We start from the raw sequence: 54,971 nt of genomic DNA, 5'->3' as shown, positions 1-54,971 counted from the left end.
TAACGCAAGGGCAGGTGACGGCTAAGCAGAGCGCGCAAAGCTGCCGGCTTGACCGGTTTGGCCAGGTAATCGAGACCGGCGGCGTGTACCTGGGCGATCAGCTCGGGACGGCCGTCGGCGCTGATCACCACGCCCGGCAGCGGCTCGCCCAGGCGCGTGCGTAACCAGGCCATCAGCTCGGTGCCGGTTTCGCCTTCGTCGAGGTGATAGTCGACCAGCGCCACTTGCGGACGCACGTTTTCGCTCAGCAGGTGTTCGCATTCCAGGCGGTTGCGCGCCGTCCACACCTGGCAGCCCCAACGTGACAACAGGCTGTGCATGCCAGTGAGGATGCTGTCCTCGTTGTCGATGCACAGCACCTGGGTGCCGCTCAGGGTTTGTCCGTTGGCTTCCGGCAGCAACGCCGGTGCCTGGCTCTCGCTGTGCTGCGCGAGGGGTACGGTGACGCTGAAGACGCTGCCCTTGCCCGGCCAGGAGCGCACTTGCAGGCTGTGATCGAGCACCCGGCAGAGGCCGTCGGCGATCGCCAAACCCAGGCCCAGGCCTTTCTCGGCGCGGGTCTGGTGACTGTCCAAGCGCTTGAATTCCTCGAAAATCTCTTTGCGCTTGTTCTCGGGAATGCCGGGGCCGCGATCCCAGACTTCCAGGCGCAACTGCCCGTGGCTGCGGCGCACGCCGAGCAACACGCGGCCCTTGGCGTAGCGGAAGGCGTTGGTCAGGAAGTTCTGCAGCACCCGGCGCAGCAGCTTGCTGTCGCTGTCTACGCGCAGGTGACTGCCGCGCAGGCGGAAGTCGATGCCCTGCTCAGCGGCCAATACCTTGAACTCGGCGCCCAGGGTGTCGAACAGGCTGTTGAGCACAAAGGCGTTGCGCTCCGGGGTGATGCGGCCGTTTTCCAGACGCGAGATGTCCAGCAGGTCGCTGATCAGGTCTTCCGCCGAGCGCAGCGAGCTGTCCAGGTGGCGCACCAGTTCGCGGGCTTCACGCGGCAGGCCGTCGTCCTGGTGCGAGAGGGCGGCGGAGAACAGCCGGGCGGCGTTGAGCGGCTGCATCAGGTCGTGGCTGACGGCGGCGAGGAAGCGAGTTTTCGACTGGTTGGCCGATTCCGCCACGCGCTTGGCCTCGATTAACGCCTGGTTGAGTTGCGAGAGTTCCTGGGTGCGCGCGCTGACCCGCTGTTCCAGGCCTTCGTTGGCATCCTTGAGCGCGCGCTCGGCTTCGCGGAATTCGGTGATGTCGGTGAAACTCATCACGAAGCCGCCGCCGGGCATCGGGTTGCCGATCAGTTCGATCACCCGGCCATTGGGGAACAACCGCTCGGAGGTGTGCGCGGTGCCCTGGCGCATCCAGTACAGGCGCTTGTTGACGTGTTCGTCGATATCGCCAGGGCCAAGCAGGCCGCGCCCAGCGTTGAAACGGATCAGCTCGGCCACCGGGCGGCCGACATAGACCTGGCCTTCGGGGTAGTCGAACAGCTCGATATAGCGGTGGTTCCAGGCCACCAGGTGCAGCGACTGGTCGACCACGCTGATGCCCTGGGTGATGTTCTCGATCGCGCCTTGCAGCAGGGCGCGGTTGAACTGCAGCACCTCGCTGGCCTCGCCGACGATGCGCACCACGTCCTCGACCTGCATCTCGCGGCCTTCGATGGCGGCTTTTACCACCGCGCGGGTGCTCGATGCGCCCAGCACACCGGCGAGCAGGCGTTCGGTGTGGGCGATCCACTCGCTGTTGGCGGCCTGGTTGGGGTCGAAGCCTTTGCCCTGGCGATAGGCGAAGCGCATAAAACTCTGCCGCGCGCGGTCTTCACCGACAAAGCGATTGGCCAGCAGCAGCAGGTCGCCGACCTGCACCGCGAGCATGCTGCGGTTGCTCGGTTTGGTACCGAGGTCATGACCGATAAAGCGTCCGGCCTGCCAGTGCTCGGCGACCCGCGTGCGCGAGAAGTAGGAAACCCAGGCGAACAGGGTGAAGTTGCCGGCCAGCGACAGCACCACACCACGGGTCAGGGGGTCGACCTGGAAACCGATCGGGCCATACAGCAGGCTGTGCAGGCCAGGGAAGGTTTCCAGCGGCCAGCCCAGGCCGCGCGCCACCAGTGGCAGCACCAGGGTGTAGAACCAGAGCAGCGCGCCGAAAAACAAGCCGGCAAATACGCCCTGGCGGTTGGCCTGTTTCCATACCAACGCACCGAACATCGCCGGAGCCAACTGGCCGATGGCGGCAAACGAGACCTGGCCGATGGTCGCCAGGCTGGCGTTGGAACCGAGCAGGCGGTAGCACACATAGGCCAGCAGGAGGATCAGCACGATGCTGACCCGGCGCGCCGTGAGCATCCAGTGACGGAACGCCTCGAACGGTCGCTCGGTGTTCTGCCGGCGCAACAGCCAGGGCAGCAGCATGTCGTTGGAAATCATCGTTGAGAGCGCCACCGAGGCGACAATCACCATGCCAGTGGCTGCCGATGCTCCGCCGATAAAGGCCAGTAGCGCCAGCGCCGGGTGGGCTTCGGCCAGCGGCAGGCTGATCACGAAGGAGTCCGGTGTCACCCCGGCCGGCAGCAGCATCTGCCCAGCCAGGGCAATCGGCACCACAAACAAGGCGGCAAGCACCAGGTAGGCGGGGAATACCCAGCGCGCCAGGCGAAGATCCTTGGGCTCAATATTCTCCACCACGGTCACATGGAACTGCCGCGGCAGACAGATGATGGCGATCATCGCCAGGCCCGTCTGCATCATCATCGCCGGCCAGTTCACTGTCTGCGCCCAGAAATTTTCCAACGCAGGGTTGGCCTTGGCCTGGTTGAACAGGTCGCCAAAGCCGTTGTACAGGCCATAAGTGACAAACGCGCCGACCGCGAGGAAGGCCAGCAGCTTGACCAGCGACTCGAAGGCAATCGCCAGCACCATGCCGCGGTGGTGCTCGGTGACATCCAGGTTGCGCGTGCCGAACAAAATGGTGAACAGCGCCAGCACCAGCGACACGATCAGCGCGGTGTCCTGGGCGCGGGTGCTGCTGGCTGTCGAGCCGGAGCCGATCAGCAGGTTGACGCCGAGCACGATGCCTTTGAGCTGCAGGGCGATATAGGGCAGCACGCCGACCAGGCACACCAGCGCCACCACCACCGCCAGCGCCTGCGATTTGCCATAGCGTGCGGCAATAAAGTCGGCGATCGAGGTGATGTTCTCCTGCTTGCTGATCATCACCATTTTCTGCAGCACCCAGGGCGCGAAGATCAGGATGATGATCGGCCCGAGATAGATCGGCAGGAATGACCAGAGCTGCTCAGCGGCCTGGCCGACCGCGCCGAAGAAGGTCCAGCTGGTGCAGTACACCGCCAGCGACAGGCTATACACCCAGGCGCGCACCCGCGGCGGCATAGGCGTGGCGCGGCGGTCGCCATAGAAGGCGATGGCGAACAGGATGGCCATGTAAATCAGCGCAACCGCGGCGATCAGCCCGCTGGACAGGGTCATGCATACTCCGATGGCAAACTATTGGGGGCGCTCTGTGTCTTAGCCTCAGTGGCTGTCTTAGCCCACGCTGACGCAGCGCCGGAACAGGTCTTACACGGTCGCCAACTGGCGGTTAATCGCCACAGTGTCGCAGCAAAGCGCCACGCCGTCAGGCACGACCAAGGTCGCAACGCGTTATACCTGCAACTGTTGTGGATTGTGCACGCCTGCCCGCCCTGTTAGCGTGACGCGCTGCGACTCTGTCCGAGGAGGGACCCTATGTTCAAGCCGCAATTGATTACCCTGCAGCGTGGCGCGCTGCGCATCGAACCGATGGTCGATGCCGATATCCCCGCCTTGATCAGCCTGGCCGAAGCCAACCGCCAGGAACTGAGTTATATGAACGGCACCCAGCGGCTGGACTGGTACCGTCAGGGCCTGATCGAACAGCGTGAAGGCAAGGCGCTGGCCTTTGTCATCCGCCTGGGCGAGCAACTGGTCGGCACTACGCGTTTTTTCGACTTTATCAACCTCTTGCCGGCCGCCGAGATCGGCGCGACCTGGCTCGACCAGAGCCAGCACGGCACGGGCCTCAACAGCATGGTCAAGTACCTGATGCTCAAGCATGCCTTCGACAATTGGGGCATGGTTCGCGTGCAGCTGAAAACTGCGGCCAGCAACCTGCGTTCGCAGCGCGCCATCGAAAAACTCGGGGCGCAGCGCGAAGGCCTGCTGCGCAATCATCGGCGTCTGGCTGATGGGCGGCTGGACGACACCGTGATGTACAGCATCACCGATCATGAATGGCCGGCGGTCAAGCAGCAGCTGGAGGCGCGTTTCAGCGGTTGAGCGATGGCGCATGAGAGTGGCGAGCAGATACGCTTCTGGCAATCGCGGGAGTTGGGCGGGATTGAGCTGCTGCATGCCCACTATATCGAACAGCGTTTTTCCCCTCATGTGCATGAAGGTTTCGTATTTACCGTGATCGAAGGCGGTGCCCAGCGCTTTCGCCATCGCGGCAGCGAGCACCTGGCTCCGGTCGGCAGCATGGTGCTGATCAATCCGGACGAACTGCACACCGGCTCCAAGGCCCACGAGCACGGTTGGCGTTACCGCGCCTTCTACCCGGATAACGCCCAGGTCAGCGGGGTGCTGGCCGAGCTGGAACTCACGGCAGGCGGCACGCCATCGTTCGCCGTCAGCGTGCTGCAGGACCCACTGTTGCACCGCTGTTTTCTCGACCTGCATCAATTACTCGACAGCCCGGCCACCGGCCTGCAGCAGCAAAGTGCCTGGCGTGAGGCGATTCTGTTGCTGTTCCAGCGCCATGCACGGTTATCCGCTGGCCTGGTGGCGGGCGCTGAACCGCAGGCGGTGGCGCGGGCCAAGGAGTTGCTGAGCAGCCAGCTGGCTGCGCCACCCTCGCTGGAGCAATTGGCGGCCGCAGTGGGCTTGTCGCCGTTCCATTTCGCTCGGGTGTTTCGTCGTGCCACGGGCTTGCCGCCGCATACCTGGCTGATGCAGCGCCGCCTGGAACAGGCACGGGCGTTATTAAGGAATGGTTGCGCGCCCTTGAGTGTGGCGATGCAGTTGGGCTTTGCCGACCAGAGTCACCTGAGCCGGCAGTTCAAACAGGCCTATGGAGTTGCGCCGGGGCAGTACCGCCAGGCCAGCGCTAACAGGTAGCAGGCTTTTGAAAACGTAGGCGAGGCAGCCGAGACAAGGCAAAAGCAGGCGAGGAAGCGGAGTTTACGAGTTGTAAATGAGTATTCTGAGCCTGCTTTTAACGCCGTATCGGCAACGCAGGTAGTTTTTCAAAGGCCTGCTAGCGCGTGGCAATCCAGATCAGCAGCCCCGCCTGAAATACGCAGAAGGCCACCAGGCAGGTGATGGTGAAGCGCAAACCGCCGTCTTCGCGCTTGAACACCGCGATGCGTTCTTCCAGCTTGCGCACCTTGACCTCTTGCTCCCGCAGACTCTGATCGGCCTGTTGAAGCATGCTGGCGGCATCCAGCAGTTCGACGATCTGCACCTTTTCCGCATGCCAGTCGCCATGCAGTGTGCTGACCCGTGGTGCGCTGTACTGCGCCTTGAGTTGCAGCGGGTCGAGGTATTCGATGACAAACCCCTGCGCCTGCAGGCAGTGATCGCGGCGCGCGCGGGCTTCATCGGTGAAGGCATCCTTGCTGGCCAGGGCGGCGCTTTCGACCAGATAGTGGGCGTAGTGCTGGCGCGCCCAGAGAATCCCCTGGGCCAGCATAAAACGCCCTAGGCCGCGGTTTTCCGGCTCTAGGTGCAGACTTTTTTCCGGGCCGAAGCGAATCGTCTTGCTGTGATGGTCGGCCCAGACTTCGAGGATGTTCTGTTCCTTGCGCACGCGCTGGCCAGGCAGCTGCAAGGTCAGGCGCAACAGGCTGTGTTCCTTGCCCTGGCGCTCGACGCGACCCAGCTGGATAAAGCGCAGGGGCCGCGCGCCGGTGTGGCGGTCGGTCGGCATGGGCGCCAGACGCAGCAGGCGGAACTGCTCGGGAGCAAGCTCGGCCCAGGGATGGGCTTGTTCGACGGCTTCCGTGCTGGCGGCATCGGCATCGGTTTGTGGCGCTGGGGTGTCGGCCATACATGACGGTCCTGTGCGCGACGCCGGAACTGGCGTCGCCTGGTCATTGCGCTTATCGGCCGCTGCCGCGCTAACTGGAGGCTGGCACTTTGCCGCTGCGCTGGATAAAGCGGGCAATCTGCTCGCTTACGCCTGCTGCCAACGGTAGTCGAGGATTGTTATAGCTGGCCAGTTGCGCGGCAAAATCCAGGGGCACGATGCGCAGAACATGGTTCATGCCAGGGACGACCAGCAGCTCGGCATCCGCCTTGGCGGCGTGCAGCGCCTGGGCATCGGCGACGCTGACCTGAATGTCGTGATCGCCCTGCACGATCAGCGCCGGGATGCGCAGGCGGGCGAAGGCCTGGCTGGGGTTCTGTTTGAACAGCGAAATCAGGTAGGGCTGTACGCTGGGGCGGAACACGACCTGCAGTTTTTCCGGCACCTGTGGGCTGATTTGCCCGGCCAGCAGCCGATCGAGCAGAAAATTGCTCTGCGCCAGCAGTGGCGGTGTGAGGCGAGCGGCCAGCTGCTCGCGCAGCAGCTGATCAATCGGCCGTGAACTGCCGGCAATTGCCACCAGGGCATCGGCCTGGGCCTGGTCGGCAGCCAGGCTGGCGATCAATGCCCCCTCGCTGTGGCCGATCAGGATCAGCCGGTCAAACGCCGGCTCGGCCTTGAGTTGCTGCGCCCAGGCCACGGCATCGTTTACATAGCCTTCGACGCTAAGGTCACGCTCATCCGGGGTCGCCGCGCGGCTGGCGGCCACTCCGCGCTTGTCGTAGCGCAGGCTGGCGATGCCGTACTTGGCCAGGTCTTGTGCCAGTTTCTTCAGGCTGTCGTTGTTCCCGCCGTCCGGGTTGTTGCCATTGCGATCGGTCGGCCCGGAGCCGGCAATTAGCAGCGCCACGGCAGTCGGTGCGGTGCTTTGCGGTTGCAACAAGGTGCCATGCAGCGTGCCTTGGCTGGTTTCCAGGCTAAGTGGCCGTTGCACGGACGTTTGCGGTGTGGCGTGGGCCAGCCCGCCGAGCAAGGCCAGGGACAGCAGCAGAGTGCGCGACATAAATGACAACGTTCAGTGAATGAATGGGTTCGACGCCGATCGGCGCATAAGGTTCGAGGATGATCTGCACGGGCACCGCGGGTATACTCGCCGCCTTTACTCAAGTGGGGCCGCAGCGCGTTAGGCGCAGGCTCGGGGCTGATTTTCGCGGAGCGTTTTGCACATGTCCGGCAATACCTACGGCAAGCTGTTCACTGTCACCACCGCTGGCGAAAGCCATGGCCCGGCGTTGGTCGCCATTGTCGATGGCTGCCCGCCGGGGCTGGAAATCAGTCTGCAAGACCTGCAGCGCGACCTCGACCGGCGCAAGCCGGGCACCAGCCGGCATACCACGCAGCGCCAGGAAGCCGATGAGGTGGAAATTCTCGCCGGGATCTTCGAGGGCAAGACCACCGGTTGCTCGATTGGCCTGCTGATCCGCAATACCGACCAGAAGTCCAAGGACTACTCGGCGATCAAGGACTCCTTCCGCCCGGCCCACGCCGATTACACCTACCACCACAAGTACGGCGTGCGCGATTACCGTGGCGGTGGCCGCAGCTCGGCGCGCGAGACCGCCATGCGCGTCGCCGCTGGCGCTATCGCCAAGAAATACCTGGCGACCCAGGGCATCGTGATTCGCGGCTATATGAGCCAGCTCGGGCCGATCGAGATCCCGTTCAAGACCTGGGAGTCGGTGGAGCAGAACGCCTTCTTCAGCCCCGATCCGGACAAGGTGCCGGAGCTGGAAGCCTATATGGACCAGCTGCGCCGCGATCAGGATTCGGTCGGGGCGAAGATCACCGTGGTCGCCGAAGGTGTGATGCCGGGCCTGGGCGAGCCGATTTTCGACCGTCTGGACGCCGAGCTGGCCCATGCGCTGATGAGCATCAATGCGGTCAAGGGCGTGGAAATCGGCGCGGGTTTTGACAGCGTGGCGCAGCGCGGCACCGAGCACCGTGACGAGATGACCCCTGACGGTTTCCTGTCGAATAACGCCGGCGGCATCCTTGGCGGTATCTCCAGTGGTCAGCCGATTGTTGCGCACCTGGCGCTCAAACCGACCTCCAGTATCACCACGCCGGGGCGTTCGATCGATATTCACGGCAACCCGGTGGATATCATCACCAAGGGCCGTCACGATCCGTGCGTGGGCATCCGCGCTACGCCAATCGCCGAGGCGATGATGGCTATCGTGCTGATGGACCATCTGCTGCGCCACCGCGCGCAGAATGCCGAGGTGCGGGTCAGCACTCCGGTGCTGCCACAGCTGTGATTAGCATTGCTGCGCGGCCAGCCGCGTCCCGCAGCAGGGTTCCGGGTTTGTGCACCGCATGAGCCCGGCATTGCCTTACTGGCGGCTGTCCGGTTTCTACTTCTTCTATTTCTCGCTGCTCGGTGCTACCGCGCCGTTCCTCGCGCTGTATTTCGATCACCTGGGTTTTTCTGCCGCGCGGATCGGCGAATTGATCGCCATTCCCATGCTGATGCGCTGCATCGCGCCGAATATCTGGGGTTGGCTGGGCGATTACAGCGGGCAGCGGCTGGCCATCGTGCGCTTTGGCGCGATCTGCACGCTGCTGTGCTTTGCCGGCATCTTTATCAGCCAGAGCTATGCCTGGCTGGCGCTGATCATGGCGCTGCATGCGTTCTTCTGGCACGCGGTGTTGCCGCAGTTTGAAGTGATCACCTTTGCCCATCTGAAGGAGCAGGCCGCGCGCTACAGCCAGATTCGCCTGTGGGGCAGCATCGGCTTTATCGTCGCGGTGGTTGGTCTGGGTCAGCTGTTCGAGCTGCTCAGCCTGGACGCCTATCCCTGGGCGCTGATTCTGATCATGGGCGGCATCGTCCTGAGCAGCTGGTGGGTGCCCAATGCGCAACCGCAGATGCGCCCCAATACCCTGGAACAGGGCGGCTTTCTCCAGCAGCTGCGGCGGCCGGGGATTCTCGCCTTCTACGTCAGCGCCGGCCTGATGCAGTTGAGCAACGGCCCGTACTACACCTTTCTCAGCCTGCACTTGGAGGCCCTCGGCTATTCGCGCGGGGTGATCGGCCAGTTATGGGCGTTGGGCGTGCTGGCCGAGATCGTGCTGTTTATGTTTATGGCCAGGTTGCTGGCGCGTTACTCACTGCGCACCGTGCTGTTGGCGAGTTTTCTGATCACCGCGCTGCGCTGGCTGCTGCTGGGCAACCTGGCCGGTCACTTGCCGGTGCTGCTGTTTGCCCAGCTGATGCATGCGGCGACCTTTGGCAGTTTCCATGCAGCGGCCATGCATTTCGTCCAGCGCAGCTTTGCCGACCGCCAGCAAGGCCAGGGTCAGGCGCTGTACGCCGCCTTGGCTGGCGTCGGCGGGGCGCTGGGTGCGCTGTATTCCGGTTACAGTTGGCACAGCCTGGGAGCGGCCTGGACCTTTGCCATTGCCAGTTTTATTGCCTTGGCGGCCGCGCTGATCACCGCCCGATACCTCGGCAATGAGCGCCCTTAAACTGCGCCACCCACGTTAATTTTGAGAGTGCGAGAGCCTGACCATGAGCAGCCTGACCGTCTACCACCAGTCTTCGCCCGAGTACCCGAACAAGCTGCTGACCCATGCCGAAGACATCGCCAGCACTCTGGCGGCGGTTGGCGTGCAGTTCAATCAGGTGCCGGTGCAGCAGCCGGTGATTGCCGGCACCGCCAGTGATGAGTTGATGGCGGCCAACCGCGTGCAGATCGACCAGCTGATGACTGCGCATGGCTATGCCAGTGCCGAAATCCTGAGCCTGTGTGATGAGCGCGGCGAGGGCACTGAGCTGGCCCGCGCGCTGCGTGCGGAGCAAAGCTGTGAGCCGGCGCACCTGCATTACTACCTGGCTGGGCGTGGCCTGCTGGCGCTGCATGTCGGCGAGTACGTCTACAGCCTGCTGTGCGAGAAGGGCGACCTGCTGCTGATGCCGGCCGGTACGGCGCACTGGTTCGATGCTGGCGAACACCCACGCTTTGCCGTGCTGCGCCTGTTCGACAGCGCGCAGGTGCCGGCTTTTACGCCCATCGGGGGTGATTTCGCGGCTTTGTTTGCCGGCCTGGATGACTGCTGATTGGCCACGCCGCTGAACTCTGGTGACTAGCGTCTATCCTACGAAGGCGAAGCCTTCGCATAGGAGCGTCACTATCATGGGTTCTACATTCAATGGTTTGCTGGGGCTGGTCATCCTGGCCCTGGATATCTGGGCGATTCTCAGCGTTATCAAAAGCAGTGCCGAAACGGGCATGAAGGTGCTGTGGATCCTGCTGATCGTACTGCTGCCGGTGATCGGCTTGATCATCTGGGCGCTGCTAGGGCCGCGCGGTACGGTCAAGTTCTAGCAGGCTGCTGAAAACTACCTGCGTTGCCATCGCGGCGTTAAAAACAGGCTCAAAATGCTCATTTACAGCAGTAAACTCCGCTTTTTCGCCTATTTTTGCCTTGCGCTGGCGGCCTCGCCTACGTTTTCAACGGCCTGCTAACGCGGCGGCACCGGCTGCAGGCTTAGAAACCCAGCAGCGTCTGTTGTGGCAACTGCGCGCCTTCGAGCTTCAGTAGTAACGCCTTGCGCGGCAGGCCACCGGCATAACCGGTGAGGCTGCCGTCACGGCCGATCACTCGGTGGCAGGGGATGATCACGGCAATCGGGTTGGCACCATTGGCCGCGCCCACGGCGCGCACCGCCTTGGGCCGCGCAATCTCGGCGGCGAGGTCGCTGTAGCAGCTGGTGCGGCCAAACGGGATAGCCTGCAACGCCTGCCACACGGCTTGCTGAAACGCCGTGCCCTGCGGGGCCAGGCGCACCTCAAAGCGCTGGCGGCGGCCGCTGAAATATTCATCAAGCTGCCGGCATACCTCATCCAACTCATCTGTGTCGCTGCGCCAGTGTTCGCCGATGTGCCAGGGTTTGTCGTCGATATCCATCAGCAGCTGTTGCAAGCCGCTTTCGTCAGCGGCCAACAGCAGGCGACCGAGCGGGCTGTCGTGGTAGCGGTAGAACATCCTGATTCATCCCTCTGAGTAGTTGTGCCACAGGTGCGCGGCAGCGTAGGCGCGCCACGGTCGCCAGGCTTCGGCGCGGGCCTTGAGCTGTTTGGCGTCGATGCCATTCGCGCCCCACACCGGCGCCTTGAGCAAACCCAGGTCACTGGCGGGAAAGGCATCGACCTCGCCAAAGGCGCGCAGCGCAATATATTCCGCCGTCCACGGGCCGATACCGGGCAGGGCGCACAGGCGCTCGACAAAGGCCGTGTAGCCGTCCTGCAAATCCAGACGCAGCAGGCCGCAGGCCACCTGGGCAGCGAAGTGTTGCAGGGTTTGCACGCGCTTGCCGGGCATGCCGATGCCCTCCAGGTTGGCCTCGGCGATGGCCTGCGGGCTGGGGAACAGTCGCTGAATTGTTGGCGCGTCGGCAAATTGCAGCGCTTCACCCAGACGCGCGACCAGGCGACCAGTGACGGTGACTGCCGCCTTGACCGTGACCTGTTGGCCGACGATGGCGCGCACCGCCTGCTCGAACGGATCGAAGGCGGTCGGCAAACGCAGACCAGGGTTGCGCGCCACCAGCGGGCCGAGTTGCGCGTCGCCGGCAAAGTGCTGGGCAATGCGCAGCGGTTCGGCATCCAGGTCGAACATCTTGCGCACCCGGCCGACCAGAGCCGGCACACAGCCGTTCAGCGAGGTGCTGTGGCGCAATTGAAGAACGTTTTGCTCGGCTAGGGGCTGCACGCTGAACCAGCCGCTGCTGCCGTCCAGCTGCACGCTGCGGCTGTAACTGTCTGGCTGCAAATACTCGACGCCGGCGAGCGCGCGCAGAGCGAAATGGGCATGGAACTGCTGCCAGTCCCAGGGGGCTTGGTAGGCAAGTAGCGCGGGGGCGGGTTGGCGAGTGGTCATGGCCGCACAATACCCGCAGCGCTGCCAGGCTGTCAGTGCCCAACTGACTTTCAAACTGCGGCGGTTGCCCTCTCCACAAGCGGAGAGGGCGCTGAATACCTACGCGCTGGCCACCCGCTGATGCAGCTGATGCGACAACTGCTCCAGCTGCTGGCCCAGCTGCACCAAGGACTCCTGGGACTGCAGCAGCTCGGCGCTGGCGGCGCGTTGGCGTTGGCTGGCGTCACGTTGCGCAGCGCTGTTGTCGCGCACCCTGGCCAGTTGCTGATGGGCACGGTTGAGCGCCTGGCTGTGCTGCAGAATCGAGCTGGAGAGATTGTCGGTCAGTCCGGCATTGCTGCTTAGCGCGGTGCCGACATCGCTGACCTGGGCCGCGCCGGTGTCGATGATCTGCTGTGACTGGCCCAGCACGCTCTGCACCGTATCGGCGGTTGAGTTGCTGCGCTGCGAGAGGCTGCGCACCTCGTCGGCAACCACGGCAAAGCCACGGCCATGTTCGCCTGCGCGGGCCGCTTCGATGGCTGCGTTAAGCGCGAGCAGATTGGTCTGTTGAGCGATGGCGCTGATCATCTGCATGGATTCGGCGATACGCTGATTGCTCTGCTGAATCGCCTGCATGCTGGCCTGGGCATCTTCCATACGCTGCGCGCAGGCATTCACCTGGCTGCTGCTGTGCTGGGTGTCCTGGCTGAGCTGCTGCATGTGGTCGGTGCTGGAGGCGAGGCTTTCCAGCACTTCATGCAGCGCCAGATCAAGCTGGTGCATGGCGTCGGCCTGCTGCTGCACATCGGTGTCGATGCTCTGGCAGCGCTGGCGAATGCCGCCAAGGGTCTGTTGCAGCTGACCAGCCATGTGCAGCAGGTCGCTGGCGGTGCTGCGCACTTCATCGACAATGCCGCCGAGCTGCTCCTGGTTTCGTGCGGCGCGCTGGCCGAACTCGCGGGACTCATTGAGCGCAGCCTCTGCATCGGCCAGCGCCTGGTTGCGCAGTTGCGCGCTGTACCACTGCGCCAGCCATACGGCCAGTACTGGCAGGATAAACCCGGAATAAGTGTTTACCGCCGCATCGCGGGCGCTCAGTTCGAACACCGGCAGGCTGGCGCCACTGCGCTCCAGGCGGATCAGCCAGAACACGAACAGCACCTGCACCAGGCTCCAGACCATGGCGCTGCGATTGCCGGCCAACAGGTAGGCGAAGACGATGACGACTGCCGGCCAGTAGATGTGCGCCGAGTGCAGGCCGCCCAGTTGGTAGATCAGCAGCATCGAGTAGCCGGCCATGCAGGCCAGTGCCATATTGGCCGCCACGGCCAGCGGCAGCACGGCGCTGCGCAGTACCAGCAGCATCAGCGGCATGCCCAGCACCAGCAACAGCGAGCCGTACATCAGCGCCTCGTTGCCCATGCGGCCCCATTTGATGCAGCTGTACAGGCCGATAACCACGCTGCACAAGGCGCTGAAAGCGAGGGTGCGGGCCAGCAGGAAGCTGGCCTGGTCGGTCAAATCATGTGGCAGGAACTGCCCAAGGAAACCCTGTCGCATGAAAACTCCCAGCGTTAAATAGTCCAGCAGTATCGGCGCAAATGGCCGCTGGCTTGAGGGTGGAAAGTGCCAATGTGGCGGATGAAATGGCAAAGTGCCACCTGCGCCGACGACTTGTCAGTCGCGTTTTTCAGGTCAGCGCTTGGCGGTACTGGCCGGGTGTCAGGCCCTTCCAGCGCTTGAAGGCGTGCAGGAAGTTCGACACCTCGCTGTAGCCCAGGCGTTCGGCGATGTCTTCCTGGCTCAGGCTGGCGATGGCCAGCAGTTCCTCGGCCAGGGCCTGGCGTACTTCCTCCTGCAACTGGCGAAAGCTGCTGCCCTGGTCTTCCAGGCGGCGGCGCAGGGTGCGGCTGCTGATGTTCAGTTCGCTGGCGATCACTTCCATATCCGCCAGCCGCCCTGGGGTGCTCAGCAAGCGGTCGCGAATCTGCCCGGCCAGGCCGCTGCGTACCTGACGTTTGGCCAGCAAGGCCTGGCATTGCAACTCGCAGAGCTGCACGCTGTGCGGGTTGGCACGGGGCAGGGGCTGGTCGAGCAGGTGGCGGGGGAAGCTGATGCGGTTCTGCGCGCAGGCGAACTCCGGCAGCAGGCCGAATTGCTCGATAAAGCGCGTCGGGTCGGCCGGCGCGGGGATGCTCAACTGCACCCGGCTCAGGGGAATCTTGGCGGCGGTCAGCTCGCGTTGAATCACCATCACCGCGATGGCGTCGCGCAGCAGGAGAAAATCTCGCACATGATCCGGCAGGTGGCTGCCATCCAGCTCCAGATGCGCCTGCTCGGCGTCTTCGCGCAAGCTGATGCGGTTGAAGGCGAACGTCAGGTCCAGGTAGCGCAGGCCGAGGTCGGCGGCCTGGCGGAAGCTCTGGCTGCTGAGCAACGCGTAACCCCAGATGCCGTAGGTGGTCAGCTGGTAGCGCAGGCCGGCTTGCAGGCCCAGGTCATGCTGCTCGGGCAGGGCGTCGATCAGGTTGCTGATCAGTTGCAGTTCCTGCGCGCCGTCGATTTCGCTGTGCAGCTCGGCCAGTTGCAGGGGGCTGAGGCCGGTGTTGCGCAGGCAGCGTTCGACACTCAGGCCATGGTCGAGGCCCAGCTGGGTCAGCAGTTGGGCGCTGGTGATGCTGCGCCGGGGTGGCCAAACGGGTGCGACTGCCATTGCGTTGTCCGCTGCGCTGTCCGAAAGTCACAATCAATTGGCCGACTATGCCATAACCCGGGTGCCGGCAGGCAAGTAGCATCCAGGCATTGCCACTGACTGCGATTGGGGAACAACAATGCCTAACAACTCCCAGACCCAGACACCCTTGCGCGTGCTGATTATCGGCAGCGGCTTTGGTGGCTTGGGCATGGCCATTCAGCTACAAAAGGCGGGTATCGAGGATTTCCTGCTGCTGGAGAAAGCCGCCGAGGTGGGGGGTACCTGGCGCGACAACAGCTACCCGGGCGCGGCCTGCGATGTGCCGTCGCACCTGTATTCGTTTTCCTTCGAGCTGAAAACCGACTGGAGCCGCAAGTACGCGCCGCAGGCGGAAATTCACGCCTATATGCTGCACTGCGTGGCCAAGTACCAGTTGCGCTCGCGCATTCGCTTTAATGCCGAGGTGGCGTCGGCGGCGTTCGATGAGGCGGCGGCGCTGTGGCGGGTGACTCTGAGCAATGGCGAGGTGTTGTCGGCGGATGCCTTGATCAGCGCCTGCGGCCAGCTCAATCAGCCGGCGTACCCGGCGTTGCCCGGTATCGAGCGCTTTGCCGGCGAGGCGTTTCACTCGGCGCGCTGGCAGCATGAGGTGGATCTCAACGGCAAACGCGTGGCGGTGATCGGTACTGGCGCGTCGGCGATTCAGTTCGTCCCGCAGATTCAGCCGCAGGTGGCCGAACTCACGCTGTTCCAGCGCTCGGCAGCCTATGTGTTGCCCAAGGCCGACCGCGCTTACCGCCCCTGGGAGCTGGCGCTGATGCGGCGCATGTCCTGGCTGCAGCATATCGATCGCGGCCTCAAGTACCTCCAGCATGAAGCCCGCGCCCTGGCGTTTATCAACCTGCCCTGGTTGCTGAAACTGTTTTCCCAGAGCTTCAAATGGCACCTGCACAAGCAGGTGGCCGCCCCGCAGTTGCGCACGCAGCTGCAGCCGGATTACCCCATGGGCTGCAAGCGCATCCTGATCAGCAACGATTATTTCCCGGCCCTGGCCCAGCCTAATGCGCAGGTGATCAGCACGGCGATCAGCGCAATCACCGAGCATGCCGTGGTCACCGCCGACGGCCGCGAGCACCCCTGTGATGTGCTGATCTACGGCACCGGCTTCGCCGCCACGGATTTTCTCGCGCGGATGCAGATTCGCGGGCTCGGCGGGCGCGAGCTGAACCAGGTCTGGCGCGACGGTGCCGAGGCCTACAAGGGCATCAGCGTCAGCGGTTTTCCCAACCTGTTTATTCTCTACGGGCCCAACACCAACCTGGGCCACAACTCGATGCTCTATATGCTTGAGAGCCAGTTCAGCTACGTGCTGGGTTGTCTCGACGTGCTGCGCCAGGGTGTGCGTTATCTGGATGTAAAGGTGGCGGTGCAACAGCGCTATAACCAGCAGATTCAGGCCCGCTCACATCGAACGATATGGGAGCAGGGCTGCACCAGCTGGTACAAAACCGCCTCCGGCAAGAACACCAACAACTGGCCGGGCTATACCTTTACCTATCGCCACCTGACCCGCACACCGGAGTTGACTGACTATGAATGCACCCGCTGAGTTCATCGCCCCTGCGTCTGACCAGGTTGTGCTGCGCAGCGTATTGCGCGGCGTCCTGCGCCTGCTGTTTCGCAGCCTGGTGCGCCCACCGATGCCGATTGCCGGACAGCGCGCGGTGCTGCGCCTGCTGACGGCCAGCAGCCCGACGCCGCGCGGGATTACCCGTAGTTCCGGTACGTTGGGCGGGCGGCCGTGCGAGTGGCATAAGCCGCAGAATGGCCGTGGCACGGTGTTGCTGTATCTGCATGGCGGGGCTTACCTGATCGGCGGGCCGAATACTCACCGGACGATCTGTGCGCACCTGGCCAAACGCGGGCAGATGGAGGTCTGTGCCCTGGATTACCGCCTGGCTCCGGAGCACCAATACCCGGCGGCCCGCGAAGATGCGTTGGCAGCGTTTCAGGAACTGCTCACGCTGGGCTACAAGCCTGAGCAGATCGTCATTGGCGGTGACTCGGCCGGTGGCAACCTGAGCCTGATCACCAGCCTGCGCCTGCGCGACCTGGGCTTGCCGCAGCCAGCGGCGCTGGTGTGCCTCTCCCCGGTTACCGATTTTTCCGGCACACAGATGCACGAGCCGCCGGCGGGTGACCCGGTGCTGCACCGCCGCTGGGTCGAACAGGCGGTGTCGCTGTATTGCCCGGCCGAACTGGCCCATGACGACCCGGGCCTGTCGCCGCAGTTCGCCGATCTGCACGGCCTGGCCCCGCTGCTGATTCAGGTGGGTGAGGATGAAATCCTGCTTAACGACAGCCTGCGCTTTGCCGACAAGGCCAAGGCCGCCGGAGTCATGGTGCGCCTGCAGCGTTATCCGGACCTGTGGCATGTATTTCAGGCGTATGCCGGCATGCTCAAGGCCGCCGATTTTGCCCTGGCCGAGGTGGTGAGTTTTCTCCGCGAGCGGGGCTGCTGAGTGAACAACATCCTGATCACCGGTGCCGCCTCGGGAATTGGCGCGGCCACCGCACGGCTGTTTCATCAACAGGGCTGGCAGGTCGGCCTGCTCGATATCAACCACCGGGCGCTGGCCGAGTTGGCCGCCGAACTGGGCAACGTCTGGCATGCCGAGCTGGATGTCACCGACCCGGCGGCGGTCAAGGTCGCCCTGGCGGACTTCTGCGCCCTGCATGGCGGCCAGTTGCGTCTGCTGTTCAACAGCGCTGGGATTCTGCGATGCGGCCATTTCGAGGAGATCGAGCTGGTCGAACACACGCGCATCCTGCAGATCAACGTACAGGGCACGCTGAACATGACCCATGCGGCTTTTCCCTACCTGAAAGCCACGACAGATGCCCAGGTGATCAATATGGGCTCGGCGTCGGGCGTCTATGGCGTGCCGCATCTGGCTAGCTATTCGGCCTCAAAGTTCGCCGTGCGCGGGCTGACCGAGGCGCTGGACCTGGAATGGGCCAAGCACGGCATTCGCGTCGGCGACCTGATGCCGCCGTTTGTCAGCACACCGATGCTCAACAACCAAGGCTTCCAGGCCCCGGTGCTGCGCCGCCTGGGCGTCAACCTGCAGGCCGAAGCCGTGGCCCAGGCGGCCTGGGCGCAGACGCAGAGCAGGGCGGTACACCGGCCGATCAGCCTGCAGTTCAAGCTGCTGTACTGGTCCGGCCAGTTGACGCCGGCCTGGATCAATCGGCGCATCATGGCCTGGCTTGGCCGCGAATAAGTGCCGGCCCAAGTTTTGCTGGGCAAAAGCCGCGCGATGGGGCTAGTCTGCAATTGACGCGTCTGACCTGCTTGTTCTGAGCAGGCCTGCGTCGACCAGCCCTGGCTTCAGGTCTGGCTTATGACACAGCAAGCAGTTTCTTGCTTGGTTCTCGGGCGGCTCAGCTACTTGCGCCGCGACACCGCCGAAGTTCCGACGGTTGCAATGGGAAAGCGGTTAATCCATCCATCGCCTGGGAGGTCACTTCATGAGCACAGCCTTGCACGATGATGTCAGTAACGGGGTTTTACGGCGGATGAAGGAAGGCGGCTTCGACTTTGCCAGCTTCCATCCAATCGAGTTCTACGCCATTTTTCCGGACGAGGAACGGGCCCGCATGGCGACCCGCAAGTTTCGTGGTGAATCTTTACACGCCCTGGTGACCGAGCGTGACGACGGTGCCTGGCACCTGCAAATCAGCAAAGTGATGTTTGCCACCTACCACGGCATAGGCGACTTCGAGCATGACCTGGAGTCAGTCGTGGCACCGCTTGGCGGAAAACTGGACGGTTGGGGCGTTACCCAGGAGGTGAAAAACCTGCAGCCCTGATGGTCCTGAACATCGGCCAGCCCTTGGCTGGTCGGTGTCTCTAACAATCCCTCCGTTCCTATACCCCCGACAATCGCCCCTCGACCCCAGCCCGCGCTTTGCTTCAGACTTGGCGCATGACCGATATCCTGATTTTTACCCACATTGATTACTGCCCACCGGCCCATCTTGGCCAGGTGCTGGAGCAGGCTGGCCATTCATTTACGGTGCTGCGCGCCGACCTGGGCGAGCTGGACGGCATCGACCTCGACCGACCCAAGGCCGTGGCCATCATGGGCGGGCCGATGAGCGTCAACGATCCGCTGCCCTGGCTGGCCACCGAGGTCGCCGCGCTGCAGTATTTTATCCGCCGCGATATTCCGCTGATCGGCCACTGCCTGGGCGGCCAGCTGCTGGCCAAGGCCCTAGGCGCAACCATCAGCCATATGCCCTACACCGAAAGTGGCTGGCAGCCGCTGACCCGTCTCGATCAGGCCGAACCCAGCCCCTGGTTGCAGCACCTTCCTGAGCAGTTCCCGATGTTCCAGTGGCACGGCGACAGCTTTGCCATTCCCGAGGGCGCGCAGCCTTTGCTCAGCAGCCCTTGGTGCAGCAACCAGGCCTTTGCCTGGGGCGACAAGCTGCTGGCTTTGCAAGGCCATCCGGAAATGGACGAAGCCCTGGTGCGCCAGTGGCTCGGCGACTGGCACCACCTGCTCGATGACAGCCAGCCCAGCCAGCAGAGCCGGGCGCAGATGCTCGAAAACCTGCCCGCCAAGGTGGCTGAGCTGAACCGCGTGGCCGAGGGCTTCTATCGGCACTGGCTACAGCTGGCCGACTTGTAAGTGCTGGGTTGCCATAAAATGGCGCGCCCCGCGACTGGCGGGTCAGATGTGCGCCCCGCTTTAGTGCGAAGTCGTCGCGATTAATATTTAACTCGTTGAAATATAAGGTTTGTTTTCTATGGCGCGGGCCTTGCAACGCTGACTCCATGTCCGGGTGACAAGGAGTACGGCATGGCCCGCACCTTTTATGACGAGATGTACGACGCGAGCGGCGCAGTCCGCCCGCACTATCAGGCCTTTGCCCGTTGGTTGGCGGATACGCCAGATGAACTGCTGGCCCAGCGCCGCCGTGAAGCCGACCTGCTGTTTCACCGCGCTGGCATCACCTTCACCCTGTACGGCGACGATCAGGGCACCGAGCGGCTGATCCCGTTCGACATCATTCCGCGCAGCATCCCCGCCAGCGAATGGCGCATCGTCGAACGCGGCTGCATCCAGCGCGTGCAGGCGCTGAACATGTTCCTCGCCGATCTCTATCACGAGCAGCGCATCATCAAGGCCGGCATCGTGCCCGCCGAGCAGGTGCTGGCCAACGAGGGCTACCAAATCGCCATGCAGGGCCTCAACCTGCACCGCGGCCTGTATGCCCACATCGCCGGGGTCGACCTGGTGCGCGATGGCGACGGCAGCTACTACGTGCTGGAAGACAACCTGCGCACGCCCAGCGGCGTCAGCTATATGCTCGAAGACCGCAAGATGATGATGCGGCTGTTCCCCGAGCTGTTCGCCGCCCAGCGTGTGGCACCGATCGATCACTACCCGAACCTGCTGCTCGACACGCTGAAGGCCTCCAGCCCGCTGGATAACCCCAACGTCGTGGTGTTGACCCCAGGGCGCTTCAACAGCGCCTACTTCGAGCACGCCTTCCTCTCCCGCGAAATGGGCGTGGAGCTGGTGGAAGGCGCGGACCTGTTTGTGCGTGACGACAAGGTCTTTATGCGCACCACGGCAGGCGCAAAGCAGGTGGATGTGATTTACCGCCGCCTCGACGACGCCTTCCTCGATCCGCTGGCCTTCAATCCGGATTCCATGCTCGGCGTGCCTGGCCTGCTGGCCTGCTACCGCAGCGGCAACGTGGTGCTGGCCAACGCCATCGGCACCGGGGTGGCGGACGACAAATCCATTTACCCCTATGTCGGCGAGATGATCCGCTTCTACCTCGATGAAGAGCCGATCCTGAAAAACGTGCCGACCTTCCAGTGCCGCAAACCGGTGGAACTGCAGCACGTACTGGCCAACCTGGAACAGCTGGTGGTCAAGGAAACTCAGGGCTCCGGCGGCTACGGCATGCTCGTCGGCCCGGCGGCGAGCAAGGCGGAGATTGAAGACTTCCGCGCCCGCCTGATTGCCCGTCCCGAGGCCTATATCGCCCAGCCGACCCTGTGCCTGTCGACCTGCCCGACCTTCGTCGACAGCGGCATTGCGCCCCGCCATATCGATCTACGGCCCTTCGTCCTGTCTGGCAAGGAAACCCGCATCGTCCCCGGCGGCCTGACCCGCGTCGCGCTGCGCGAAGGCTCGCTGGTGGTCAACTCGTCCCAAGGTGGCGGCACCAAAGACACTTGGGTGGTGGAGGACTAATCATGCTGAGTCGTACTGCTTCCGATCTGTACTGGATGTCGCGTTATCTGGAGCGCGCGGAAAACCTCGCGCGCATGCTCGATGTCAGCTATTCGCTGTCGCTGATGCCACAGGACGGCCGTGGCGATGGTCTGGAAGAACTGGCCCTGCCGCTACTGATTACCGGCACCCTGGATGATTACCTGGAGCGCCACGGCCCGCTGCACGCCGAGCGCATGTTGCACTTCTTCGCCCTCGATGCGCAGAACCCGGCGAGCATCTATTGCTGCCTGCAGGCTGCGCGCAGCAACGCCCATGCCGTGCGCGGGCGGATCACCGCCGATATGTGGGAAAACATCAACGCCACCTGGCTGGAGATTCGCGGCATCGCCGAACAGGGTCTGGGTCGTTACGGCATCAGCCGTTTCTGCGAGTGGGTCAAGGAGCGTTCGCACCTGTTCCGCGGTGCCACCTTCGGCACCATCATGCGCGGCGACCCGTATCGCTTTATCCGCCTCGGTACCTTTATCGAGCGCGCCGACAACACCCTGCGCCTGCTCGACGCGCGCTATGAAATGCTCGGCGAAGACATCGACGAAATCGACGGTCGCCCAGCGCGCAGCTACTACCAGTGGACCGCGCTGTTGCGCGCGCTGTCCTCCTTCGAGGCGTTTGCCGAGATCTACCGTGGCTCGCCTGGTACGCGCAAAGTCTCCGAACTGCTGCTATTGCGCGCCGACGTACCACGCTCACTGCGTGCGTGCATGGACGAACTGAGTCTGATGCTCGCCAGCCTGCCCGGCGACAACGGCCGCCCGGCCCAGCGCCTGGCCGCCGAACTGGAAGCGCGGCTGCGCTATACCAGCATCGAAGAAGTACTCGACGAGGGCCTGCACGCCTGGCTCACCGATTTCATCCTGCTGGTCCGCCAGTTGGGCCAAGCCATCCAAAGCTCCTACCTGGAGGTCGCATGAGACTGTCAATCAGCCACGACACCACCTATCGCTATGAAGATCAGGTGCGTACCAGCATCCAGTACCTGCGCATGACCCCGCACGACAGCGAGCGCCAGCAGGTGCTCAGCTGGGAGCTGAGTCTGCCGCGCCCGGTGCGCGCGCAGCTCGACCCCTACGGCAATATCCTGCATGTGCTGACCATGGATGAGCCGCACGAATCCATCGTGATCGGTGCCCGTGGCCAGGTGGAAATCGACGAAGCGCGCGAGGCTGAGCACGAAAACCAGTCGGCGCTGCCGTTTCTGCGCTTTACCCGCCTGACCGAAGCCGACGAAGCCCTGCGCGAGTTCGCCAAACTGCAGAGCCGCAGCCGCCCGGACCGCAGCGGTTTGATTGACCTGATGCACGCTCTCAATGCGCATATCCGCTATCAGCCGGGCGCAACCGCTGTGGAAACCAGCGCCAGTGAGGCCTTCGCTGGCGGCAAGGGCGTTTGTCAGGACCATGCACATGCCTTCCTGGCGTGCGCGCGCAGCCTGGGCGTGCCGGCGCGTTATGTGTCGGGCTACCTGTTTACCGACAGCGAAGACCACCTGGCCAGCCACGCCTGGGCCGAAGCCTGGCTGGATGACGCCTGGTACAGCTTTGACGTGACCAACTGCCTGGCCAAGCCGGAGCGGCATTTGAAGTTGGCCGTGGGCCTGGATTATCTGGACGCCTGCCCGGTGCGCGGCATGCGCCGGGGTGGCGGTATCGAGCAGATGCATGCACAAGTGGAGGTTGCCCCAATGATTCGGGTGCAACAGCAGTAAGCCGGCGTTTTAGCCCCTCTGCCCGTATGCGGGAGACGACTGCATGGACGCAGGAGGCTAAAGCCGAGGGGCTGGGGAGAGGGTTGCACTGGCACGCCGCCAGCCCACCAAGCAGTGACAGGATTGATTGCCGAGCCTATTGCTCCATCACCACGTTCCACGGGCCATCCGCCTGGATAAAGAACACCGCGTCTTGCTCGCCTTCGACCTTGGCTGTGTGAGGCTCCTTGTTGATCAGGGCGAAATACGCGCCGGGTTCGAGTTTGTACGCCTTGCCCGCCACGGTAAGCGTGACCGCACCCGATACTAGGGTGGCATGATGATTCGCGTCGTGATGGTGGTTGGGCGTTACCAGGCCGACCGGATACTTCAGTAAAAATCGGCTAGCGCCCTTATCCATATCGCCTGAAACGGGTGCGGCTGTTATGCCATTGCCCATGTCCTTCCATTTGAGGTCAGCCGTTGTCACGACTACCGTCGAGTCGGCGGCGGCCAGCATCGGTACCCCTGACATCAGCCACGTCGAAATCAAAATGAACATTGCATGCTTAAACGTCATTTTTTTCTCCTTGCGTCAATGTTGAAAAACCTTCTCGCAAAGTAACGAGGCAATCGTTCAGGCCTCGGTGAAAGGATAGTGCGTCTAGTAACTTGGGGCGTTTAGGTGTTGTACAGCCGGCAGTTAAGCCCTCAAAGCTGGATCTTCCTCCCTGCCATATGCCGCAAATACTCAATCAGCGTTCCGAGTTTCTCGTTACTCAACACTTCAGCTGAAAATCCCGGCATCTTGCCCTGCGGCCAACGCCGCAGACTCTGCGGGTCACGGATATAACGGCTTAAAAAGTCGCCGCTGAAATACTCCGTCGGGTTATGCGGAACATTCAGGTCCGGCCCGAACTGCGAGTCCCCCGCGCCATTCAAGCGATGACAGGCCATGCAGTTCTTCTGGTACTGAGCAAAACCCGCTTGCACCGCCGGGCTGGCGTCTGCCGCTGGCAGCAGTTGCGGGAAGCGCTGCGCCACCGGGTTCAGTTTGCGGATGGCGGCCAGCTGGAACGGCCACTGTTCAGGGCCGATCTGGCTGGCAGCGGGGTTTTGCCAGACCAGGTAGAAGGGCCCGGCGCTGGGTTTGCCGTTGCCCAGGCCCGGCCAGGGGTGGGCCGGGTCTTCGATGGCCAGCCAGGCCTGGCTGCCGGTCTGGCTCAGCGCGGGGGCTGCGGGCAGTTCGGCGGCAAAGCCATCGCTGGCCACCAGTTGCAGGTGATCACCCGGTTGCACTCCTTTCAGCAGCACGGCCAATGGCACGGCGCGGTAGCGCATGCTGCGTTTGTAGCTGACGTCGTCGTTGATCTCGATGGACTGTGTCTGCGGATGGCTCAGCAGTTGTGCGCTGCTCAGGCGCTGGCGGCCGTTGCCCAGTTCCAGGGTCAGTTCGGCGGCGTGTAGCTGGGCGAGCGGTAGCAGGCTTAGCAGGGCGAGGCAGAGGCTGCGCGTGTTCAATCCTGCGACTCCAGGGCGAGTTTCAGTTCGTCATAGCCGCCGGCATTGATCAGGTTGCTGTAGCCCATGGCGCGCAGGCTTTCTTCGGCGATGCCGGAACGGCGGCCGCTGCGGCAGTAGAGGACAATCGGGGTACTTTTGTCCGGGGCCAGGGCACTGATCTGGCTGGCGATCTGTTCATGATCAATTCGCTCGGCACCGGGCAATGCGCCGGCGGCGAACTCTTCGGCGCTGCGCACATCGATCAGCACGCTGTCGGGCGATTGCAGGGCTTCGACGGCGGCGCTCAGTTCGGCTTCGCCGGCCAGCAGCGGCAGGCTGATCAATAAACCGAGAATGGCGAATAGGTTGCGCATGGCAGGCTCCTTGGGGTGATTGAAATCACCCTAGCACAGGCTCTGGCCGGCTTGCGGGGGAGGTTGCGGCTATGGGTTGTTCTGCCGCTGCCGGCGCACTCCACGGTGGCGGGCAGGGCAGGGAGTCGGAAATTTAGCTGACCAAGCGGGTCAGGTTGGGAAGAATCAGAATTACCGTGGTGGCAAACACGATCATGCCTGCCTGACGCATTTTCACTGGATTGAACATGGCGATTGGCCTTGTTGTTTTTTGCGGGTGGTCGGCGCTGTCCTGCGCAATATGCGGATGCGACGCCACGCCTCATGTTGATCATTCAAGCCGCCCCGGCAAAACCCGGCGACGACGCCTACAGCAGCCGCCCCGCACAGCATTGCGCGGGTGGCCTGATTCAACTGTAGGGGCGCGTTGCCGTGGGCTATAGAAGTCTTGATTGCTAGGGCTCGGTGGCTAGTCGCCACTGGTTATGAGCAGCAACGGCCAGACCCGCAGTGGGCCTTGAGCTAGACACGCTTGTTGGCCTTCGCCCAGTGATTGACCGTTGGTCTGAGCTGAGTGGTCAATAGGCCTGAGCACTTCGGTCATTGAGCCTGTCCGCGCGCAGCGTATGGTGACTGCACTCAACAAAAACAGGTGCAGGCTCGATCTGCACCGCCAGCCACCCTCCATTGGAGGTCTGAGGACGCCATGACCGAAGCATTTATTTTCGATGCAGTGCGCACGCCCCGCGGCAAGGGCAAGAAGGACGGCGCGCTGCACAGCGTCAAGCCTGTCGACCTGATCGCCGGCCTGCTCAAGGCGCTGCAAGCGCGCAACAACCTGGATACCAGCCAGGTCGATGACATCGTGCTCGGCTGCGTGACGCCGGTGGGTGACCAAGGCGCGGACATCGCCAAGACCGCGGCTATGGTCGCCGACTGGGATGTCAGCGTGTCGGGCGTGCAGCTCAACCGTTTCTGCGCCTCGGGTCTGGAAGCGGTGAACATGGGCGCGATGAAGGTGCGCTCTGGTTTCGAGGACCTGGTGGTGGTCGGCGGCGTCGAGTCGATGTCGCGCATTCCCATGGGCTCGGATGGCGGTGCCTGGGTGATGGACCCGGCGACCAATATGCACACCCACTTTACTCCGCAGGGCATCGGCGCCGATTTGATCGCCACCCTGGAAGGTTTCAGCCGCACGGACGTCGACAGCTTTGCCCTGCGTTCGCAGCAGAAAGCCGCCCGCGCCAGCAAGGACGGCTCGTTCAATAAGTCGCTGATTCCGGTGGCCGACCAGAACGGCATCGTGCTGCTCGACCACGACGAATTTATCCGTGGCGAATCCACCCTCGACGGCCTGGGCAAGCTCAAGCCGAGCTTCGAGATGATGGGCCAGATGGGTTTCGACAGCACCGCGCTGCGGGTCTACAGCCATGTTGAGCAGATCAACCACGTACACACCCCGGGCAACAGCTCCGGCATCGTCGACGGCTCGGCGCTGATGCTGATCGGCAGCGCCGCCAAGGGTAAGGAGCTGGGCTTGAAGCCGCGCGCGCGCATCGTCGCCACCGCCGTGACCAGTACCGACCCGACCATCATGCTCACCGGCCCTGCACCGGCCACCCGTAAGGCACTGGCCAAGGCCGGGCTGAACGTCAATGACATCGACCTGTTCGAGGTCAACGAGGCGTTCGCCTCCGTCGTCATGAAATTTATGAAGGACATGGGCGTCAGCGAGGACAAGGTCAACGTCAATGGCGGTTCCATCGCCATGGGCCACCCGCTGGGTGCGACCGGTTGCGCCATCCTCGGCACCCTGCTCGACGAGCTGGAGAAGCGCCAGCTGCGCTACGGCCTGGCCACCCTCTGCGTAGGTGGTGGCATGGGTATCGCCACCATCATTGAACGAGTTTGAGGCGGAGATAAGAAAAATGACTGACGCCATCCGTTACGAAAAAGGCCAGGACAATATCGTCGTTCTGACCATGGACATGCCCGGCCAGAGCGCCAACACCATGAATGCGGTGTACCGCGAAGCCATGGGCAAGATCGTCGAGCGCCTGGAAGCTGAAAAAGACGCCATCGCCGGGGTGATTGTCACCTCCGCGAAGAAGACCTTCTTCGCCGGCGGTGATCTGAACGAGCTGATCAAGGTCACCAAGGCCGATGCGCCGGCCTTCTACCAGATGATCCTCAACATCAAGGGCCAACTGCGACGCCTGGAGTGCCTAGGCAAGCCGGTGGTTGCTGCGATCAATGGCGCGGCCCTGGGCGGCGGCTGGGAAATTGCCCTGGCCTGCCACCACCGCATCGCTCTGGACAGTTCCAGCATCCAGCTCGGTCTGCCAGAAGTAACCCTTGGCCTGCTGCCGGGCGGCGGTGGTGTGGTGCGTATGGTGCGCCTGCTCGGCCTGGAAAAAGCCCTGCCATACCTGGCCGAAGGCAAGAAGGTTCGCCCTGATGCCGCGCTCAAGGCTGGCTTGATCCACGAGCTGGCTTCCGATAAAGACGATCTGATGACCAAGGCTCGCGCCTGGATCGTCGCCAATCCGGCACCCAAGCAGCCTTGGGATGTGGCGGGTTACAAGATCCCCGGCGGCACGCCGTCGAGCCCGAATGTGGCGCAGATGCTGGCCATCGCCCCGAGCGTGCTGCGCGACAAGACCAAGGGCTGCTTCCCGGCCCCGGAGAAGATCATGTGCGCCGCCGTCGAGGGTGCGCAGGTCGACTTCGACACCGCGCAGATCATCGAAGCGCGCTACTTCACCGAGCTGACCACCGGCCAGGTGGCGAAGAACATGATTGGCACCTTCTGGTTCCAGCTCAATGAAATCAACGCCGGCGGCTCCCGCCCGCAAGGCTTCGAGCCCTACGTGACCAAGAAGGTCGGCGTGCTCGGTGCCGGCATGATGGGTGCCGGTATTGCTTACGTGTCGGCGGTGGCCGGCATCGAGGTGGTACTCAAGGACATCTCCATCGAGGCGGCCGAGAAGGGCAAGGATTACTCGGCCAAGTTGCTGGAGAAGAAAGTCGGCCGTGGCCAGATGAGCGCCGACAAGCGCGATGGCATCTTGGCGCGGATCAAACCGACTGTCAGCGATGCCGACTTTGCCGGCTGCGATCTGATTATCGAAGCGGTGTTCGAGGATCGCGACCTCAAGGCCAATGTCACCGCGGCTGCCGAGCGTGCGGCGCTGGCTGATGCGGTTATCGCCTCCAACACTTCGACCCTGCCGATAACCGGCCTGGCCAACGCGGTGCAGAAGCAGGACAAGTTTATCGGCCTGCACTTCTTCAGCCCGGTGGACAAGATGCCGTTGGTGGAAATCATCAAGGGCGAGCACACCAGTGACGAGACCCTGGCGCGCGGCTTCGACTACGTGATGCAGATCAAGAAGACCCCGATCGTGGTCAACGACAGCCGCGGTTTCTTCACCTCGCGGGTGTTCGGCACCTTCACCAACGAAGGCCTGGCCATGTTGGGCGAAGGCGTGAGCGCGGCGATGATCGAGAACGAAGCGCGCAAGGCCGGCATGCCGGTCGGCCCGCTGGCGATCAGCGACGAAGTGTCGATGAGCCTGATGAACCATATTCGTCAGCAGACCATCAAGGACCTGGCCGCCGAGGGCAAACAGATCCCTGCGCACCCGGCGTTCGCAGTGATCGACATGATGCTCAACGAGTACAAACGGCCGGGCAAGGCCGCTGGCGCGGGCTTCTACGATTACCCTGCAGGCGGCAAGAAGCACCTGTGGCCGGAGCTGAAAGCGCGCTTTGAGAAGAGCGATGCGCAGATCTCGCAGATCGACGTACGTGATCGCATCCTGTTTATCCAGGCCATCGAAACCGTGCGCTGCGTGGAAGAAGGCGTGTTGAAGTCGGTTGCCGACGCCAATATCGGTTCGATCATGGGCATCGGCTTTGCTGCCTGGAGCGGCGGCGCGCTGCAGTTTATCAACCAGTACGGCGTGCAGGACTTTGTCGCCCGTGCCCAGTACCTGGCCGAACAGTATGGCGAGCGCTTCCTGCCGCCGGCGCTGTTGTTGGAAAAGGCGGCGAAGAACCAGAGCTTCTAACGCCGCGCGTTAAGGCTGCTGCACTGAAAGCCGGCTCCCTGTGAGCCGGTTTTTTATGGCCCGTAGTTTATGGAAGGCCAGCCTGTTTATGGCTGCAGCACTAGACTGCTGCAACGGCCACGGCAGTGTGGCGCTAAGGGAGGTCTTATGAAAATCGGGTTAAGCAGTGCGCTGGCAATCAGCCTGGGGTTACTGGCCGCGCCGGTGTGGGCGGATGACTGCGCCAATGCGATGGATCAACTCACCCTTAACCAGTGCGCGGCGGCGGACTACGCCGCACAGGACAAACGCCTGAATCAGCTCTACGGCGATTACCGCAAACGTCTGGATGACGGACAGAAGCAGCAACTCAAGGAGGTGCAGCTGGCCTGGATCAAGTTTCGTGACCTGGCCTGCGCGTTTGAGTCGGCTTCGGTGGTGGGCGGTTCGGCCTATCCGATGGTGCTCAACGGTTGCCTGGCGCAGAAGACTTCCGCGCGGGTCAAGGAGCTGGAGCAGCTGGCCGTTTGTGAAGAAGGCGACCTCAGCTGCCCGATGCCAGCGCAGTAGCGGTTAGCAGGTCTGGCGGCCGCACACCAGCTGCTGAATGGCCTGACGCTCGCTCAGGTGAGTGGGCATGCGCAAGGTGGTCAGAGTGCCGTCGCTGAGCTGGATGGCCAGCTCGGACTCGAAGTGGATGCCACTGCCGTCGACAGTGGCATAGGTCACGCCGTAGACGTTCTGGTTACTCAGTGATTGGGCGATGCTCATGGCGTTCTCCAGGCAGTGTGCTGTGGCGCGTGGGGTTATTGAGCGGTTTTGCGCTGGGTAGCCTTGAGCTGTGCGGCGTGCATTTTGTCGCTTTGACGTTGGCTGTCGGCGCTGTGGCTGCTGTTGAATGCGGAGGCGGCGAGCAGGCTGGCGATGGCGGAGAAACTGGTCATGGGGTGATCCTCTGGCAGGGTGGGCGCAGTGCCCGATGGCCAGATCATCTGCGCGTGCCGCTATCGACAGAAGTGAATGGTGCTTATGTTGACTATCAAGCCGGCTGATAGCAGAAAAAGTGTGGCTGCAATTGGTCAGGTTGCGCCCTGGACTATTGCCATGCGACCTGTCAGCAGGCACGCTTGCGCGCTGGAAAATCAACCCTCCTGCGCCCTAGGTAACCGCCCATATGCCGTTGCAGATTTGCATCCTGGAAACCGATGTTCTCCGGCCCGAATTGATCGACCAATACCAGAGTTATGGTCGGATGTTCGAGCAGTTGTTCGCCCGTCAGCCAATTGCTGCCGAATTCAAGGTGTACAACGTGATGGAGGGGCGTTACCCGCCAGATAACGAACACTACGATGCTTATCTGGTGACGGGCAGCAAGGCCGATTCCTTCGGTACCGATGCCTGGATCCAGACCCTGAAAACCTATCTGCTCGAGCGTTATAACCGTGGCGACAAGCTGCTGGGCGTGTGCTTTGGTCATCAGCTGCTGGCCTTGTTGCTGGGCGGCAAGGCCGGGCGAGCCGAGCAAGGCTGGGGCGTGGGTGTCCACCGTTACCAGATGGCTAACAAGCCGAGTTGGATGAGCCCTGATCTGCAGGAGCTGAGCATGCTGATCAGCCACCAGGACCAGGTCACCCAGCTGCCGGGCAATGCCACGTTATTGGCCAGCAGTGAGTTCTGCCCGATTGCCTCGTACTGCATAGGTGATCAGGTGCTGTGCTTCCAGGGGCACCCCGAGTTTGTCCATGACTACTCGCGCGCGCTGCTCGAGGCGCGCCAGCAGCATATCGGCGAGACGGCCTACAGCAAGGGCGTCGAGAGCCTGCAGCAAGACCACCAGGGGCACACGGTGGCTGAGTGGATGATGCGCTTTGTCGCCCACGGCCGCTCTGGCCTGAACGGTTAAGCCTCACACCGCTATAAAGCCCGGTTTTTACCGGGCTTTTTTATGGCGTGCCATCCATGGGCGGGCCGCCGCTATGCGACGTTAAAAATCGCTCCAGACGATTTTTTATAGCCAGCCGGAACGTTTGAAACTGACGTACAGCCCTATACAGCCCGTGCCGATCACGCCGAGCACACCAAAGTAGCCGAACTGCCAGGTCAGCTCCGGCATGTGTTCGAAGTTCATCCCGTAGATGCCGGCCACGGCGGTGGGGAAGGCCAGGATTGCCGCCCAGGCGGCGAACTTGCGCTGGGTGATGCTCTGCCGCGAAGACTCCAGCAGCAAGCCCACTTCAATGGCGTGATCGGCCATCTCGCGCAGCCCGGTGAGGTCTTCCAGCAGGCGGTTGACGTGAATGGCCACATCGCGAAAGTAGGGGCGCATGTTCTTGTCGATAAACGGGAAGTCGAGGCGCTGCAGTTCCTGGCAGATTTCCGCCAGCGGCCCGATATAGCGACGCAACCGCAGCAGGTCGCGGCGCAGGCCCTGGATGCGCTCTACATCGGCCTGGCTCAGCGGGTGTTTCAGCACGTGCTGCTCCACGTCCTCAAGCTCGACGTGGTAGTTGTCCATCAGTGGGCGGTAGTTTTCGATGACGAAGCTGAGCAGGGCGTAGAGCACGAAGTCTTCGCCGTGCTCGAGCAGCAGCGGGCGCGCCTCGCAGCGCTGGCGCACCTGGGAGTAGGGTGCGGATTCGCCGTAGCGGGCGCTGATGACGTAGCCGCTGCCGGCAAACAGCTGGGTTTCGACAAAGGTCAGTTCACCGTTGACCCGGATGGGCGAGTAGAGCACCAGAAACAGCGCATCGCCGAAGGTTTCCAGCTTGGGCCGGGTATGGCGCTGCAGGGCGTCTTCCAGCGCCAGTTCATGCAGGTCGAATTGCTGCTGCAGGTTGATCAGCTCTTCGGGGCAGGGATCATGCAGGCCGATCCAGACAAAATGCCCCGGTTTCTTCGACCACGGCTTGCCTTCATCGAGGCTGATATTGGTGACTTTCTTGCCCTTGCTGTAGACAGCGGCGGCAACAACTCGACCCATAGTGCTTCCCTTATTGGCGATGATTCAGCACGCAGCTTAGCGGCTTGTCCGCTGCTGGTGTAAGGGCGGGTGCGGTACAGGCTACGTCAGGCAAGAAAAAGCCCAGCGCGTGGGCTGGGCTTTGCAGGCCTTGCCAGGTGCTTCAGGCACTCTGGCTGAGTTGCTGGTCCATGGCCTCGATGCACTGCTGCATCTGCGTGCGACAGGTTTCGATCAGCTGCGGCAGGTCATCCTGGCTCAGACCTGCGGTGGCAATGGCCGGCAGCGAGCGGATCATGATCTCGCCGCTGTTCCAGCGGTTGAGCTGCATATGCTTGACGTAGGTGCTGACGCACACCGGAATGATCGGTACGCCGGCGGCAATCGCCATCTGGAACGCGCCTTTCTTGAACGGCAGCAAGCCCTTGCCCAGGTTGCGCGTACCTTCGGCGAACACCCAGATCGAGGTGTCTTTGTGCTTGAGCGTGTCGGTGGTGGTGAGCATGGCCTGCTTGGCGCGCACGGCATTGCCGCGGTCGAGCAGCACGTTGCCAGCCAGCCAGTAGAGTTGGCCGAAGAACGGCACCCATTTCAGGCTCTTCTTGCCGATGCTCACGGTGCGCTTGGGCACCACGCGGCCGAGCACGTAGAGGTCATAGTTGGACTGGTGGTTGGCGATGATCACGCACGAGCGTTGATGATCGAGCAGCGGCTGTACGTCGGTCTTCAGCTTCCAGCGCAGCAGCCACTGCGCCGGAATGCTGTACAGGCGCGCGCACAGGCGACTGTTATCGGGGTTGAACGGACGGCAGATGCCCAGCAACAGGCCCAGGATGCCGGCGAGAATAAAGTGCACGGCCATCGCCAGCATGCGCAGAAGAAAAAGCATTTGGTACGCCCGTCATGGGAAAAAGGCGCGCAGTGTACGGGCGTGCACTGTTTTCGGCAATTGACGCTGATCAGAGGTCGTTGCCAGGTGTTTCACCCTGGCTGCTGCCCGTGCCCGTGCCCGTGCCCGTGGCAGGCAGCAGGTCGATGGCGCTGTAGCGCTGGGCCAGGCTGGCGATGCTGCCGTCTTGTTCGAGCGACAGCAGGGCCTGATCCAGGCGCTGCATAAAGTCCTGCTTGTAGGGGTAGGCCTGTTGGTTGATACGGGTATAGCCCAGGTGGCCGTGTTCGCTGGACAGTTTCGGCCCTTCGACCAGCCAGCTCAGCCCACTCGTGGCAAACAGGCCTTCGCTGCGCATCTGTTGCAGCTCCCAGAGGATCGACAGACGATCATTGATAAACACATCGATGCGTTTGCGTTTGAGCTGCAGCAGGTTGGTGCGGTTGTCCGTGGCGTAGCTCTGCTGCAATTGCCCGGCGGCGAGCATGGTCTTGTAGCTGGGCGCGGCGATGATGTTGAAGCCGCGGTTGAGGCCTATGCGCAGCCCCGCGTAGGCGGCCGGGAAGTCCACGATAGCGCGCTGCTGGGCCAGGTCGGCGCGCACGAAGGCCACCACGCTTTCTTCCAGAATCGGCCGTGAGTAATCCATCCAAGGGCGTTCCACCGGACGGTGGTAGGGCGGGAACAGGGCAAAGGCAGTACCTTTTTCCAGAGCGGCCAGCCCTCGGGGCCAGGGCACCGGGCGGATGCTGACGCGGTAACCCGGCATGCGCGTAAAGGCCGCGCGCAGGATATCGCTGTACAAGCCTTTGGCTTCGTCGTTTTCGGCGTAGCTGTAGGGCGGATAGCTGGCGTCGCACAGAACCGTAACGCTGATGGGCGTTTGCGCCAGGGCCATGCCATGCACGGCCAGGCACAGTAGCCAGGTTACGAATATGCGCATGCCCACTCTCCTTATCGGCTGGCGCTGGCTGCACGCGCAAGCGCAGCCCGATGTCCGGGTGCTCAGACCTTGAAGCGGCCGAGCAGGTGATCCTGCTGGCCGACCTGCTCGACCATCACGGCGCATTGGCGGACCTGTTCCTCGGCCCCGGCGGCCACCTCATGGCTTATGTCGCGGATATTGGTGGTGTTGCGGTTGATCTCCTCGGTGGTGGCGCTCTGCTGCTCGGCGGCGGTGGCGATTTGCAGGTTCATGTCGTTGATCCGGGTAATCGCTTCGCTGATGCGTCCGAGCATATCGTTGGCCGCGCCGGCTTCTTCGGCGGTCTTGCTGGCGGTGTCACGGCTCTGCTGCATGCGTGATTCGGCCTGTTTCACCCCCGATTGCAGCTGGTCGATCATCTGGCGGATTTCCTGGGTCGACTGCTGCGTGCGCGAGGCCAATGAGCGCACCTCATCGGCGACCACGGCGAAGCCACGGCCGGACTCACCGGCGCGTGCCGCCTCGATGGCGGCGTTGAGAGCGAGCAGATTGGTCTGGTCGGCGATGCTGGTGATCACCGAGAGGATCGATTCGATGTTGTGGCTGAGCTTGGCCAGCTCATTGATCGCCTGGCTGGTTTCGTTCATTTCCTCGGCCAGGTTCTTGATCGCCTCGGTTGAGCGCGACACCACGCGCACGCCGTTCTCGGTTTCGCTATTGGCCGCAATCGCCGCTTGCGCCGCCGCCTGGGCGTTGCGCGCCACTTCTTCGGCGGTGGAGGCCATTTCCTGCATGGCGGTGGCCAGTTGGTCGAGCTCCTGTAGCTGCTGTTGCAGGCGGTTGGCGGCCTGGTTGGCCTCGCTGGAGGTCAGGGTGGTGCTTTCGCGCACCAGCCGCGAGCTGCCCATCACTTCGCTGATCAGGCTCTGCAGGCTTTGCAGGAAGCTGTTGAATTCCTTGGAGACCAGGGCGATTTCATCGTTGCCGGCCGCTGGTAGGCGGCGCGTCAGGTCGCCTTCACCGCTGTTTACCTCGTGCAGGGAATTGTGCAGGTGGTCGAGAGGCTTGAGCAGGCTGTTCATCAGGACGCCCAGCACGACCAGGCTGATGATCACGCCCAGCACTGTGCCGATTACCGCCCGCCAGCTCAGGGCGTTGGCCTCGGCCATGACGATGCTCTTATCGAGCACCACGCCGATATACCAGTCCATGCCTTTGAGGTTGGGCAGCGGGGTGAAGGACACCAGCAGGTCCTTGTCGTCACCGCTGGCGGCTTGCAGCTCCTTGTTCAGTGCCGGGCTCTGGCCGTCGAACAGCTCGCTGTAGCTTTTGCCGTTCAGCTCGGTGTTCGGGTGGGAAATGATATTGCCGCTGCGGCTGAGCAGAAAGGCATAGCCCGCACCGTTGAAATCGAGAGTGTTGACCGCATCGGCCACGGTTTTCAGGCGGATATCGCCGCCGAGCACGCCGAGGAACTCGCCGGCATTGCTGATCCGGGTGACCGCGGAAATCAGGATCTCACCGCTGGTGGAGTCGACATAGGGCTCGGTGAGCATGGCCTGGCTGCTGCCCTTGCCGGTTTCGTACCAGGGGCGCTGACGACCATCCCAGTCGGGCTTGGGTTGCCAGTCATCGCTGTTCTTGATCGGCTTGCCATCGCTTTGCAGCGTGCCGAAGACCAGGATGAACTCGTTCTTCAGCATCGGCGTGTTGACCAGGCGCTGGGTTTCTTCCGGGCTGTAGTTGCTGTCGAGTCCCTGGGACAGCAGGTCCATCAACTTGAGTTTGGCGTTGAGCCAGTTTTCGATCTGGCGGGCCAGGGCGTTGCTCGATTCCTCGATGCTCGCCGCGACCTGGTTGTGCAGGGTGCCGCGCACCTGGCTGACCTGCGCCAGCGACAGCAGGCTGGTGGTGAGAAACAATACGATGGCGGCAGCAAGGCCAACCTTGTGGGCAATCTTCATGACAGGCTCCAGCAACACTCAAGTGAGTCGGCGGATGCCTGTGGTCCCTGTGGGCAGCCTTACTGGTTAAAAGTAATACAGGCTGGCGAGATTGCCCGTTTAGTTGCCCGTGTTTTGCCATTAAATGCAAAAGCCCGGCGGATTAGGCCGGGCTTTGCGGGTGCTACGCGGGCTGTGCGCCAGGGCGGCTCAGAGGGCGTGCTGTTGGTCCAACTCGACGGCCAGGTCGAGGGCTTCGAGCAGCGCCTTGCGTACTTTCAGTTTGGTGTTCTTGTGCGCAGTCATGTTGATCTTCTTCATCTGCTGGGCCACGGCTTGGGCGGTTTCCAGCAATTGTTCGGCCGGCACCACCTTGTCGAGGAAACCGGCATCCACTGCGCTTTGCGGGTTGAACATCTCGCCGTTGATCACCGAACGCTGGAAGGCCGACTTGCGCAGGCGGTCACGGGCCAGTTCGATGCCCGCGTGGTGCATGGTCATGCCGATCTGCACTTCGTTGAGGCCGATGCTGAACGGGCCTTCAACGCCAATCCGGTAATCGGCCGAGAGCAGGATAAAGGCACCCTTGGCCACGGCGTGGCCAGGGCAGGCGACGATGATCGGGAACGGGTGGGCGAGCATGCGGCGCGCCAGGGTGGAGCCTGCGGCAACCAGGGCGATCGCATTCTGCGGGCCGGAGGTCATCACCTTGAGGTCGTAGCCACCGGAGAGAATGCCCGGCTGACCGGTGAGGATGACGATGGCCTTGTCCTGCACGGCGCGATCCAAGGCCGCATTGAAGGCGGTGATCACGTCCGGGGAGATGGCATTCACCTTGCCATTACACAGGGTCAGGGTGGCAATGCCATCGTCGAGTTGGTAGCTGATCAGGTCGCTCATGGTCGGGTTCCTTGGACTGAAGTGCAGCAGACGTTACTCACCCGCAGCGGTCAGGTAAAGCGCGATGGCTGACTGGCTGGTCAGTGCGCGCCGGCAGCTTGTTTGATTCTCTGGGCTTTCTTCTATTTGACCAGCAGCGATTCAGGCCCGGCCCGGCAAACGTCCAGACTGATCCCCGCATTTGGCATAAGCGCATGAATCTTTTGAAAAAAGCTTTTGCCTTTGCGGGGCTGTTCGGCTAGATTAGCGCGCCTCGATAGACAGCAATGGCAGTCGAGACCCGGTGAAGTGTCCGAGTGGCTTAAGGAGCACGCCTGGAAAGTGTGTATACGAGAAATCGTATCGAGAGTTCGAATCTCTCCTTCACCGCCATACATAGAAACCCCCAGAGAGCAGACTTTCTGGGGGTTTTTTCGTTTCAGGCCCCGCAAGTCTCCGCCGGATTGGTACAGCGGAGTGGTACAGATGACAGTCATGGCCCAACCTTGGAAGCACCCCGTTAGTGGCGTTTATTACTTCCGCCGTGAGGTCCCCGAAGACATCCGTGAAGTCATTGGCAAACGGGAGTGGAAGCTGTCGCTGAAGACCAAGGAGCTTGTGCAGGCCCGTCCACGTTTCGCCCACGAATCGGCGAAGTGTGAGGAAGCCTTCCTAAACGCGCGGGAGCAACAGGCAGGGCGTCCGGTGCTGCTTTCATCCGATGCACACAAGCTGGCGGACCGTTGGGCTGCTGAAGTCGTTGCAAGCTGGGATACTGACGTCGACGCTCCCCGGATGTTTTTGGTGGTGCATGACGATGTTGTGCACGCAGCTTCAGAACTCGTTGAAGTTGACGGTCTTGATAGCAGCTTCCGCCTTGTCGGAGGCTACATACGCGATGCCCTTGCCAAGCTGCTGCTGCCGCTCCCGGACCGTGCCGACCCCGCCTGGGAATGCCTTGTCCTTGAGTTCTACCGCGCCTGGTGGGGCCTCTGTCGTGTTGCGCTTTCCCGTCACCGTGGCAACTGGCGGGATATGCCTGTTCTCGAAGCTGCTTCCCAGCGTCTTTCCCATGAAAATAAGGCCGCATCACTGGCGTCCAGCGTTCCCCGGCTTTCGCAAGTGTTCAGTAACTGGTCTGAGGACAAGCTGCTTAACGATGGCGACACCCGCAGCGCCCGAAAAACCATTAGTGAGTTCGGTTCGGCGGTCACCCGCTTTATCGAGCTGCACCGCGACCTACCTGTGGATCAAGTCAGTCGTACCGTCTGCCGTGACTTCCGATCCAACTTGTTCAAGATACCCACAAGGGGGCAGGGGATACGCGGTATGGCAGCTCCCGCTCTTATCGAAAAAGCCGCTGCTGAAGGGCTGCCTACGGCCGAATTAGCGACCGTAAATAAGCAGCTTCGGGCCTTGTCGGCGGTGCTGGGCTTTGCCCATCAGGTACTGGGTGTCATCCACGAAAACCCGATTGTCGCGTCGGGCCTCATTCAGCGCTCCAAGAAAGCGGAGCGGAAGCAGGGGGCTAGTGAAGATGACAAGGGCTACACCCTCTCCGAGCTTCGGCAGATGTTCGCCAGCCCGTTGTTTCATGGTGACTGGAAACCAGCGAAATCGGATCTGGGTCAGGCCCTCTACTGGATGCCCTTAATCCTGGCGTATACCGGGGCCCGGCGTGAGGAGCTGGCGCAATTGTTTGTCGCGGATGTGAAGCAAGAGGAGGGTGTCTGGTTCCTGGACCTTCGTGAGGGAGAAGACCAAGCTCTGAAAACCTTGAGTAGCCGCCGTAAGGTCCCCCTTCATCACGACCTTTTGGAGCTTGGCTTCATTGAGTACCTTCAGACTGTTCCGTCTGATGGGCGGGCTTTCCCGAAGCTTATCTTGCACAAGTCCAACGGTTACGGGCACTGCTTCGGAACTATGTGGACCAAGTACCTCAATAATGTGGTCGGACTAAACTCGGGGGCGTCACCTGCCCACGGGTTCCGCCACGCCTTCAAGACGCTGTGCCGCGAATCGGAGATTCCAGGGGAGGTCCATGATTGGATTACTGGTCACTCCTCCGGCAACGAAGGGGATTCATACGGACGTAACCCTTTGGGTCGAATGGCTTCGGAGTTGAAGAAGTTCCCCAGCATCGCCCGTTTGGCTGGGTTATTACCGTAGGTCCCGCAGCACTTCTTCATTCAGCGCTCCACTGGTTTTGCTCCCGGCTACCGCCCTACCTTTGATGTAGGGCCGCTTACAGTTTAAGCATCAAAGCCGATGTCGACATGCTTCGGGCGCTCAGTTAGGTTTGGGTCTATCGAAGCTGGGGTGCAGGCTAAGTTATGTCGGATGAGTTGGAAGTAATTACAAAGGCCCTTGATAGCAAAGTTGTCGAAAGGCCTACGACGATGGCGTTGCAGAAATAATGAAGGAGGCGGGGAAGTTCGGGGTTGATGTTGTTAAAACCCTTCGACTTTTCACCATCCCCCCTACAGGTATGCTGCTGCATACTAAGATCGGCTTGCCCGATTTGCTCAGCGACTAACATGAGAGGGTTCCTGAGTCACGGCGTGTTGAAGTTTCCCCTCAACTGAGTGGGGCATGCACTGCATGCTATGCGTTACATAGACGAAAGCGATGCTTTGTGGGGGATGTTCACTGAGCTGCTTTGCAAGTGAGTATTCGCATCGACACCGACACTAATTCGCACGCCTAACCGACACCTAATCGCATCTCCGCCACCGATTCGCATATCTGCCAATGACCAGTGGCGACTCAAAGCGTGAATGGCAGCGCTTTCTCAACTGCAACCGCTGCAGCCAATGCAACATGCTCGTGCCAAGGCCGCGCGACGATCTGCACCCCCACCGGCAGCCCTGCAGCGCTAGTGCCGGCACGAATCACCACGCAGGGCCAACCTGCCAAGCTGTAGGGCAACGTGTGACTGAACAGGTCCGGCCGTGTCTCTCCCACGCGCGGCGCCGGCGAAGCGTCGACCGGACAGAGGATGATGTCGTAGTCCGCCATGAACCCCAGCATTGCACTGCGAAATTGATCCCAGTCTGCCAACAGCTGCACTAGCTCCGCTCCGGAACCTTTGCTCATGGTCCAATAGCGTTCGGTAATGGCTCGGGAATTGGCCAATGCCTGCGGGTACGCCGAATAGAGCGTGGCACCCGCGTCCTTCAATATTTCGGTCACCGACTGCAGCGTTGCCTGTGTTATGTCGTCAACCGGCGCAATGCCGCCCTCGCCGTACCAAGCCACTCGCAATCCGCGCAGTTCGACAGTATTCATGGCGCAGAGCGGCATCGGTATCACGCCGGCATCCCGAGCGTCCTCACCGGCGATCAACTGCAGCGCCAAAGCCAGATCCTCGACATGTCGGGCCATTGGGCCAATCTGGCTGCGATAGTCACTGAGCCCGCCAGGATGATCGAATACACCGGTGCTGGGTACGCGGCCACTGGTGGGTTTCAACGTGCTAATACCGCAAAAATGCGCAGGCACACGCAAGCTACCACCGGAATCACTGCCCAATCCCAATGGTGAAAGGCCGGCGGCAATCGCCGCAGCTTCGCCACCGCTGCTGCCCCCTGGGCTGTGGGATAGAGAATGTGGATTACGCGTAGCACCGTATACGGGGTTGTCGGTCACGCCCCCGCCGCCTCCGGGTGGGCAATTGCTTTTGCCAAGCAAGATCGCGCCGGCAGCTTTCATTCGCGTAACCACTACAGCGTCCTGCTCCGGAACGTATTGAGCCCGATCGACCAAGCCGACCGCTGACACCACACCGCGAGTATCGATAACATCTTTGACGGTGAAGGGGACGCCATGCAGCGCTCCCCAGTACTCACCTTGGGCAACTGCACGATCGGCCTCCCACGCGCGCGCTAACGCCGCCTCGCCACACACCTGCACCAAGGCGTTGAGTGATGGGTTAAGCACTTCGATACGTGCGAGGTAGGTGGACACAATGGATGTGGAGGAGAGCTCGCGCCGTTGAATCATTCTGGCAAGTTCAGAAGCTGAATGACGTAGTAATGAACATGGTAATGACAAGCGTGTTTGCTCCAATAAACTTACATGCTTATAGCATCATGACAGCGCGTAATTTCGGGTGAGGCCTAGGGGGCTACCCCGTTAGCTCGGCCCTCAAATGCACTCCAGAAGGAATTTATTTGGATGTGGCCATACTTCTTCTTCAGGCTTATCAAATTGTAAAAACTCTATTAAATCACGACCCTCAAGAACAAATGAGACGGTTACCCCTTCGCAAGGGCTCGTTGGCTTTAGAATAATTTGCCTGCCTTTTATTGCTTGTTGCAGGTCGTCAACTACGTAACCGATGTGGGGTTGTGTCCTAATTATCTCAGGAAGTTGACTATCTTTATCAAACTCCATCCACTCCATTGCATATGGAGAATCAAAATATCCTGTAGCGTGCATTTTTAAGTCAGCATTGTAGGTGTCTGCTGGAAGCTTTTCAGTAATAGGGATTCCTATGTGGTGGAATGTAAGCTTCTGATAATTTGACTTATTAATTTCCAGATTCCGTTTATTAATACTATTTAAACTCATGGTGCTGTGTGCCCATAGTCTGCGTTGGGCCGGTAGCTGACCGAAACGAATGACCTGAGCCTACCCATAACTGCCAATGGGATGTGGTAGAAAGCTGTCATCCCAAGCTGCAGAAAATTAGAAGCAACAAGGGGCTAGCGGCTAGCTGGCCCCAAGTCGAGACCAGTTAGGCCGAGAAGCCGCCATCAATCATCAAGCTGGCCCCGGTGATGTAACCCGCTTCCGGGCCGGCCAGATAGGCGACAAAGCCGGCAATTTCACCTGCCTTACCGAAGCGATCCAGCGCCATCAGGCCTTTCAGGTACTCGGCACCTTCGCCATCGGCCGGGTTCATCTCGGTGTCCACCGGGCCGGGTTGTACGTTGTTCACGGTGATGTTGCGTGGGCCCAGGTCGCGGGCCATGCCTTTGGCCAGGCCGACCAGCGCCGACTTGCTCATGGCATATACCGCGCCGCCGGCCACCGGGATGCGCTCGGCGTTGGTGCTGCCGATGTTGATGATGCGTCCGCCATCGGTCATGTGCTTGGCGGCTTCCTGGCTGGCGACGAACACGCTGCGCACGTTGACCGCCAGGGTGTGATCCAGCTGTTCCAGGGTCAGCTCTTCGGTACTGCCCCAGGCCAGCACACCGGCGTTGTTGACCAGAATGTCCAGGCCGCCGAAGTGCTCGACCGCAGCGCGAATGGCTTGTTGCACGGCTGCTGCGTCGGCACTGTCGGCCTTGAGGGCGAGGGCCTTGCCACCAGCGCTAGTGACTTCGCTGGCCAGGGCATTGGCCCGCTCGGCGGAGGACACATAGGTGAAGGCCACTGCCGCGCCTTCACGGGCCAGGCGCTTGACGATGGCTGCGCCGATACCGCGGGAACCGCCCTGGATGAAAGCCACTTTGCCTTGCAGGGTTTGGGTAGTTGTCATGTTGTATCTCCATTACAAAAAATTAAGTCAGTCGGTCTGACTAAGGTGTGGGCAATCTATTGCCACGCGCCTGGGGCTCGGATTATTGACCGAAACCGCTCGGCGCGCGATGTTGCGATCAGGAGCGCGGCCCCATGATCTGTTTGAGTACATCCGGGCTTGGCGCACCTCGCTGCTGGCGCAGTTGGCCGTTTTCGTCCGGGTAGAAAATCGCCGGCGTAGCCGCTACGCCCATCTCCGCCATCAGGCCAAGGTTGCTGTCGAGCTGCTGCTGGATCGCCGCTGGAATCTTCTTCAGCCCTTGCAGCGTGCTGGCCTTGCCGGCGGACTCATGCTCATGCAGCGCCGCCTGCTGATCCTTGGCATTGAGCAGTGCGGCGGCCTTCTCGACGCTGTCCTGGCGCAACATGCCAACCATCACGTGGCGAATCTGTACGTCACCGGCCTCGACCCAGGGCCGCGCCTGTTTCCAGAACATGTTGCAGTACGGGCAGTTGGGGTCGGAGAACATATAGAGAATGCGCGGCGCCTTGGCGCTGCCATCGGCGATCCAGGTGCTGCGCTCCAGCTTGCTGAGCATTTCCTTGGCCAGTGGCTCGTACACAAACTTGTCCAGCGGCTGCCGCGAGAGGTCTTCACCCTGGGCATTGAGCAGGCTGCCGACCAGTACGTGCTCGCCATCGGCAGTCAGGTACAGGGCGACGCCCTGACCGTTGTAGCGGGCGGCATAGCCTTGCAAGCCGCTAGGGGCATCGAAGCGCTGGATAATTTCGGCACCGCGTGCCTCGACGGCTTTGATCGGAGCTGGCCAATCCTCGGCGTGCAACAGGGGCACGGTCAGCATGGTTAACGCTGAAATCATTACGGGGAGATTGATCAGTTTTTTCACGGTTATTGTTCCTTGTTAAATACTTCTAGCGCGCGAGCCAGGCTGGCGCGGGAGAGTTCGCCCAGGTGGCTGCTAACCTGGCGACCTTCGGCGTCGTAGAACAGGGTGCTGGGCAAGGCCATGGAGCCGACGTGCTGACCCAGGCGACCGCCGCTGTCGAGCAGTACGTTGTCCAGCCCCAGGGCTTCGGCCTCCAGGTACTGGTTGACCACGCCCTGGCCTTCACCCTGGTTGACGAACAGGATGGTCAGCTCTGGGTTGTCGCGTTGCGCCTCGGCCAGTACCGGCATCTCGCGGCGGCACGGCGGGCACCAGGTGGCCCAGAGGTTGACCACCAGGGGCTTGCCGACATAGTCCTCAAGCGCCACGGTGGCACCGTTACTGTCCCTGAACGAAAGCTCTGGCAAACGAGTGCCTTGCTCCAGGCCGTGTAGGGTCAGACTGCCCAGGCCCCAGCTCAGTACGCCGACAGCCAGTGCGCTGGCCAGCGAGGTTCTGATAGTGGGCGTGCGCCAGGCCAGCCAGGTGCCCAGCAGCAGGGCGGCGAGCAAGCCGGGCCAGGCGATAAAGCCGCCGTCACGGATGTCCAGCACCTGCCAGGGCTGCTCGCGGTAGTGCTCGAAATACACCGCCACGAAGGCCACTCGTGCGACCAGCATGGCCACCAGCAACAAGCGAAACAGCTGTTTCTCGGGGTTTACCGCGCCACGCCGACCGACGTACCAGCCGGTAAAAATCGCCAGCAGCAGGCTGATCATCAGTAGTACATGGGCAGTGCTGAGTGCCAGCGGCCCGATATTGATCGTTAACATCAACCACGCTCCTTGGTATTGCTCCATATTTGCAGAAACTGCGCGGCATCCACCGCGCCGGTGATGCGCTGCGAGCGGCGTTCCTCACCGTTCGGGCCGATCCACAGCAGCGTGGGCGGGCCCAGTACTTCAAAGCGGCTGAGTAGCGCGCGGCTCGCCGCATTGCTCTCGGTCACATCCGGGCGCAGTACGCGCACGCCCTGCAGGCTGGCCTGCACCTCGGGGTTACCGAACACGGTTTTCTCCATGACTTTGCACGACACACACCAGTCCGCGTAGTAATCCACCAGCACCCACTGGCCCTCGGCCTTGGCGGCGGCCAGCTCGCGTTCCAGTGCGGCCGGCTCGTTCAGGTCGATAAAGTGCTGCTCGCTCGGTGCCGCGGCAACGGCGGTGCCGGTGAACACTTTGAGCGGCTGCATGGGGTCGCTAGCACCACCGGCGGCACCCAACAGCATCGCCATGCCCCAGAGGCCCAGCAGTGCGCCAGCGGCCTTGCTCAGGCTGGTGTGCTGCTGCACCTGACGCGCCAGTTGCAGCAGGGCACTGGCCAGCAGAATCAACAGTGCACCCCACAGGCCCAGCCAGACCGACTCGTCCAGCAGCGGGCGGATCACCAGCAACGCGGTCACCAGGAACAGGAAACCAAACACCACCTTGACCCGATCCATCCACGCGCCTGGCTTGGGCAGGAAGCGGTTGCCCAGGGTCACCAGCAACACCAGCGGCGTACCGATACCCAAGCCCAGGGCGAACAACACCAGGCCACCGTGCAGCGCGTCGCCACTCTGCGCGATATACAGCAGGGCGGCAGCCAGCGGTGCGGTCATGCACGGGCCGACCAGCAGGCCTGAGAACAGACCGAGCATGCTGGCACCCATCAGGCTGCCACCTTGCTGCTTGCGTCCGGCATTCTCCAGACGGTCACGCAGGGCCGCCGGCAGCTGCAACTCGAACAGGCCAAACATCGGCAAGGCCAGCAGTACAAAAAGCGCGGCGAAGCTGGCCAGCAACCAGGGTTGCTGCAGCAGGCCTTGCAGGTTGGCGCCCATCAAGGCTGCTACCACGCCCAACGCGGCATACACCAGCGCCATGCTCACCACATAGGCCGATGCCAGCGCCAAACCGCGACGCGGCGAGGCACCACTGCCCACCACAATGCCGGCGAGGATCGGCAGCATTGGCAACGAACAGGGAGCAAAGGCCAGCAGCAGGCCCAGGCCGAAGAACACCAATAGGCTCAAGGCCAGAGTCTGGTTCTGCAGGCCGCCAGCAAGGGCCTGGTCTTCAGCCAGGGTGGTGTGCAGCTCACTCGTCGCACCGCTGCCAGCCAGATCAATCTGCTGGGTCTGCGGTGGGTAACATAGCCCTGCATCGGCGCAGCCTTGCCAGCCGATCTGGATGCTGCCGGTGTTGCCAGCAGGCAGGGTCAGCTCCAGGCGTTCACGGTAGATCTGCGAGTCGCCAAAAAACTCATCGCTATACGGCAGCCCAGGCGGCAGCTCGGGCTTAACCCCGGCGGGCAGACCGCTGAACTGTAGGCGGTGCTGGTAGAGGTAGTAACCGGGGGCAATGTCCCAGCGCAGCAGGGTTTCGCCATTGGCCTGGGGCTCGACGCTGAGGTCAAACGCCTGCTCGGCAGGGAGGAAATCGGCCTGCTGGCTGTTACCCGTCAGCAGTGGGCTGGTTGAAAAGCTGGAGGCCTGTACCGGCTGTAGTAGCCAGGCCCACATCAGAGAGAACAGTAAGAGCGTGCGCATGCATAACCACGTCTGTGAATGTCGAGGTACGCAGGATCGCAGTTGGCGGTTAAGTCAGGATTAACGATGTGATAATCGGCGCAAATTGCAGTCGCCGGTTATCATTTCGCGCAAAGAGATAACGCCTGCTTAATTCTGCCAACGGATACTTCAACCCCCTCCACGGATCGGTTCCATGTACATATTGCTGACTGAAGACAACGCCCTGATAGCCAGCGGCATTGTTGCCGGGCTTACCGCCCAGGGCTTTCGTGTGATGCACGCCGCGACTGCGGCCCAGGCTGAGGCGCTGCTGCGCACAGTGGAGTTCGACGCACTGGTGCTGGATCTGGGCCTGCCGGACGAAGACGGTCTGAGCCTGCTGCGCCGCCTGCGTCAGCGTGGCATGGCGCTGCCCGTGTTGTTGCTGACCGCCCGTGACTCGGTAGCCGACCGCGTGTCTGGCCTGCAGGACGGGGCCGACGATTACTTGGTCAAACCCTTTGACCTGCGCGAGCTCGCCGCGCGCCTGCATGCGTTGTTGCGTCGCGCCGCCGGACGCGCCAGTCCGCAGGTCGAGCATGGCCCGCTGCGTTACGACCCAGTGGCCTGCCAGGCGTTTTTGCACGAGCAATCGGTTGACCTGTCGCGCCGTGAGCAGGTGCTGCTGCAGGCGCTGTTGCAAAGCCCAGGTCGGGTGCTCAGCGGCGAACAGCTCAAGGACGCGGTCTACGGCCTCGACGGCGAGGTCGAGAGCAACGCCCTCAACGTGCATATCCACCACCTGCGCCGCAAGTTGGGCAACGGTATCGTCGAAACGGTACGTGGCCTCGGTTACCGCCTGGGGCCAGCCGGGCATGCAACCACCTCTGACGAGAGCAACAGTTCATGAGTTTGCGTTTACGCCTGACCCTTAATCTTGGTTCTGCCTTTGTACTCCTCTGGTCGTTGGCCGCCGTATGGATGCTGTTTGATCTGCGCAATCAGCTGACCCTCTCGCTCGATCAGCGCTTGGCGTCTTCCGCGCGCATGGTTGCCGGATTGCTCGCCCAGCTGCCGCCACCGCAGCAGGGGGAGGGCGGTACACCACTCAGCACCGAGCAGTTGGGTATTCCCGAAGGCATCGCCTGCCAGATCAGCTCGGTGCGTGGCGAGATACTCGCCAGCAGCCGCGCCGCACCGGACAGCGCGTTGGGCATGGCGGAGACGGGTTTTCATGAACGCAGCATTGGTGATCTGACCTGGCGCACCTTCACCCTGATTGAAGGTGATATGCGCGTAACCACGGCAGACCGTCTGGATGAACGTGACACGCTCAAGCGTTCCATTCTGCTGGCCGCCGCCGCTCCGGTGTTGCTGGCCCTGGTCGGCAGTCTGCTGGTGCTCTGGTTTGGCCTTAGCCGCGAGCTGTCGCCTCTGCAGCGCATCCGCCAGGCACTGGCCCAGCGTCGTGCCGACTGCATCGAACCACTGCAAATTGAAGGTCTGCCCCGAGAGCTACAACCACTGGTGGCAACCCAGAATCAGCTGTTTAAGCGTATCGCCCAGGCCATCGAGCGCGAGCGCCGGCTGACCGACGATGCCGCCCATGAACTGCGCAGCCCGCTGACCGCGATCAAGACCCACCTGCAAGTGGCCGGCATGACCGAAGGCGAAACCGCCCGCCAGGCACTGGCCAACGCTGAAGCCGGTGCCGACCGCCTGCATCAGACCCTGGAGCAGTTGCTGCTCCTGGCGCGGGTCGAGGGTCGGCTGCCGTTTGACGAGAACCTGCAATACAGCGCCGAGCAAGTGGCGCAGATGGCTATTGGCGACGCCCAGCAACAGGACCAGCCCGCCATCGAACTGCAGTTGCTCGACGCCAGCGCCCAGCGCTTGTTGGATATGCCGCCAACCCTGGCGATTGCCGCCTTGCGCAACCTACTGGACAACGCCCAGCGCCATACTCCGCCAGGCACGGCAGTCAGCCTGAGCGTGCAATTGCGCGAAGATAAGGTCTGCTTCAGTGTGCGCGACTCTGGGCCTGGAGTCGCCCCGGACAAGCTCGCTCAGTTGACCGAGCGCTTCTGGCGCAACTCAAGCAGCGAAGGTAGCGGCCTGGGGCTTTCTATCGTCAAGGCCATTGCAGAGCGCTGTGGTTGTGAGCTTGAGTTTGTAAACACGGGTAACGGGCTGTGCGTGAGCTTGCTGGTGGCTAAATCCCCCCTGAATTCGTAGCCATTCTTCAATGGCCGGTTTTGGCCGTTATTTGCCGGCCGCTACAAACCGCTAGCCATCCGGGGTCGATTGCTGGCGACGAAAGCTTCAGGGGAGCGTAGGCATGGACCTCATCCAAGGAGCCCCTCAGGGGCCCCAGGGAAACGAAGTTACGCGGTCACGACCGGCGATGTGCTGGTCAACAAACGATGGGGTTTCTGGAACATCGCAGCGTTCTCCGCCAGTGCATCAGCCTTGTCGTTTCCGGGGTGACCACTGTGGCCTTTCACCCAACTGACGGTGACTTGGTGGACGGCGAGTAATTCCTCGACCTCCAGCCATAGGTCCAGATTTTCCACGGTCTTCTTAGACGACGTTTTCCAGCCACGGGCCTTCCAGTCCTTCATCCATTCATTGATGCCTTTCACGACGTATTGGCTGTCGGAATAGAGGTTGAACTGAGCAGGCTTGGAAACGGCTTTCAAGGCCATAATCGCGGCTGTCAGCTCGGCCCGCTGGTTGGTCTGACGTTCTCCTTCTAGTGGACCAGCAATTTCTAAGGTGGCTCCTTGGGGGCTGTTCATTAGTGCTCCCCAGCCGCCTCGTGCATTGATCTTGCCGTTGTTGATGCAGGCACCGTCTACGTAGGCGATGTAGGTATTCGTGGTCATGTTGTTTTCCTTAAAGGTGATTTTTGGGTGTGGGGTGTCCCGCAGCCTCTGGTTCGAGGACGCGTGATAGGTCGTGGGTTGGTTAAAGATGGGCGCTGGGCTAGGGCGGACCAATTACAGGCATAGATGTAGGTGGTCCGCTCTGGCGGGAGACCATCTGAACTTCAGGTGCATCAGGACAGGGGCGGGCGTGGAAGACGGCAGTAGCGAAGCTGCTGTCGGCTTTCCGTAGAGACCGACCAAGGAACTAGGGGCTGAAGGTTATTGAGGATGGCAACGACGAAGAGGACTTAGTCCCTAGTCTCCTAAGTACTCTCTGGCCGAACGGCTTTCCAACCCCGACAGCAGCTTCGCTACTGCCTGGGTCTCGCCTGGCCATGGTCTATTTATAATATCAGGCAGGTAATTGGCCCCCTGGTAGCACTGGGCTGTAGCCATCATTGTCCGCCAAAATCGGCGGCTCTGATTCCAACCCAACTCAGCCAGGCATCGTCGCGGAACTGCAAGTCGCCCCTCCATGCTAACCATGGGTGAACGCAGATTCTTGTCGGCCAGGTTTTCCCCTGGCGGCGAAGCCTCAGTGCGTTAATCGTCGTCAACTCGTTCAGGCTTCTTTCAAGTGTCCTTTTGGGAAGCTGGATAGCTGCTGCCAGGTCGTCGAGGGTTCCGAACCAGTGATTCCGTGCGGTCAGGTTCTGGGCAACGTACCTTAGGACGCGCACAGCATTGGCAGAGACCTGAGCATCCAAGAGGTCGAGGAGTTTGTTCACGCTCAGGTACTGCTCGTCAGGCCATAGGTCGAAGGGCATCGTGGCTGCTCGCAACTCATCCGCGTCTCGCGCGTCTGAGGGCCACTTGGTATCGATGCCGACAGCCACACTCACAGTTCGAACAACCCGGCGTCGGGGAAGCTTTTTGGTCGAGTGAATTACTTCGCCTGTATCGAGCGCTACGAAATAGCTGTGCCCCCGGTCTTGTACGACGACTACCGACCTGGCTGGAATCTGGGTGATTGCCGCAGGTGCAGTAGAAGTAGGGCTTTGGTCGGTCATGGTCATTAACTAACCCTCGCCGCCATAGGGAGAAGGGCTATCCCTCCACGACGATGGATCGGGCCGACTTGGAGCCAATGACCAGCAACTTTGTCTGGTTCTACCAGGTCCAGTAGATCCTGGTCTTTCCAGGCGAAGCCGGCAGTGAGTGCTGCTTCCAGTGCTTCCCCAAGGCGCACGTCCCGGCCCTTTCGCTTGGCTATTTTGTTGGCCAGCAGGGCGAGTCGAGCGACATGGTCGCGGCGGATATAGAGGTTGAAGCGGACCAGCAGGGCTGGCGTTATGTGTCGCATGGGTAGGGTTCCAAATGGGGGCTGATAGGCGAACGCGAGCGCCCCGCCTGGAGGTGTCCGGGCAGGGGTGTGCTTGCTGGAAATGAAAGGAGCTTGTTGTAGGTGTGGAAAGTGAGCTGCGTGGGGCGTCATGTACAACTGGCGGCTCATCATTTGCCCGTAATGTGGGCGTGCAAGTTGAACCGTGATTTGCCTTGCGGTCAGCCTAGGTTTGCAGGGGGAAGCGGTACAGATTTGAGATGATGAATACGGTACTGGGGGCAGCTCTCCCAGACATCAAGCGGCACCTCGCCAAGGTAGTTCTTTCCATCAAACCAGTAGCCATCATGTTCTGCTACGCGACCAAGCCATGCTTTTTGGAGCACCTGCCTAGTCGAATTTAGCTGTCGTAAAGCGTCGAGTAATACTGCTTCCATGTGCGGCGGTAATGACGCAGGCAGAGTGGGCCAGTTCATTGCGAGATGCTCATATAGCTCGGTATGTGCAGGGAGCTTTTCATCTAGCAAGTGGCTTAGCCTCCAGATGGCATGAAGCGCGTCCATCACCGCGTCCTGAAGTGCGTTGGGGTTGGCCGTTAGTAGTTCATCGGCAATTTCCAGTGGATAGCCTACGACCTCATTTTTCGGCAGTGAAGGGCGGGTTTGTGCTTGCAAGTTCATTGATTGTTCCTTGTTTGTGGGTAAGTGATAGCGTCGCTCCCTGGGGGTGGGAGATAGGGGGCAACTGCTGGGGGGGGCATACGCCTTGGCCAGGAGTGGCATGGGTATGTGTATCGACTGGCCGTAAATCGATTTGAGGCGATTCAAGCAGTCGGAGTGGTGACGCGGTGGCAACCCTTTCGCTTGGCGCTGATTTGTCCGGGAGCTGGACAGTCAAGGGTTTAGCCGATCCGAGTAGGGCCGGACGGCTGGTTATACAAGGTAGGGCCCTAAATCGGTTTTAGGCGATTCCAGCGGTCGAATTGGCGACGCTGCGGCAGCGATTGCACTTGGCGCGGACTTGTCCTGGAGCTGGGCAATCAAGATTTCAGCTAATCGGAACTGAGTCGAACGGTTGGTTGTGCAATGACTGGCCGTAAATAGCCCGGTGGACCTTCAATGGGCTGTGTAAGAGCCATTGGAAGGGCTTTCGGGCCCGTTGCAATGTCATAGTCGACGAGTAGGAGCGGTGTGGATTTACAAGGACTGGCCCTATTGTCAGGGCGGCGGTGGGTCCAGGTTATCTACTGAAGGGCCCTAAATAGTCTCGATGGGCTTGGCCCCAGTAACTACGCGGCTTTGCGGCCGGCTGCTGGGTCCAGAGGTGGGTGCGCTATGACTGGCAGTAATTCCCTCGATACGCCTGCAACGAACCGAGGCGATGTGGATATACAAGGATTGGCCGTCATGGCGGGGCGAAGGTCGGTCCAGGTTATCTATAGAACGGGGGTAAATAGGCTTGAAGGGTTGAAGCTCAGTAACGACGGGGGTTGAGGTGGTTCTGGTTTGTCAGGCCGCTAGGTACTTGTAAAGGGTCGATACCCCCATGTTGAGCTGCTTTGCCACCGCTGGCTTGGCCATGCCCTCGGCCACCAGTTTCTTGGCCGTGGTGACCACTGCTGGGTCCAGCGCTTTGCGCCCCTTGTACTTGCCATCCTCCTTGGCTTTCTCGATACCGATACGCTGCCGCTCCAGCATCAGCTCCCGCTCCATCTTCGCCATGCCGGCCATCATGGTGAACACCATTTCCCCGGCTGGGGTCGTAACGTCGATACCCAGGTTGTCTATGACAAGGCGAACTCCCTTGGTCTTCAGGTCCTCAGCTAGGGCCAAGACCTCCACACTGCTTCGCCCCAGGCGGGATACCTCCCGGACAATCAACGTATCGCCTTGCTTCAGCTCCGCTAACAGCTTCTTGAACCTGGGGCGGTCTATGGTCGTCCCGGTGAAGACGTCCTCCACAACATGGTCACAGGTGTACTTAGCCTTGAGGTAGTCGGCCTGCGCTTCGATGTCTTGGTCGTTGGTCGATACACGGGCGTAGATGTACGTGGTCATACCTGGAATTCCATTTGGGATCTAAGACGTTTATAGAATCCATGGTTTCTACGGTTAAAACAACCCCAAATAGAAACTTTGCTCGTGTCTTTTTAGGGGGTGGTTCAAATGGAAATTGGTATTGGGTTTACATGGACTAGCGAGGAGGCTCGCGCAGCCCTTGCAGGATTACCCGCCTACACAACGGGCGCGTCATCCCTTGGTAGTGTTGAAGCCGCGATAGGTGTTATCAAGGGGGGCGGGGGACTTCCAGCCTGTTCTCCAGAGATTACGGTTTGCCCCAGCGTTCCCGTCATGTTTGTACTTGTGTTCAGCGCCCTTGGCTTTCATGTGTGCTGGTAAAACAAGGAGCCCTATTTCAACGTACTCCTTGAGCAGAGCCTTGGCCTGGGAAAGTACCTTGGTTCTGCTTATCCCGCCGTTCCTGGCAGCGGTAGCACCGGAGCCGTTCATTTGAAGGCCCTTGAGCTTACACAACTTAAATAAAAGCCTGTATGCGTTCTCGCTGTTGGTGACGCTTACGTCAGCGGCTATCAACTCATCAATCACGCTTTGGAAAGGGTGCATTTTTATCTCCTGGGCTGGGGCGGTTCCGGTACACGATGTGTGTATCTGGTAATGCCAGACATGAGCAGCGCTCCTGGTCATGTGAGCCAGTGTTTTAGCAGGCACGCACAGCTCGTAACAGTCTGTTTCTTTAGCTGTGGTAAGCTCGGTTGTAGATATACCGAAGCCAGTAGGTAGGGCTTTGCACGGTCTCTGAGTACCGGTTCCGGTACCGTTACACACCCTGAACTCCCCCTAAAAAACGCGGCTCTCGCGCAGCGCTTAAACATCTTCCCCCTACCCAGGTTCAAAGACCGCTACCTACTCAAGCGTGAATGCCCATGCGCACTCGATAGGTGTGTCGTGCAACGCTGCGTTGTGGTTTGACCTATTGCAACAGTGGCTGCGGATCCAGCGGGGAGGACGCCTGCGTTGGCCTTGAGCGTTCGTGGGGCACGAAAAATGGGGCTCCGGGTGGGGTAGAGGGGGGAATTGTGCGCTGCTACCTTACTTAAAGGGCGGACAGATTTTTGGCTGAAAATGAGCCTGACAATTAATTCGACTGCAGGCTTGTGCAGTGGAGGTTTATATATTCAAGGGTTTCGTGAACTCAGGAATTAAACTTACTAGGGCGCGTGGCATCCTTTAACCAATCGCTAATTCCACCTGGGATTTCTAGTTCGTACTTGGCGCGTGAACATGCTGTGTAAAGTTTTGCACATGCAGTGCCCAAGTTATTGCTGGTTCCTTCTGCCGGTGGCCGCAGCAGGTCGCTTGCGACCAAAACAGAATTAAATTCCTGGTTTTTTACGTCTTCAATTCTGGCTAAGTAAATATATCCACCGGGCTTGCAGTAAGAGGTGATTCGCTCTTGGAAGTCAGAGTACGTAAATCCCTTTTCTAACAATTCTTGAACGTCAGCTAGCGGGCGAAACCCGCCGAAGGTGTTCATTAAACTGTCCCACGTGCTGAAGTTGAATATCATTCGATGCCGGGGTCGCACTGCATCCTTGTAGAGGGTAATTAAGTCGTAGAAAAAACCAGTGAAATCTTTGTGCACTGACTGTGGGAGTTCAAAGCTGGACTTAGCAGTTGTGAGGCGTATGAACCAGTATAGGATTCCCCATAGGTCGCTCACGATAATTGTTGTTGGTTTAGTAGGTATTGGTACGTACTTGTACGAATTGATTGATGTGGAGTGTTCGGCAAGCCCCTCAAATGAATCTTTTATTGAGTTGGGGTGGGCCTGAATCAGAGGGTTCAGGACCTCGCTCATTTTAGTTCCTGCCCGCAGTGATTGTGTAATGTTGCGCTGGCGTATGAATGATCCGTGATGGGATGTGTGGTTGGATAGATTTTGGAATTCATCGCCGAGTGTGATTACTGATTGAGGGCTGCGGTCTAATATTTGGATCATTGGTGCAGTTAATTCGTGGCTTTCATCAATGATTACGTGCGTGTAGGTGTCGGGGATAATGTCATTGCGTAGCGATAGAAATTTAATTCGGTGAGCATTGCGAATTGGGATTCGAGTGTCGCGCTCAGATGGGCGGACTAATTCGTTCCAATATAATTTGCTGTACTCGATTAATACGGAAATGTCAGTTTCAGATAGCTGCAGTTTAATAGCCGGTAAGTGCCTGGCTTCAATGGTTTTGCTGGGTGATTGACAGAATGCAAACACGGTGCGTCTGCATATGGTTGCAACTTCTTTAGGATGCAACGACTTAACAGGGTTTAGGTTTAACCATGTTGCTACTTGTTGGTCAGTGACTAGGTAGTTTGACTGGGTGCGTTGGCTGTCCGTAATGCGCCAGCCCTGGCTTGTACGGTCCATATTTAAAAGCAGGTTAGCCATGCGGCCGAAAGTCATGGCAGTAATATTGTCGCGACCACTAAATTGACTGACTTTGGTTTTTAGTGCCTCTACTTGTTGTGGGATTAATGCCATGAAGAGTGTGGTTGATGGATTTAGAAAGTCGAATAATCGAGCGATGAGATAAGTCTTTCCTACGCCTGCGTATCCTTGGATGTGGAAAGATTCATCCATGCAAACTTTGAACTCGTCAAATACTCTTCCCTGTTGATCGCTGAGCTTGATTTTTGACCCTGAAGAAAGTGTTATTTCTTTCTTAAATGGCTGGGTTAGTTCGCGATAGCGGACTCCAAAGGTGAAATCCCAGTTTCCATCTGTTGTTAAGTAGTCACGACTATGAATTTCCTTCTCGTTAAGAGGTATAACCCCGTACTCTTCAATTATTGCTATGGTCTTTTTCAATTCACCAGCGTTGAATTTATCATTCAATTTTTCAATGAGTGTTGAATTTGGCAGAGCGGGGCTATCGACTGCTTGTCTTAATGCCTTTTCATATAAACGCTCAATGGTTGTGGCTGTAGGGTTTTGCTGGGCTATTCTGTTAAAGTCAAGAAGAAGGAGAAGGCTAATTAGCTCGGGTGTCGAGGCTAAAGATGTAAAATTTACAAGTGGCACGCCCTTGGCCAAGTTGGTCAAAGATTCGGCGGCAATAGGTAGAAAAAAATAGTGTGATGGAAATGGTGTGCTTGACGATTTCATAATGAAATACCCTTACTAAGCTGAATGGCTGAGCGCTGATAAAGTCGATACTAGTAGGGCGCTATGTGGTGGGCCTGCAACGGCTAAGCATTGTCGTGCACCTTATTCGATGTCTTGGATAAGGCGGCGATTTTTTCAGCAAAACGACCGAGTAGCCATTCAGCTTTACAATGCTGTAGGTGGAGAGATGACTTGAATTCGTTTAAAGGCCCGTTGTTCTTTTCAAAAAAGCTTTCTAATTGGTTGCGGTCTACGAGTGAATATATCCAGCTCAATAATAAAATGGATATGCCGCGCAGTTGGAAGTGTTTGTCTGGTGTGATGGCGGTTATGAATTTTGAATGGGATTTAGAATCCAGGCCTTGAGAAATTAATTCACTAATCTCTCCAAGTGTAACTAGTGGTGCGCGCTTGCCCTTGTGGAAATATGCTAACTCGCCACCTGTAGCCTGGCCATTCGTCCACTCCGGTTTTCCGTACGCAAACACGACAGGGC

Annotated in this window: 53 protein-coding genes, 1 tRNA gene and 1 pseudogene (3 of these 55 cut by a window edge); 23 read left to right on the top strand and 32 right to left on the bottom strand. The window is 60.8% G+C overall.

Going from position 1 to position 54,971, the window contains the following annotated elements:
- Positions 1–3: the end of a 50S ribosomal protein L3 N(5)-glutamine methyltransferase gene (gene prmB / locus WBK23_RS03510; RefSeq protein WP_424482592.1), read on the top strand. It extends 924 nt beyond the left edge of the window; only the last 3 of its 927 coding nucleotides appear in the window; its start codon lies off the left edge, out of view; it ends in the stop codon at positions 1–3.
- Here prmB and WBK23_RS03505 read toward each other — a convergent pair.
- A protein-coding gene (locus tag WBK23_RS03505; protein ID WP_424482591.1) for a hybrid sensor histidine kinase/response regulator crosses the window boundary here: on the bottom strand, positions 1–3,476 show its 5' portion. 1 nt of this gene lie to the left of the window's left edge; 3,476 of the gene's 3,477 nt are visible here — the first part of the coding sequence; the start codon lies at positions 3,474–3,476; only part of the stop codon is in view: it crosses the left edge, with 2 bases visible at positions 1–2. The two genes, prmB and WBK23_RS03505, sit on opposite strands and share 4 nt — an antisense overlap.
- Before the next feature lie 258 nt (positions 3,477–3,734).
- Between WBK23_RS03505 and WBK23_RS03500 the strand changes: the two genes are divergently transcribed.
- Together WBK23_RS03500 and WBK23_RS03495 are read left to right on the top strand one after the other, a co-directional pair.
- Positions 3,735–4,304, top strand: a complete 570-nt coding sequence (locus WBK23_RS03500; RefSeq protein WP_424482590.1) for a GNAT family N-acetyltransferase — start codon at positions 3,735–3,737, stop codon at positions 4,302–4,304.
- A 3-nt stretch (positions 4,305–4,307) separates the two neighbouring features.
- Positions 4,308–5,141 (top strand): AraC family transcriptional regulator, encoded by an 834-nt coding sequence (locus tag WBK23_RS03495; RefSeq protein ID WP_424482589.1) that lies wholly within the window; start codon positions 4,308–4,310, stop codon positions 5,139–5,141.
- Positions 5,142–5,280: 139 nt separating this feature from the next.
- Here WBK23_RS03495 and WBK23_RS03490 read toward each other — a convergent pair whose 3' ends face one another.
- The gene (locus WBK23_RS03490) at positions 5,281–6,072 is read right to left on the bottom strand and encodes a hypothetical protein (protein WP_424482588.1); all 792 of its coding nucleotides are present in this window, start codon (positions 6,070–6,072) and stop codon (positions 5,281–5,283) included.
- Between the two features lie 70 nt (positions 6,073–6,142).
- Complete coding sequence (locus WBK23_RS03485) at positions 6,143–7,114, bottom strand: alpha/beta hydrolase (RefSeq protein WP_424482587.1); 972 nt, start codon at positions 7,112–7,114, stop codon at positions 6,143–6,145.
- Positions 7,115–7,277: 163 nt separating this feature from the next.
- Here WBK23_RS03485 and aroC point away from each other — a divergent pair, with 163 nt between their 5' ends.
- From aroC to WBK23_RS03465, 4 genes are all read left to right on the top strand, one after another.
- A complete protein-coding gene (aroC, locus tag WBK23_RS03480) occupies positions 7,278–8,369 on the top strand; it encodes a chorismate synthase (RefSeq protein ID WP_424482586.1) in 1,092 nt (363 codons plus the stop codon).
- Positions 8,370–8,427: 58 nt separating this feature from the next.
- Positions 8,428–9,579, top strand: coding sequence for an MFS transporter (locus tag WBK23_RS03475; protein ID WP_424482585.1), 1,152 nt, complete (start codon positions 8,428–8,430; stop codon positions 9,577–9,579).
- 43 nt (positions 9,580–9,622) lie between these two features.
- Positions 9,623–10,171, top strand: coding sequence for an acireductone dioxygenase (locus tag WBK23_RS03470; protein ID WP_424482584.1), 549 nt, complete (start codon positions 9,623–9,625; stop codon positions 10,169–10,171).
- A 76-nt stretch (positions 10,172–10,247) separates the two neighbouring features.
- Positions 10,248–10,439, top strand: coding sequence for a PLDc N-terminal domain-containing protein (locus tag WBK23_RS03465; protein ID WP_424482583.1), 192 nt, complete (start codon positions 10,248–10,250; stop codon positions 10,437–10,439).
- Between the two features lie 163 nt (positions 10,440–10,602).
- Here WBK23_RS03465 and WBK23_RS03460 read toward each other — a convergent pair whose 3' ends face one another.
- The 4 genes from WBK23_RS03460 to WBK23_RS03445 all read right to left on the bottom strand — a co-directional run bounded on the left by WBK23_RS03460 (position 10,603) and on the right by WBK23_RS03445 (position 14,689).
- Positions 10,603–11,100 carry a methylated-DNA--[protein]-cysteine S-methyltransferase gene (locus tag WBK23_RS03460; protein ID WP_424482582.1) on the bottom strand — a complete coding sequence of 166 codons (498 nt, stop codon included), beginning with the start codon at positions 11,098–11,100 and terminating at the stop codon, positions 10,603–10,605.
- 6 nt (positions 11,101–11,106) lie between these two features.
- Complete coding sequence (locus WBK23_RS03455) at positions 11,107–11,994, bottom strand: DNA-3-methyladenine glycosylase family protein (protein WP_424482581.1); 888 nt, start codon at positions 11,992–11,994, stop codon at positions 11,107–11,109.
- A 99-nt stretch (positions 11,995–12,093) separates the two neighbouring features.
- Positions 12,094–12,633, bottom strand: a complete 540-nt coding sequence (locus tag WBK23_RS03450; protein WP_424483282.1) for a methyl-accepting chemotaxis protein — start codon at positions 12,631–12,633, stop codon at positions 12,094–12,096.
- A 1,033-nt stretch (positions 12,634–13,666) separates the two neighbouring features.
- Entirely contained in the window at positions 13,667–14,689 is a 1,023-nt protein-coding gene (locus WBK23_RS03445; RefSeq protein ID WP_424482580.1) for an AraC family transcriptional regulator, read from the bottom strand.
- 118 nt (positions 14,690–14,807) lie between these two features.
- Here WBK23_RS03445 and WBK23_RS03440 point away from each other — a divergent pair, with 118 nt between their 5' ends.
- The 8 genes from WBK23_RS03440 (at position 14,808) to WBK23_RS03405 (ending at position 22,696) form a co-directional block, all read left to right on the top strand.
- Positions 14,808–16,280, top strand: a complete 1,473-nt coding sequence (locus tag WBK23_RS03440; protein WP_424482579.1) for a flavin-containing monooxygenase — start codon at positions 14,808–14,810, stop codon at positions 16,278–16,280.
- Complete coding sequence (locus WBK23_RS03435) at positions 16,264–17,193, top strand: alpha/beta hydrolase (protein WP_424482578.1); 930 nt, start codon at positions 16,264–16,266, stop codon at positions 17,191–17,193. The genes WBK23_RS03440 and WBK23_RS03435 overlap by 17 nt, the downstream gene beginning before the upstream one ends.
- Positions 17,194–17,955 carry an SDR family oxidoreductase gene (locus WBK23_RS03430; protein ID WP_424482577.1) on the top strand — a complete coding sequence of 254 codons (762 nt, stop codon included), beginning with the start codon at positions 17,194–17,196 and terminating at the stop codon, positions 17,953–17,955.
- Between the two features lie 247 nt (positions 17,956–18,202).
- The gene (locus WBK23_RS03425; protein WP_424482576.1) at positions 18,203–18,544 is read left to right on the top strand and encodes a ribonuclease E inhibitor RraB; all 342 of its coding nucleotides are present in this window, start codon (positions 18,203–18,205) and stop codon (positions 18,542–18,544) included.
- A gap of 116 nt (positions 18,545–18,660) precedes the next feature.
- Positions 18,661–19,368 carry a type 1 glutamine amidotransferase gene (locus WBK23_RS03420; protein WP_424482575.1) on the top strand — a complete coding sequence of 236 codons (708 nt, stop codon included), beginning with the start codon at positions 18,661–18,663 and terminating at the stop codon, positions 19,366–19,368.
- Positions 19,369–19,539: 171 nt separating this feature from the next.
- Positions 19,540–20,949 carry a circularly permuted type 2 ATP-grasp protein gene (locus WBK23_RS03415; protein WP_424482574.1) on the top strand — a complete coding sequence of 470 codons (1,410 nt, stop codon included), beginning with the start codon at positions 19,540–19,542 and terminating at the stop codon, positions 20,947–20,949.
- Positions 20,950–20,951: 2 nt separating this feature from the next.
- Positions 20,952–21,902, top strand: a complete 951-nt coding sequence (locus tag WBK23_RS03410; RefSeq protein ID WP_424482573.1) for an alpha-E domain-containing protein — start codon at positions 20,952–20,954, stop codon at positions 21,900–21,902.
- On the top strand, positions 21,899–22,696 hold the full coding sequence (locus WBK23_RS03405) for a transglutaminase family protein (RefSeq protein ID WP_424482572.1): 798 nt from the start codon (positions 21,899–21,901) through the stop codon (positions 22,694–22,696). The genes WBK23_RS03410 and WBK23_RS03405 overlap by 4 nt, the downstream gene beginning before the upstream one ends.
- A gap of 136 nt (positions 22,697–22,832) precedes the next feature.
- Here WBK23_RS03405 and WBK23_RS03400 read toward each other — a convergent pair whose 3' ends face one another.
- The 3 genes from WBK23_RS03400 to WBK23_RS03390 all read right to left on the bottom strand — a co-directional run bounded on the left by WBK23_RS03400 (position 22,833) and on the right by WBK23_RS03390 (position 24,552).
- Entirely contained in the window at positions 22,833–23,255 is a 423-nt protein-coding gene (locus WBK23_RS03400; protein WP_424482571.1) for a cupin domain-containing protein, read from the bottom strand.
- Positions 23,256–23,386: 131 nt separating this feature from the next.
- On the bottom strand, positions 23,387–24,196 hold the full coding sequence (locus WBK23_RS03395; protein ID WP_424482570.1) for a c-type cytochrome: 810 nt from the start codon (positions 24,194–24,196) through the stop codon (positions 23,387–23,389).
- Entirely contained in the window at positions 24,193–24,552 is a 360-nt protein-coding gene (locus tag WBK23_RS03390; RefSeq protein WP_424482569.1) for a rhodanese-like domain-containing protein, read from the bottom strand. Before WBK23_RS03390 ends, WBK23_RS03395 begins: the two co-directional genes overlap by 4 nt.
- 685 nt (positions 24,553–25,237) lie before the next feature.
- Here WBK23_RS03390 and WBK23_RS03385 point away from each other — a divergent pair.
- The 3 genes from WBK23_RS03385 to WBK23_RS03375 all read left to right on the top strand — a co-directional run bounded on the left by WBK23_RS03385 (position 25,238) and on the right by WBK23_RS03375 (position 29,153).
- Positions 25,238–26,443 carry an acetyl-CoA C-acetyltransferase gene (locus WBK23_RS03385; RefSeq protein ID WP_424482568.1) on the top strand — a complete coding sequence of 402 codons (1,206 nt, stop codon included), beginning with the start codon at positions 25,238–25,240 and terminating at the stop codon, positions 26,441–26,443.
- Between the two features lie 16 nt (positions 26,444–26,459).
- Positions 26,460–28,604, top strand: coding sequence for a 3-hydroxyacyl-CoA dehydrogenase NAD-binding domain-containing protein (locus WBK23_RS03380; protein ID WP_424482567.1), 2,145 nt, complete (start codon positions 26,460–26,462; stop codon positions 28,602–28,604).
- 147 nt (positions 28,605–28,751) lie between these two features.
- Positions 28,752–29,153: a lysozyme inhibitor LprI family protein gene (locus tag WBK23_RS03375; RefSeq protein WP_424482566.1), complete on the top strand. Its 402-nt coding sequence runs from the start codon at positions 28,752–28,754 to the stop codon at positions 29,151–29,153.
- A 3-nt stretch (positions 29,154–29,156) separates the two neighbouring features.
- Here WBK23_RS03375 and ptrC read toward each other — a convergent pair whose 3' ends face one another.
- Together ptrC and WBK23_RS03365 are read right to left on the bottom strand one after the other, a co-directional pair.
- On the bottom strand, positions 29,157–29,354 hold the full coding sequence (gene ptrC, locus WBK23_RS03370) for a type III secretion system co-regulatory protein PtrC (RefSeq protein WP_424482565.1): 198 nt from the start codon (positions 29,352–29,354) through the stop codon (positions 29,157–29,159).
- Positions 29,355–29,389: 35 nt separating this feature from the next.
- Positions 29,390–29,527 (bottom strand): hypothetical protein, encoded by a 138-nt coding sequence (locus tag WBK23_RS03365; RefSeq protein ID WP_424482564.1) that lies wholly within the window; start codon positions 29,525–29,527, stop codon positions 29,390–29,392.
- Between the two features lie 230 nt (positions 29,528–29,757).
- On the opposite strand from WBK23_RS03365, the gene WBK23_RS03360 reads away from it, so the two are divergent.
- On the top strand, positions 29,758–30,486 hold the full coding sequence (locus WBK23_RS03360; protein WP_424482563.1) for an amidotransferase: 729 nt from the start codon (positions 29,758–29,760) through the stop codon (positions 30,484–30,486).
- A gap of 105 nt (positions 30,487–30,591) precedes the next feature.
- Here the strand turns inward: WBK23_RS03360 and WBK23_RS03355 are convergent, their stop codons facing one another.
- From WBK23_RS03355 to WBK23_RS03330, 6 genes and pseudogenes are all read right to left on the bottom strand, one after another.
- The gene (locus tag WBK23_RS03355) at positions 30,592–31,563 is read right to left on the bottom strand and encodes a magnesium and cobalt transport protein CorA (protein ID WP_424482562.1); all 972 of its coding nucleotides are present in this window, start codon (positions 31,561–31,563) and stop codon (positions 30,592–30,594) included.
- Positions 31,564–31,705: 142 nt separating this feature from the next.
- Positions 31,706–32,431: a 1-acylglycerol-3-phosphate O-acyltransferase gene (locus tag WBK23_RS03350; RefSeq protein ID WP_424482561.1), complete on the bottom strand. Its 726-nt coding sequence runs from the start codon at positions 32,429–32,431 to the stop codon at positions 31,706–31,708.
- Between the two features lie 70 nt (positions 32,432–32,501).
- Positions 32,502–33,374: a substrate-binding periplasmic protein gene (locus WBK23_RS03345; RefSeq protein WP_424482560.1), complete on the bottom strand. Its 873-nt coding sequence runs from the start codon at positions 33,372–33,374 to the stop codon at positions 32,502–32,504.
- A gap of 62 nt (positions 33,375–33,436) precedes the next feature.
- Positions 33,437–34,264, bottom strand: coding sequence for a methyl-accepting chemotaxis protein (locus tag WBK23_RS03340; protein ID WP_424483281.1), 828 nt, complete (start codon positions 34,262–34,264; stop codon positions 33,437–33,439).
- A gap of 30 nt (positions 34,265–34,294) precedes the next feature.
- A pseudogene (locus tag WBK23_RS03335) lies at positions 34,295–35,320 on the bottom strand (HAMP domain-containing protein); the annotation flags it as partial.
- A 189-nt stretch (positions 35,321–35,509) separates the two neighbouring features.
- Positions 35,510–36,199 (bottom strand): crotonase/enoyl-CoA hydratase family protein, encoded by a 690-nt coding sequence (locus WBK23_RS03330; protein ID WP_424482559.1) that lies wholly within the window; start codon positions 36,197–36,199, stop codon positions 35,510–35,512.
- 282 nt (positions 36,200–36,481) lie between these two features.
- Between WBK23_RS03330 and WBK23_RS03325 the strand changes: the two genes are divergently transcribed.
- Together WBK23_RS03325 and WBK23_RS03320 are read left to right on the top strand one after the other, a co-directional pair.
- Positions 36,482–36,571, top strand: a tRNA-Ser gene (locus WBK23_RS03325).
- 93 nt (positions 36,572–36,664) lie between these two features.
- Positions 36,665–38,347: a DUF6538 domain-containing protein gene (locus WBK23_RS03320; protein WP_424482558.1), complete on the top strand. Its 1,683-nt coding sequence runs from the start codon at positions 36,665–36,667 to the stop codon at positions 38,345–38,347.
- 597 nt (positions 38,348–38,944) lie between these two features.
- Here the strand turns inward: WBK23_RS03320 and WBK23_RS03315 are convergent.
- The 6 genes from WBK23_RS03315 to dsbD form a co-directional block, all read right to left on the bottom strand.
- Positions 38,945–40,180 (bottom strand): amidase, encoded by a 1,236-nt coding sequence (locus tag WBK23_RS03315; RefSeq protein WP_424482557.1) that lies wholly within the window; start codon positions 40,178–40,180, stop codon positions 38,945–38,947.
- A gap of 144 nt (positions 40,181–40,324) precedes the next feature.
- A complete protein-coding gene (locus WBK23_RS03310) occupies positions 40,325–40,750 on the bottom strand; it encodes a hypothetical protein (protein WP_424482556.1) in 426 nt (141 codons plus the stop codon).
- Between the two features lie 166 nt (positions 40,751–40,916).
- Positions 40,917–41,666, bottom strand: coding sequence for a 3-oxoacyl-ACP reductase family protein (locus WBK23_RS03305; protein WP_424482555.1), 750 nt, complete (start codon positions 41,664–41,666; stop codon positions 40,917–40,919).
- Positions 41,667–41,784: 118 nt separating this feature from the next.
- A complete protein-coding gene (dsbG, locus tag WBK23_RS03300; RefSeq protein ID WP_424483280.1) occupies positions 41,785–42,528 on the bottom strand; it encodes a thiol:disulfide interchange protein DsbG in 744 nt (247 codons plus the stop codon).
- A gap of 29 nt (positions 42,529–42,557) precedes the next feature.
- On the bottom strand, positions 42,558–43,367 hold the full coding sequence (locus WBK23_RS03295; protein WP_424482554.1) for a prolipoprotein diacylglyceryl transferase family protein: 810 nt from the start codon (positions 43,365–43,367) through the stop codon (positions 42,558–42,560).
- Complete coding sequence (gene dsbD, locus WBK23_RS03290; protein WP_424482553.1) at positions 43,367–45,127, bottom strand: protein-disulfide reductase DsbD; 1,761 nt, start codon at positions 45,125–45,127, stop codon at positions 43,367–43,369. The genes WBK23_RS03295 and dsbD overlap by 1 nt, the downstream gene beginning before the upstream one ends.
- A 175-nt stretch (positions 45,128–45,302) precedes the next feature.
- Here dsbD and WBK23_RS03285 point away from each other — a divergent pair, with 175 nt between their 5' ends.
- Positions 45,303–45,998, top strand: coding sequence for a response regulator (locus WBK23_RS03285; protein WP_424482552.1), 696 nt, complete (start codon positions 45,303–45,305; stop codon positions 45,996–45,998).
- Positions 45,995–47,323: an ATP-binding protein gene (locus WBK23_RS03280; RefSeq protein WP_424482551.1), complete on the top strand. Its 1,329-nt coding sequence runs from the start codon at positions 45,995–45,997 to the stop codon at positions 47,321–47,323. The genes WBK23_RS03285 and WBK23_RS03280 overlap by 4 nt, the downstream gene beginning before the upstream one ends.
- Positions 47,324–47,472: 149 nt before the next feature.
- Here WBK23_RS03280 and WBK23_RS03275 read toward each other — a convergent pair whose 3' ends face one another.
- From WBK23_RS03275 to WBK23_RS03240, 8 genes are all read right to left on the bottom strand, one after another.
- Positions 47,473–47,973 carry a ribonuclease H family protein gene (locus tag WBK23_RS03275; RefSeq protein WP_424482550.1) on the bottom strand — a complete coding sequence of 167 codons (501 nt, stop codon included), beginning with the start codon at positions 47,971–47,973 and terminating at the stop codon, positions 47,473–47,475.
- Between the two features lie 437 nt (positions 47,974–48,410).
- On the bottom strand, positions 48,411–49,031 hold the full coding sequence (locus WBK23_RS03270) for a hypothetical protein (protein ID WP_424482549.1): 621 nt from the start codon (positions 49,029–49,031) through the stop codon (positions 48,411–48,413).
- Positions 49,031–49,318, bottom strand: a complete 288-nt coding sequence (locus WBK23_RS03265; protein ID WP_424482548.1) for a hypothetical protein — start codon at positions 49,316–49,318, stop codon at positions 49,031–49,033. Before WBK23_RS03265 ends, WBK23_RS03270 begins: the two co-directional genes overlap by 1 nt.
- Before the next feature lie 200 nt (positions 49,319–49,518).
- Complete coding sequence (locus tag WBK23_RS03260) at positions 49,519–49,977, bottom strand: hypothetical protein (RefSeq protein WP_424482547.1); 459 nt, start codon at positions 49,975–49,977, stop codon at positions 49,519–49,521.
- A gap of 828 nt (positions 49,978–50,805) precedes the next feature.
- Positions 50,806–51,354 (bottom strand): recombinase family protein, encoded by a 549-nt coding sequence (locus WBK23_RS03255; protein ID WP_424482546.1) that lies wholly within the window; start codon positions 51,352–51,354, stop codon positions 50,806–50,808.
- A 192-nt stretch (positions 51,355–51,546) separates the two neighbouring features.
- Positions 51,547–51,921, bottom strand: coding sequence for a hypothetical protein (locus WBK23_RS03250; protein WP_424482545.1), 375 nt, complete (start codon positions 51,919–51,921; stop codon positions 51,547–51,549).
- 589 nt (positions 51,922–52,510) lie between these two features.
- A complete protein-coding gene (locus WBK23_RS03245) occupies positions 52,511–54,475 on the bottom strand; it encodes a hypothetical protein (RefSeq protein ID WP_424482544.1) in 1,965 nt (654 codons plus the stop codon).
- A gap of 83 nt (positions 54,476–54,558) precedes the next feature.
- Positions 54,559–54,971, bottom strand: the 3' portion of a protein-coding gene (locus WBK23_RS03240; protein WP_424482543.1) for a hypothetical protein. Its footprint extends 175 nt past the window's final position; only the last 413 of its 588 coding nucleotides appear in the window; its start codon lies off the right edge, out of view; it ends in the stop codon at positions 54,559–54,561.

The organism is Pseudomonas sp., from assembly GCF_049653025.1.
Lineage (GTDB): Bacteria > Pseudomonadota > Gammaproteobacteria > Pseudomonadales > Pseudomonadaceae > Aquipseudomonas.
The sequence above is the reverse complement of the archived record's forward strand: the minus strand, read 5'-3'. Positions and strand labels throughout refer to the sequence as shown.

What these genes read in the sequence shown, in the direction of transcription:
- WBK23_RS03500 (WP_424482590.1), top strand. Translation starts at nt 3,735, where the DNA reads ATGTTCAAGCCGCAATTGATTACCCTGCAGCGTGGCGCGCTGCGCATC.
- WBK23_RS03495 (WP_424482589.1), top strand. Translation starts at nt 4,308, where the DNA reads ATGGCGCATGAGAGTGGCGAGCAGATACGCTTCTGGCAATCGCGGGAG.
- WBK23_RS03490 (WP_424482588.1), bottom strand. Translation starts at nt 6,072, where the DNA reads ATGGCCGACACCCCAGCGCCACAAACCGATGCCGATGCCGCCAGCACG.
- WBK23_RS03485 (WP_424482587.1), bottom strand. Translation starts at nt 7,114, where the DNA reads ATGTCGCGCACTCTGCTGCTGTCCCTGGCCTTGCTCGGCGGGCTGGCC.
- aroC (WP_424482586.1), top strand. Translation starts at nt 7,278, where the DNA reads ATGTCCGGCAATACCTACGGCAAGCTGTTCACTGTCACCACCGCTGGC.
- WBK23_RS03475 (WP_424482585.1), top strand. Translation starts at nt 8,428, where the DNA reads ATGAGCCCGGCATTGCCTTACTGGCGGCTGTCCGGTTTCTACTTCTTC.
- WBK23_RS03470 (WP_424482584.1), top strand. Translation starts at nt 9,623, where the DNA reads ATGAGCAGCCTGACCGTCTACCACCAGTCTTCGCCCGAGTACCCGAAC.
- WBK23_RS03465 (WP_424482583.1), top strand. Translation starts at nt 10,248, where the DNA reads ATGGGTTCTACATTCAATGGTTTGCTGGGGCTGGTCATCCTGGCCCTG.
- WBK23_RS03460 (WP_424482582.1), bottom strand. Translation starts at nt 11,100, where the DNA reads ATGTTCTACCGCTACCACGACAGCCCGCTCGGTCGCCTGCTGTTGGCC.
- WBK23_RS03455 (WP_424482581.1), bottom strand. Translation starts at nt 11,994, where the DNA reads ATGACCACTCGCCAACCCGCCCCCGCGCTACTTGCCTACCAAGCCCCC.
- WBK23_RS03450 (WP_424483282.1), bottom strand. Translation starts at nt 12,633, where the DNA reads ATGGAAGATGCCCAGGCCAGCATGCAGGCGATTCAGCAGAGCAATCAG.
- WBK23_RS03445 (WP_424482580.1), bottom strand. Translation starts at nt 14,689, where the DNA reads ATGGCAGTCGCACCCGTTTGGCCACCCCGGCGCAGCATCACCAGCGCC.
- WBK23_RS03440 (WP_424482579.1), top strand. Translation starts at nt 14,808, where the DNA reads ATGCCTAACAACTCCCAGACCCAGACACCCTTGCGCGTGCTGATTATC.
- WBK23_RS03435 (WP_424482578.1), top strand. Translation starts at nt 16,264, where the DNA reads ATGAATGCACCCGCTGAGTTCATCGCCCCTGCGTCTGACCAGGTTGTG.
- WBK23_RS03425 (WP_424482576.1), top strand. Translation starts at nt 18,203, where the DNA reads ATGAGCACAGCCTTGCACGATGATGTCAGTAACGGGGTTTTACGGCGG.
- WBK23_RS03420 (WP_424482575.1), top strand. Translation starts at nt 18,661, where the DNA reads ATGACCGATATCCTGATTTTTACCCACATTGATTACTGCCCACCGGCC.
- WBK23_RS03415 (WP_424482574.1), top strand. Translation starts at nt 19,540, where the DNA reads ATGGCCCGCACCTTTTATGACGAGATGTACGACGCGAGCGGCGCAGTC.
- WBK23_RS03410 (WP_424482573.1), top strand. Translation starts at nt 20,952, where the DNA reads ATGCTGAGTCGTACTGCTTCCGATCTGTACTGGATGTCGCGTTATCTG.
- WBK23_RS03405 (WP_424482572.1), top strand. Translation starts at nt 21,899, where the DNA reads ATGAGACTGTCAATCAGCCACGACACCACCTATCGCTATGAAGATCAG.
- WBK23_RS03400 (WP_424482571.1), bottom strand. Translation starts at nt 23,255, where the DNA reads ATGACGTTTAAGCATGCAATGTTCATTTTGATTTCGACGTGGCTGATG.
- WBK23_RS03390 (WP_424482569.1), bottom strand. Translation starts at nt 24,552, where the DNA reads ATGCGCAACCTATTCGCCATTCTCGGTTTATTGATCAGCCTGCCGCTG.
- WBK23_RS03385 (WP_424482568.1), top strand. Translation starts at nt 25,238, where the DNA reads ATGACCGAAGCATTTATTTTCGATGCAGTGCGCACGCCCCGCGGCAAG.
- WBK23_RS03380 (WP_424482567.1), top strand. Translation starts at nt 26,460, where the DNA reads ATGACTGACGCCATCCGTTACGAAAAAGGCCAGGACAATATCGTCGTT.
- WBK23_RS03375 (WP_424482566.1), top strand. Translation starts at nt 28,752, where the DNA reads ATGAAAATCGGGTTAAGCAGTGCGCTGGCAATCAGCCTGGGGTTACTG.
- ptrC (WP_424482565.1), bottom strand. Translation starts at nt 29,354, where the DNA reads ATGAGCATCGCCCAATCACTGAGTAACCAGAACGTCTACGGCGTGACC.
- WBK23_RS03365 (WP_424482564.1), bottom strand. Translation starts at nt 29,527, where the DNA reads ATGACCAGTTTCTCCGCCATCGCCAGCCTGCTCGCCGCCTCCGCATTC.
- WBK23_RS03360 (WP_424482563.1), top strand. Translation starts at nt 29,758, where the DNA reads ATGCCGTTGCAGATTTGCATCCTGGAAACCGATGTTCTCCGGCCCGAA.
- WBK23_RS03355 (WP_424482562.1), bottom strand. Translation starts at nt 31,563, where the DNA reads ATGGGTCGAGTTGTTGCCGCCGCTGTCTACAGCAAGGGCAAGAAAGTC.
- WBK23_RS03350 (WP_424482561.1), bottom strand. Translation starts at nt 32,431, where the DNA reads ATGCTTTTTCTTCTGCGCATGCTGGCGATGGCCGTGCACTTTATTCTC.
- WBK23_RS03345 (WP_424482560.1), bottom strand. Translation starts at nt 33,374, where the DNA reads ATGCGCATATTCGTAACCTGGCTACTGTGCCTGGCCGTGCATGGCATG.
- WBK23_RS03340 (WP_424483281.1), bottom strand. Translation starts at nt 34,264, where the DNA reads ATGGGCAGCTCGCGGCTGGTGCGCGAAAGCACCACCCTGACCTCCAGC.
- WBK23_RS03330 (WP_424482559.1), bottom strand. Translation starts at nt 36,199, where the DNA reads ATGAGCGACCTGATCAGCTACCAACTCGACGATGGCATTGCCACCCTG.
- WBK23_RS03320 (WP_424482558.1), top strand. Translation starts at nt 36,665, where the DNA reads ATGACAGTCATGGCCCAACCTTGGAAGCACCCCGTTAGTGGCGTTTAT.
- WBK23_RS03315 (WP_424482557.1), bottom strand. Translation starts at nt 40,180, where the DNA reads ATGATTCAACGGCGCGAGCTCTCCTCCACATCCATTGTGTCCACCTAC.
- WBK23_RS03310 (WP_424482556.1), bottom strand. Translation starts at nt 40,750, where the DNA reads ATGAGTTTAAATAGTATTAATAAACGGAATCTGGAAATTAATAAGTCA.
- WBK23_RS03305 (WP_424482555.1), bottom strand. Translation starts at nt 41,666, where the DNA reads ATGACAACTACCCAAACCCTGCAAGGCAAAGTGGCTTTCATCCAGGGC.
- dsbG (WP_424483280.1), bottom strand. Translation starts at nt 42,528, where the DNA reads ATGATTTCAGCGTTAACCATGCTGACCGTGCCCCTGTTGCACGCCGAG.
- WBK23_RS03295 (WP_424482554.1), bottom strand. Translation starts at nt 43,367, where the DNA reads ATGTTAACGATCAATATCGGGCCGCTGGCACTCAGCACTGCCCATGTA.
- dsbD (WP_424482553.1), bottom strand. Translation starts at nt 45,127, where the DNA reads ATGCGCACGCTCTTACTGTTCTCTCTGATGTGGGCCTGGCTACTACAG.
- WBK23_RS03285 (WP_424482552.1), top strand. Translation starts at nt 45,303, where the DNA reads ATGTACATATTGCTGACTGAAGACAACGCCCTGATAGCCAGCGGCATT.
- WBK23_RS03280 (WP_424482551.1), top strand. Translation starts at nt 45,995, where the DNA reads ATGAGTTTGCGTTTACGCCTGACCCTTAATCTTGGTTCTGCCTTTGTA.
- WBK23_RS03275 (WP_424482550.1), bottom strand. Translation starts at nt 47,973, where the DNA reads ATGACCACGAATACCTACATCGCCTACGTAGACGGTGCCTGCATCAAC.
- WBK23_RS03270 (WP_424482549.1), bottom strand. Translation starts at nt 49,031, where the DNA reads ATGACCATGACCGACCAAAGCCCTACTTCTACTGCACCTGCGGCAATC.
- WBK23_RS03265 (WP_424482548.1), bottom strand. Translation starts at nt 49,318, where the DNA reads ATGCGACACATAACGCCAGCCCTGCTGGTCCGCTTCAACCTCTATATC.
- WBK23_RS03260 (WP_424482547.1), bottom strand. Translation starts at nt 49,977, where the DNA reads ATGAACTTGCAAGCACAAACCCGCCCTTCACTGCCGAAAAATGAGGTC.
- WBK23_RS03255 (WP_424482546.1), bottom strand. Translation starts at nt 51,354, where the DNA reads ATGACCACGTACATCTACGCCCGTGTATCGACCAACGACCAAGACATC.
- WBK23_RS03250 (WP_424482545.1), bottom strand. Translation starts at nt 51,921, where the DNA reads ATGCACCCTTTCCAAAGCGTGATTGATGAGTTGATAGCCGCTGACGTA.
- WBK23_RS03245 (WP_424482544.1), bottom strand. Translation starts at nt 54,475, where the DNA reads ATGAAATCGTCAAGCACACCATTTCCATCACACTATTTTTTTCTACCT.